Source organism: Deltaproteobacteria bacterium (assembly GCA_016234845.1).
GTDB lineage: Bacteria > Desulfobacterota > Deferrimicrobia > Deferrimicrobiales > Deferrimicrobiaceae > JACRNP01.
This window is the reverse complement of sequence record JACRNP010000090.1, coordinates 1-57,671: the sequence shown is the minus strand read 5'-3', so window position 1 is coordinate 57,671 and position 57,671 is coordinate 1. Positions and strand designations below refer to the sequence as shown.

Below are 57,671 nucleotides of genomic sequence, written 5' to 3'. Positions count from 1 at the left end.
CGTCGAGCGCCGCCAGGTGCTGAAGGCGTTCGGGGCCAAGCTCGTGCTCACGGAGGGGGCCAAGGGGATGAAGGGCGCCATCGAGAAGGCCGAGCAGATCGTCGCCTCCGACCCGAAGAATTACTTCATGCCCCAGCAGTTCAAGAACCCCGCGAATCCCGCCGTGCACGAGGCGACCACCGGGCCGGAGATCTGGGAGGCTTCCGGGGGGGCCATCGACGTCCTCGTGTCCGGCGTGGGCACCGGGGGGACGATCACCGGAGTGTCCCGCTACATCAAGAATACGAAGGGGAAGAAGATCGTCTCGGTGGCGGTGGAGCCGGTGCACAGCCCGGTGATCACGCAGAAGCGCAACGGACAGCCGCTGGCGCCGGGGCCCCACAAGATCCAGGGGATCGGCGCGGGATTCATCCCGGACGTGCTGGACCTGTCGCTCGTCGACCGCGTGGAGACGGTGTCCAACGACGAATCCATCGCGTTCGCGCGGCGCCTGGCGCGGGAGGAGGGGTTTCTCTCCGGCATCTCCTGCGGGGCCGCGGCGGCGGTGGCCGTCCGCCTGGCGAAACTCCCCGAGTTCGCGGGAAAGACGATCGTGGCGATCCTGCCGGACGCTGGGGAACGGTACATGACCACGGCGCTGTTCGAAGGGTGGTTCGACGCGGACGGGCCCGCGACGATCTAGCGGACTCCGACGTACAGGGTCACGATCCCGAGGGTCAGCGGGCGGCGGGAGACCGACCGGCAGCCGGCGGCCCGCATCATCGCCTCGAAGTCGGCGGGCGAGGGGAACGCCAGGACCGATTCCGGAAGGTACCGGTACGCCGACCGGCGGGAGAAGAGCCCGGCGACCGCCGGAAGGACCCGAGTGAAGTAGAACCGGTAGAGAGCCCCGAAGAAGGTCCCTTCGGGCGAGGAGAACTCGAGCACCACGACGCGCCCGCCGGCGCGGACGACGCGGCACATCTCTCCCAGGCCCCGCTCGCGGTCCACGACGTTCCGGATGCCGAAGGCGACGCACGCCGAATCGAACGTCCCGTCGCGGAACGGGAGCGATTCCCCCGGTGCCCGGACGAAGGCGACCCGCGCCGCGGATCCCCCCTTGCGGCACTTCTCCCGCCCGATCCGCATCATCTCGAGGGAGATGTCCGCGGCCGCGACGGCGGCCTCCCCTCCCTTCTGACGAACGACCTCCAGCGCCATGTCCGCCGTTCCCGTGGCCACGTCGAGGTGCCGGCCCCCGCGCAAGGGGATCATCTCCGCCACGGCGCGGCGCCGCCATCCCCGGTCCACCCCCAGGGACAGGAGCCGGTTCAGGAAGTCGTACCTCGGGGCGATCCCGGAGAACATCTCCCCGATGGTGCGGTTCCGCTCGGTGAGTCGGTACAAGTCGGTGCTCCCCGTCGTGGTATAAGAGGGTCAAGTATAGCAGTACGGGGGTGAATATTCGTCGTACCCCGGCGCGTCTAACGTGTAAGGAAAGCGGGAGGTACACGCCATGAAACGCGCTGTCCGTATCCTGTCGGCGATCGTCGTTTTCGTCCTGTCGTTCGCGTTTCCCGCCGGTGCGGAAGACCGCGAGGGGGATGACGCGGGAATCCCCGCCTACTCCGTCGCCCGCCTGAAGGTTCTGGCCGGGTCGGTGGGGGTCCGCCTGGCGGACGAGGGGGAGTGGCAGGAGTTCCCGAGCAACGCGCCGCTTCCGCCCCGGAGCCGGATCAGCGTGCCGGAAGGCTCCGAGGCGGAGCTGCAGTTCCACGGCTCACAGTTCGTCCTGTTGACGTCGGGAACCGACCTCGAGCTGCGGGACGCCCAGGAGGGGAAATCCACCTTCCGCCTGCGGGCCGGAGAGATCCGGTTCGACCTCCCCGATGACGATTTCGCGCCGGTGACCGTCCGGATTCCGGGCGGCGGTCGCACCCACTTTCCCGGGCCGGGCAGGTTCTGGCTGACCGTCACCGACGTCGACGAGACCCGCCTGGTCGTCCGCCGGGGAGCGGCGACGGTCACGCAGGACGGAGACGATTTCCGGCTGCGGGAGGGGGAGGTTGCGACGATCGGCGGCGACGTCACGATCGACCGGTATCGCGGCGGAGGCGCGGATTACACGGCTTCCTCCCCGCCTCCGGAATCGGCGCGGCACGGCGACGTCCCGCCGACGGTGGCGAGCGAACTTTCCGATTACGGAGAGTGGGTCACCGTCCCGACGTACGGGTACGTGTGGCGTCCGAGGGTCGCGGCGGGGTGGTCCCCGTACGTGTACGGCCGCTGGGTCTGGATCTCGCCGTACGGGTGGACGTGGGTATCGAACGAGCCGTGGGGCTGGTACCCGTATCGGTGCGGGTACTGGCTTTCCGATCCCGTTTTCGGATGGTTCTGGACTCCGTACAACTCGTTCGTGTCGGTCAATTTCTTCTTCGGGTCGTTCCGCCATTTCCACCACAACGTGTTCTTCCACTCCGCGAGGGTCCGGTTCGTCCCGGAAGGGCGGGATGTCCGCTGGGTCCCGTTGCGCCCGGGGGAGAGGTTCCGCCGCGCGGAGTTCCGCCCCGGAGATTCCCGGCTCGCCCGATGGAACCGTCCGCTGGAACCGGGGAGGGTGTTCACGCGGGCGGGCGACAATCGCCGCGAGTGGCGCGACTGGGCGGCGGTCCGGGCGGAGCGCCAGACCGCGGTTCGGCAGGCGATACAGGCGAACCCGAGGCCCGATAACCGGGGGATCCGTCCCGAGCGGACCATGGGGCGACCCGCCGTCGTGGAGCGCGGGCGGACGGGAGGATCGACCGCGCCCGTCGTGAGGACGCCGCCGTCGCGAACCATGGAACGGCCGGTCCGCGTACCGCGGGACCGGTCGGTCACGCAAGGGAAGGCGGACCGCGAGCGGAATGTCGGCCGCGGCGGCGTGGCGCCGCGCGAGGGACGGACGCTGACCCGTCCGCCCGAGAGCGCGCCGCGCGAAGGGGGCACGCCGTCCCGTACGCCCGAGGCCGTTCCCCGGGTGCAGTCCCGCACTCCCGCCGACGCCGGTGAGCGCGCGCGTGAGGAACGGGCTCCGGCCGTCCGCGCTCCGAGCGGCGGGGACGCGGGCAGGGATCTCCGCGGCGAGCGGGGCATCGGCGGCGGTCGCGGCGGAGGAGGCGAACGCGGCGGCGGAGGCGATCGGGGCGGAGGCGGCGGCCGAGGTGATTTCGGCGGCGGCGGGCGCGGCGAGGGCGGACGGTCCCGCTGACCTTCCCCCCCCGATGATCAGTTGCCGGGCGCGGCCGCGGGCGCGGCGGGTTCCCCGCCGGTTGCCGGCGCCGCCGGTTTAGGATTGCGCTCCACTTCGATCACGCGGAGCCAGCGCCCCTTCTTCTCGTCGGCGTCGTTGGGGGGAAGCTCGGGTTGGTGGGCGGGAGGGGCGGTCGTCGCCTCGAGCTCCACCGGTTCCGCGCCGGGGATCCGGACGGTATACGGAGAGGAAGCGTCCGGTTTCGTCTCCGGCGGCGCCGTCGCGCATCCGGATGGAAGCAGAAGCGCGAGAAGGACCGCGATCACGGCCATTCGATTTGCGACCGCGGTGATCATGAGGGCTCCTTTCCGTTCCGGCCCGGACCCGACTCCATTATATTCCTTGCCAGCGAACGTGCGAGCGCTTCCGCCTCCCGCCTGCCGCGAACTTCGCCGGACAGGGAGGCCTCCCTTACCCGAAGGAGGGCGTCCTCTCTTGACGGCCCCTCGGGAAACCCATTGTCGACCAGCCATGAACCGTTGATCCAAACCGGCGTCGCGCCGCATTTCCTCGAGAAAAGGATCAGGTTCCGCGGCCGCAGCCCCGACTCCTTCATCACCGATCGATACAAGGCCGCAAGGGCCCGGGAATCTTCGGCGCGCGCGAGAACCGCCTCGGTTTCCGCCAGCGGGTATCGGCACCGTTCCGGGTGGCGCAAGATATCCAGCGCGGACAGCATCGCCGACACGCTTCGGACCGCGGGGAGCCGGAGGCGACGCAACGCTTCCCTCGGCGGAGGTTCCGGGAGGTCGGCGAACAGGTTCGCGAGCAGGACCGGAATCGGGAGAGGGCGGCCGATCGCTCCACCGACCCGGCGGGGTCCGCGGAGAGAGTCCGGACCAGTTCGGCGGAAACCCTGTCCATCGGTAGCCCGGGCAGCAGCGTCGGCCCCAGGCGGCGGATCTCCCGCGCCGTCGCCGGATCGATCGAGAATCCCCTTCGTTCGTTCTTCGCGCGCACCGCCCGCAGCATGCGCACCGGGTCTTCGCGGAACCGGTCCTCCGGATCCCCGACGCATCGGATCCGCTTCCGGCGCAGGTCGTCCGCTCCGCCGAAGAAATCGAGCAGTTTCCCGTCCCGCGCCGCGCGTCCGGGAGAAACGGGAAAGAGAAGGCTGTTGATCGTGAAATCCCGGCGGGACGCGTCGGCGTACGCCTCCGGATCCGCGACTCCCCGGGGGACGGCCCCGCGTTCCGCCTGCGCCGGGACGGTCCTGCCCGCGGAGACGTCGACGTACCCTCTCTCCCGCTCCAGCGCGATCCGGTGCACCGGGAAATGCCGGCCCGCCGACACGACGCCGCGGATGCCCGCTTCGCGAGCGGGGAGCGACCGCAGAAGCGCCCCCAGCCGACGGAGGCCGAGCCCGGTGACCAGGAGGTCCGCGTCCCCGGCCTCCTTCCCCTCCATCAGGTCGCGCGGGTAGCCGCCCGCGAGGTAGACCTTCCCGCCGGCCTCCCGGACCGCCTTCGATACGGCCGTAAGCAGCGTCCGAAGACCGGGGCGGTTCCGGAGGGAACGCCGGAGGGAGTCGGCCATCCCCTCCGCGGCGTTTGATCGTATAATATGCGCCATGGAAAAAACCGTCTCCGGCAGAGTGATCGAACTCGTCCTGGGCGACATCACGCGACAGGAGGTCGACGCGATCGTGAACGCCGCGAACCCGTCCCTCCTCGGCGGCGGCGGAGTCGACGGGGCCATCCACAAGGCCGGCGGGCCGGAGATCCTCGCGGAGTGCCGGGTCCTGCGGGCCGCCCGCGGCGACTGCCCGGTGGGCGAGGCGGTCCTGACCGGAGGCGGCAGACTCCACGCCCGCCACGTGATCCACGCCGTCGGTCCGGTGTGGCAGGGGGGGGAGCACGGCGAAGCCGCGTTGCTCGCCTCCTGCTACCGGAACGCCCTCCGGATCGCCGCGACCCTCGGTCTCCACACCGTGGCGTTCCCGTCGATCAGCACGGGGATCTACGGGTACCCGCCGGAGATGGCGGCCCCGGTGGCGCTTGGAGCCGTCGCGTCGTTCCTGTCCACCGAAGCCGTCGCCCCGTACCGCGTCCGGTTCGTCCTGTACGATCCGGTCACCTACGCGACGTACCAGGGCGCGCTCGAGGTCCTTTAGCGCGCCAGGCAGCCCGCCGCGTCGATCGCCTCCACGATCCTGCGCGCGGCGTCCTCCGGCGACTCCCTCTCCCCGTCGACCGTGAGCTCGGGCCGAAGCGGCGGCTCGTACGGGGCGGACAGCCCGGGAACGTTCGGGGCCGTCCCTGCCTCGCCCCTTCGGTAAATCCCCTTCGGGTCGCGGGTCCGGCAGACGTCGGGCGGGCATTTCACGTGGACTTCGAAGAACGCGGGGATCGCCGCCCTCGCCCGGTCCCGGTACTCCCTCCGGTTCGCCGTGGCGTCCACGATCACCGCCACGCCGTGCTCCGCGAGCGTTCGCGCCAGGTACCCGAGGGTTGCGTAGAACGCGTCCCTCTCGGCCGGCGAGTACGTCGGGGCGGGGGTGACCACCCTGCGCACGGCGTCGGATTCGAGAACCGCCGGATGGACGCCCCGCGCCTCCAGCGCCTCGGCGAGCGCCCGCGCGACGGTGCTTTTCCCCGACGCGGGCAGCCCCGTGAGCCACACCGCGAACCCCTTCGTCCGCTCAGACCGCATCGAGCCAGCCGTTCACACGGGCCGGGTCGAACCGGGGGGCGTCCAGCGCCGACAGGAGGAAGGAGAACAGCTTCCGGCGCACCCCGTCGTCGAGCGACGGGTACCAGACCGGGGACGCCATCACGAGGCACCGGAAGGCGAAGAAGGGGGCGGCCGTCTCGAGGATCTCCGCGTCGCCCGTGCGCTCGACGTACCGTTCCCAGAACCGGCGGAAGAGCGTCTCGAACGCCCCTTCGAGCCGGCCGTGCGCCTGCAGCGAGGCGAACAGGTAGTTCCCCGTGAGGGCGGTGACGTCGTCCGCCGGTTCCCCCCACTCCCCGCGGGAACGGTCGAGGACGGAGAAGTCGGTCCCTTCCCGGAAGAGGATGTTGAACGGGTGGAAGTCGCCGTGGACCTGCCGCAGCCGGCGGGAGAGCGGTTTCAGGCGCCATCGCCACGATACGCAGCGCCGCTCGATCTCTTCCAGGAGCGCGGGAGTGATGAACCCGCACGGCTGCGGGTAGCTGTCGGACAGCCCCATCACGCACTCCCCGTGTCCCACCAGCTCCCGGATCCGCCGCGCGTAGAGCCCCGGATCGGATCCCCGGACCGCATGGATCTCCGACAGGTAGTCGCACAACGCGTCGGCGCGGGAGATGTCGAGCGCGCGAAGCGGTTCTCCGTCCTGGAGCCGGGCGACGTCCCGGATGTACCCGGTTCCTTCGACGACTTCGACCAGGAGGAAGAACTCCTCGGCCTCGCGGACGGAGATCATCCTGCCGTCGCGTTCGAACACCCCGACGTCGATCGCGCGGGCGTGGCGGGGCAGGGCGTTGTACGCGCCGTAGTCCCACAGGATCATCTGGGCCCGGTCGGCCATGTGCTCGTGGCCGAACGGCCCGGGGCTGGTCGTCTCCAGCACGGCCGTCCGCCGCCGGCCGTCGACGGTGAACTCGATCCTCGCCGGGTGCCCGTATCCGTACCCCTTCGATGCGCCGGAGGCCGCCCCCTCCCGCAGGGGGACGATCGCCGTGACCCTTGCCTCCCCGTGGAACCGCTCGGCAAGGTATCGCTCCAACCGCTCCTGGCGAAGTCCGTTCACGGAGGAAATTCTACACCCCCGACCCGGCGATTTGAAACGCCCGTTCGCCGCGATCCCCGGTGATCGGTCCGCGGGTTCGGGCTATAATGGATCCCGATTCCACGACAGATCGACACTTCGGAAAAAACCCGGGAGGCGGACGTGTACGAGTGGACGGAAAGACTGGCGGTGGGGGTGGAGACGATCGACTCCCAGCACCGCGAGCTGTTCGCCGCGATCAACCGGCTGCTCCGGGAGGACGGCGGGGCGTCGACCGGGGAGATCCCCGGGGTGATCGCCTTCCTCGAGGATTACGTGATCAACCATTTCGGGATGGAGGAGGTCTACATGCGGCGCCTCTCCTACCCGGGGTTCCCGTTCCACAAGGGCGAGCACGTTTCCTTCGTGAGCGACTTCTACGACCTCCGCGACGAGTTCGACGCCAGCGGCGCGACCCCGGAGATCGCCGACCGGATGGGCCGGTTCATCGGGGACTGGCTGGTGAACCACATCGGGAAGGTGGACAGGGCGCTGGGCGCCTTCCTCCTGGATAAAGGCAGGAAGTAACGGGAAGTTCCCCACCGTGTCACCGTCTCCCGGGCGGGCATTCCGGGCAAGTCGTTGGAACGGGAATCGTGCGCCTTCCCCCGCCATCTTACCCGAAGGATTCCATGTCGGAGGATTACCATGGAATGGACCCGGAGAAGGTTCCTGGCGGGGGTCCTTGCGGCCGGCGTCTCCGCATCGCTCTTCGCGAGGCGGATGGCGGCGGACGCGGTTGCGGCGGCGGGGGTTGCGCTGAAGGTGTATTCGGTTCGCAGGAGGGGGTTTTTCATGACCGAAAAGGTGGTGAAGCCCGACGCGGAATGGTTGAAGCAGCTCACGCCGGAGCAGTACCAGGTGACCCGCAGGAAGGGGACGGAGCGCGCGTTCACCGGCGCGTTGTGGAACACGAAGGGGAAGGGGACCTACCGGTGCGTCTGCTGCGGCCTCGACCTGTTCCGTTCGGAGACGAAGTACGATTCCGGGACCGGCTGGCCGAGCTTCTACGAGCCGGTGGCGAAGGAGAACGTCCGGGAGGCCGACGATTCCAGCTTCTTCTCGAGGCGGACCGAGGTGCTGTGCGCCCGGTGCGACGCCCACCTGGGGCACGTCTTCAACGACGGACCGAAGCCGACGGGGCTCCGGTACTGCATGAACTCCGCCGCGCTCGTCTTCGACGGGGACGGGTAGCCCCCGACGGTCAGTCGAGGAACAGGTCGGGGAGCAGGGGGGCGCCGGGCGCGACCGCGTATCGCGACAGGTCGGTCACGCCTTCCGCGGCAAGCACCTCCTCGTCGATGAAGAAGTTCCCGGTGCACGAACGGCTGTCGCGGGTGAGGATCGCGTGGGCCGCGTCCGCCACGATCCGCGGGCTCCGGCAATGTTTTGCCTCCACGCCGGGGATCATCGAGATCGCCGCCGTCGCGATCACCGTCTTCGGCCACAGCGCGTTCACCGCCAGCCCCGCGTCGCGGAACTCCTCCGACATTCCCAGCACGCACATGCTCATCCCGTACTTCGCCATCGTGTAGGCGCAATGGTTCCGGAACCACTTCGGGTCGAGGGACAGCGGCGGGCTCAAGTTCAGGATGTGGGGGTTGCTCCCGAAGAGCAGGTGGGGGAGGAGCGCCTGGGAGGCGGCGAAGGTGCCCCGCACGTTGACGCCGAACATCAGGTCGAACCGCTTCATCGGGGTCTCCCGCGTTCCCGTCAGGCCGATCGCGCTGGCGTTGTTCACCAGGATATCGATCCCCCCGAACGTTTCCGCCGCCTTTTTCGCGGCCTCGGCGATCTGCGCCTCGAAGCGGATGTCCACCTGGAGCGGGAGCGCCCTCCCGCCGGCCCTCTCGACCTCCTCCGCCGTCGTGAAGATCGTCCCGGGAAGCTTCGGGTTCGGCTCGGCGGTCTTGGCGGCCAGCGCGACGTTGGCGCCGTCCTCCGCCGCCCGCAGGGCGATCTCCCTGCCGATCCCCCGGCTCCCCCCCGTGATGAACAGCGTTTTTCCCGCGAGTGTGGCCATCGCTCCCTCCGCTTCCGTTCCCTGGTACGATTACCGTATTCCGTCGGCGCCACGGTGGTCAACCGGAACCGTCGTTCGCCGGCGCGCTACAATGGAATGCGGTGTGGGGACGGCGCGGGGAAATCGGCGGGAGGTTCGAAGGATGGAGCGCAGGAATCTGGGGAAGGGCGGGCTCCGGGTTTCGGCGCTGGGGCTCGGATGCATGGGGATGTCGGAGTTCTACGGTCCGGCCGAGGAGGCCGAGTCGGCGGCGACGATCGCGCTCGCGCTGGATCTCGGGATCGATTTCCTCGACACGAGCGACATCTACGGGCTGGGCCACAACGAGAAGCTGGTCGGAGCGGCGATCCGCGGCCGCAGGGATCGAGTGATCCTGGCGACCAAGTTCGGCATCCTGAGGGGCGACGACGGAAGCTGGATCGGCGTGAGCGGCAAGCCCGGGTACGTCCGCTCCGCGTGCGAGGCGAGCCTTCGGCGTCTCGGAACCGACGCGATCGACCTCTATTACCAGCACCGGGTGGATCCGGACACCCCGATCGAGGAGACCGTCGGCGCGATGGCGGAGCTGGTCCGCGAAGGGAAGGTCCGGTACCTGGGCCTGTCGGAATCGTCCGCCGCGACCATCCGGCGCGCCCACGCGGTGCACCCCATCGCCGCGGTGCAGAGCGAATACTCCCTCTGGACCCGGGACCCGGAGACGAACGGGGCGCTGGCCGCGTGCCGGGAGCTCGGGATCGGGTTCGTCCCGTTCTCACCCCTGGGGCGCGGCTTCTTCGCCGGGCGCGTGAAGAGCAGGGCGGACCTGTTCGAGAAGGATTTCCGCCTCGGCTCCCCGCGGTTCCAGGAGGGAAACCTGGAGAAGAACCTCGAGCTGCTCCGTTCCTTCGAGGAGGTCGCACGGGAGAAGGGCGTGTCGCCCGCGCAGCTCGCCCTCGCGTGGGTCCTGTCCCGGGGAGACGACATCGTGCCGATCCCGGGCACGAAGCGGCGGGAGCGCCTGGAGGAGAACGTCGGGGCGCTGGCGATCCGCCTTTCCCCCTCCGAGGCGGGGCGGATCGAGGCGGCGGTCCCCCCGGGGGCCGTTTCCGGCATGCGGTATCCGGCGGAAACGATGAAGTCGGTCAACCGATGACCCGGGAAAAGCACCCCGTCACGGCGGCGATCCGTGTCCTCCGGGCGGCGGGCGTTTCCTGGACCGAACACCCGTACTCGTACGAGGAAAAGGGGGGCACGGCGGTGTCCGCCCGCGAGCTGGGAGTGGACGAGCACAGCGTGGTGAAGACGCTCGTCATGGAGGACGACCGGAAATTGCCGATGATCGTGCTGATGCACGGCGACCGGCAGGTGTCGACGAAGGAGCTCGCGCGGACGATCGGCGCGAAGAGCGTGGCCCCCTGCGCGCCCGATACCGCCAACCGCCACTCCGGGTACGTCGTGGGAGGGACGTCGCCGTTCGGCGTGCGTCGCGCCATGCCGGTGTACATGGAGGAGTCGATACTCGGCCTGCCGAGAATCTACATCAACGGGGGGAGGAGGGGGTTCCTGCTGGGGATGGCGCCGGGGGACGTCGCAAAGGTCCTTTCCCCGGTGCTGGTCCGGGTGGCCGCCTGAACGGCGGCGGGCGCGTCAAGCGACGAGTTCCTCGCCCAGGATGATCTTCAGCTGCTCCTCCATCGTCGCACCGTACATCCTCCGCGCGAGCTTCATGAGACCCAGGTGGTTCGATTCCGGACGCGCCTTGACGCGGCGTTCCTTGACCGTGCCGATCGGAATCCTCATCTTGGTCAGGTAATCGACCTTGTAGACTCTGTACTCCTTCGCCATCGGCTCCCCCACAAAGGATAATCCTTACCATGTAGGTTCTACATCATCTTTTCGCAGGAATAGATGCGAAGGTCAACAGAAAAGTTTCCGGGCAAACCTGGTTTTATATGATGAAACACCAAGGCAAGGAAAGAGAAATGCAGGATTAAAATATGTGACGGCCGCCTTTATTGGAAGGAGGCTGGAGCCGGCGGTCGGGATTGCCCGCCTGAGCCTCGACCGACGAAGCCATTGCCCCTCAGGATCTTCGTTGCGGGGTACCCCAGGGAGCGTACTTCGTTCGGGAGTGGGGCGGCTTTGGCGGCGCGGTTTCGGGCTTCCGCGCTCCGGAGCGTCGCGCTATTCTCCCCCTCCGACATTCTTGGAAAGGGGACCCCAGCGGCCATGGTTTTCATCGACCGCGGGCGGGGCTCGCTGATCGCTCGGCGCCCGAAACCGGTTCAATCCCTCGATGAGGCTCCAAATTTTTGTTGGGATGCTTCGTTGGAAAATTTGGAGCCGGCGGTCGGGATTGAACCGACGACCTGCTGATTACGAATCAGCTGCTCTACCACTGAGCTACGCCGGCCGGCGAAACGCCAGGAAAAGCGAAAGGATAATATTAGGGACGCCCGGTCCGATCGTCAAGCGGCGAATCGCGCCGACCGGCTTCCGCCGCGTCCCGGCCCTTCAGTTCGGCTCGATCCGGTACTGCTCGATGTGGTACTTCTCCGACGCGGAGATGTTGACCTTCATACCGTACCGCTGCTCCAGGATCTCGAGGAACCGGCGCTCCTCGCCGAACAGCTCCTCCGCCAGCGCGGGGTGGACCGAGAGCGACACCTGCTTGCCCGACAGCAGCAGGCTCTGCCGCTCGAGGGCGCGGAAGATGTCGTAGCAGATGGTCTTCTTGGACTTCAGGACCCCTTCCCCGGAACAGTAGGGGCACGCCTCCGCGAGGGAGCGGCCCAGGCTCTCGCGGACCCGCTTCCGGGTCATCTCGACCAGCCCCAGCTCCGAGATCTTGCAGATCGTGGTCTTGCTCCGGTCGGCGCGCAGGGCGTCCACGAGGGCGTTGTAGACCTTCTCGCGGTTCTCCTCGCTCTTCATGTCGATGAAGTCGATGATGATGATCCCGCCGATGTTGCGCAGCCGGAGCTGGTAGACGATCTCCTTCACCGCCTCGAGGTTGATCTTGACCGTGGTGTCCTCGAGCGACGAGCGCCCCACGTACTTCCCCGTGTTGACGTCCACGACGGTCAGCGCCTCGGTCTGCTCGATCACGATGTAGCCGCCGCTCTTGAGCCAGACCTTCTTGTCCAGGGCGCGCGTCACCTCGATCTCGATCCCGTAATGGTCGAAGATCGGTTCCGGGCCGCCGTACAGCTCGATCCGGTCCTGAATGCGGGGGAAGAACTGCGAGGCGAAGCTCCGGATCCGTTCGTGCTCCTCGGGGGAGTCGACCACGATCCGGTCGGACTCCGAGGAGAACAGGTCCCGCACCGCCCGGAGGGAGAGGGACAGCTCCCGGTGGATCGGGGACGGCGCGGGGGCGTTCTCGCTCTTCCTCCGGATCGTCTCCCACAGGCGGACCAGGTAATCCATGTCGGCCTTGAGTTCGCCCTCGGAGCGACCCTCCGCCGCGGTCCGGACGATCGCGCCCATCCCCTCCGGCCGGATCGCCTCGACGAGCCTCGTCAGGCGGTCCCGCTCCCCCGTGTCCTCGATGCGGCGCGAGATCCCGATGTGGGACGACCAGGTGAGCAGCACCAGGTGGCGACCCGGGAGGGTGATGTGGCTCGTGATACGGGCCCCCTTGGTTCCCAGCGGCTCCTTGGCGACCTGCACGAGGAGGTGCTGCCCCTCGCGGATGAGCCCCTCGATCGGCGGGAGGAAATGGTCCTGCGGGTATCGCGCCGGGCGGATCCCGATGTCGTCCGGGATGACCGTCTCCTCCGACGGGTCGGTGTCGAACTCCAGCTGGGGGGTGACGAAGTCCCCCGCGAAGAGGAACCCGGCCTTGTCCATCCCGATGTCGACGAAGGCGGCCTGCATCCCGGGCAAAACGCGGATCACCTTGCCGTTGTGGATGTTCCCCACCGAGTTCTTGTCCTCGCCCCGCTCGATGAGGAGCTCCACGAGGATCCCGGACTCGAGGGTCGCCACGCGCGTTTCGTACGGGGCGGCGTTCACGACGATGAGCTTGCCCGCTTTCTGCATCCGTTTACCCGCGGCGGTGGAGGAGCTCCGCCGACACCTTCCTCGGGATGAACCGGTCCGCCGGGAGGGGCGCGCCGAGCAGCGACGCGGCGGCCTCGACCGGCCGCACCCCCTTCCCCGTGCCCTGAATGATTGTAATGAAGATCCCCTCCGCGTTCACCCCGAAATCCGTGACCAGCGGGCGGAGGTCCACCTCCGACACCTGCACCTGGGCTTCGCGGACCAGGGTCATCGGGTGCCGATCCGACGCCAGGAAGTCGGCGAACCGCCGCGCCGCGGATTCCTTGCCGGCTTCGGCCGGGAGATCGTCCGGCGGGAGCGGCCGGATGACGTACGTGGAGGAGAGGTCGAAGTCCGAAAGGCGGGGCGATCCCGGGGGCACGGTCTTCGCGTCGAGAAGCCGGACGCCCGCCGGCAGGTGCGGAGGGAGGGCGGACAGGAGATCCGTCGCGACGACGGGGAGCGAGAACTCCGCCTCCAGGAATTCACAGGCGCTCTCCGTCCCGACCGCGAGGGCGGGGGAGAGCGACAGCCTCGGCGCCGGGTTGAACCCCTGGCTGTACGAAAGCGGCAGGCCGGCGCGGCGGAACGATCGCCCCCAGAGGGACTGGATCTCCAGGCCGCTCAAATATTTCGCGGGTCCCTCCTTCGCGTACCGGATCCGGACGATCTGGCGCCGCGCGGGATCGGCCGCCGAAACCTTCGGTACCGCCGGCTCCACGTCCTTCCGGCCGCCGGCCGCCGGCATCCGGCCGGCGTACGTGATGTTCGAGAGCCCCGGCGGACAAGCGCCGCAGGAGGTGCAGCCGGCCGCGCGGCAGTCCGGGGTCGTCTCTCCCGCGCGCGCCTTCTCCCGCTCGGCGAGGAGGAACGAACGTTCGATGCCCGCGTCCACGAACGCCCAAGGAAGGGGGGAGTCCGGATCGCGCTCCGCCAGGTACTCGAGCGGGTCGACGCCGGCCGCCGCGAAAGCGTCCTTCCACGCGTCGGGACGGAACGATTCCGTCCACGCGTCGAACCGCGCCCCGTTGCGGTACGCCCCGAGGACGACCGCCGGGAGGCGTCCGTCCCCCCGGGAGAAGACGCCTTCGAGCTCGGATACCTGCGGACCGTGGAACTTCACCTCGACGTTCCGGTCCCGGCCGGCCGCGTCCCGCACGACGCGGATCCGTTCCTCCACCTCCTCCCTCCCGATCTGGCGCTCCCACTGGAACGGCGTGTGCGGCTTGGGGACGAAGGCGGAGACGCTGACCGTCACCGTGTTCCGCTTCCCGTGGCGGCGCGCCACCGACGCGACCGCCTTCGCCAGCCGCGCGATGGCGCGCACGTCCTCGGCCGTCTCTCCCGGGAGACCGACCATGAAATACAATTTGAGGGTCCGCCACCCGTTTCCGAAGATCCACTCCGCCGTCTTCAGGACGTCGTCGTCGCGGATCTCCTTGTTGACCGACCGGCGGAGCCGCTCCGTCCCCGCCTCGGGGGCCAGCGTGAACCCGGACTTGCGCACCTTCCGGATCTGCCGGACCGTGTTCTCCTCGAGCGCGTCCAGGCGCAGCGACGGCAGGGAGACGGAGACGTGGTCCGGTTCGAGGGCGGCCATCGCCTCCGTGATGAGCCGGTCGATGCAGCTGTAGTCCGCGGCGGAGAGCGACAGGAGCCCCACCTCGTCGTACCCGGTCTTCGGCGCCTCCTCCTGGAGGTACCGCAGGACGACCAGCGGGTCCCGCTCGCGGAGCGGCCGGTACACGTACCCCGCCTGGCAGAACCGGCATCCGCGGGTGCACCCCCGGGAGATCTCGACGCTCAGCCGGTCGTGGACCACCCGCATCGACGGCAGGATCGGCGCCGGGAGTAGCGGGGACAGGGCGAGGTCCGGGAGGACGCGCCGGGAGACCGCCGTCGAGACCCCCGGGACGTAGACCCCTGCGACGGCGGAGACCGACGCGATCAGATCCGCGCGCGTCCCCCCCCGCTCCTTCCTCCGCTGGACGAGGGCGGCGATCTCCAGCACCGCCTCCTCCCCGTCCCCCACGAGCATCGCATCGAAGAAGGGCGCCACGGGCGCGGGATTCATCGTGCACACCCCTCCCGCCAGGATCAGCGGGTCCTCCTCCCGACGGTCCTTCGCCATCAGGGGGATCCCCGACAGGTCCAGCATCGCGAGCACGTTGGTGTACGTCAGTTCGTAGCAGAGGGAGAAGCCGATCATGTCGAACGAGGCGGCGGACCGGCCCGATTCCAGCGAAGGGAGAGGGGTGCCGGTCGACCGGAGGTGCTCCTCGTAGTCGCTCCACGGGGCGAACACCCTCTCGCAGAGCGTGGCGGGACGGGCCGAAAGAATCTCGTGGAGGAGGAGGATCCCCAGGTGGGACATCCCGATCTCGTACGCGTCGGGAAAGGCGAGGAGCACGCGGACGGCGGCGGCGTCCCACGCGATACCCCCGCGGCGGATCTCGCTTCCGCTGTACCTCGACGGTTTCCGGATCGACGGGGGGATCTCGCGCATGGGCTCGAAAATCCCATGAAATTTTTGTAAACGCAACGGTTTCACGCTACATTATCCCGAGGCGCCGGGACCACCGGTTCGGGGGTACAGGGGAATTGCGTCTTTTCGGCACCATGGGGGCGGAGGCGTCCTTCCGTGAAGAGGATTTCTTCGGCCGGGAGGAGGAGATGGCCGCCCTGACGCGGGCGGCGGCCGAGGGGGGGCGCGGCATCGGTTCCTCCTTCATGATCTACGGCCCTCCCAACATCGGAAAGACGTCGCTGCTGCTCAAGGTGGCGCAGGGGCTCCGGTCGGGACCGGTGGACGGCGAGCCGCCGAGGCCGTTCCCCTTCTACTTCTCCTTCAGCCAGATCCTCTCCCATCCACTGGCGCTGTCCCAGCACTTCCTGCAGGAGTTCCTCTGGCAGCTCCTCCGGTTCCTCGGGGACCCGCAGCCGCCGGTGTTCGACCCGGAAGCGATGTGCGACCGCCTGGCCGCCCACGGTTTCGGCGGCTGCAGGGATACCCTGTCCGCGCACTCCCGGTACACCTCGTCCGGCGACGGGCTGTCGGCGCTCGTGAACGCCATGTCGTTCCCGTTCGCGGCGGCGGGGGAGGTCTTCTATCCGGTCTTCCTCTTCGACGACTTCCAGTATACGGGGAAAATGCAGGGGATCCCCGACGGGACGATGCTTTCCATCCTCCGCCCCTTCATCAAGTCGGGGCACTACCCCATGTTCCTCTCCGGCTCCTCCCCGGGGAGGGTCACAGCGTCCCTCAAGCGGGAGGGTCTCTTCGGGACCTTCCAGATGCTCGAGATCGGGGGGCTCTCCAGGGAGCCGTCCGTGCGGCTCTGGGAGCGGCTCTGCGACCGCCGCCGGATCGTCATGGCGCCGTCGCTCCTGCCGCGCGCCTCCGAGCGCCTCGGGGGGATCCCGGTGTACCAGCGGATGCTGGTCGAGGAGATCTTCTTCCGGAACGTGAAGGTGGAGGACACGATCTCCCTCGAGAATCTCTACGCGCTCTCCGTCACGGAGGGGAAGCTGAACCGGTACTGGAGGGAGTTCTTCGAGAACACGTTCCCGGAACGCGGCCGGCGGGGGCGCGCGATCCGGTTCCTGAAGCGCGTCCTGTGCGACCGGTTCCCGCTGGACACCGTGGAGGGGGCGCTGTCGCTGATGGGGACATCCCAGGAGGAGGGGGAGGCGGTTCTCGCGGCGCTCGAATTCAAGGGGCTGATGAAGTCCGACCTCGAGCAGCTGACCTTCACCGGCGACCCGGTCCTGTCCGACTTCCTGTTCTGGGCGTTCGAACGCGGGGTGCTCGGAAAGGGCGGATCGCAGGTCGCCGCCTCCATCGTGCAGGCGCGGCTGTCCCACGCCTCCCCCGAGGCGGGGCAGGGCGCGGAACACGCGCGCCGCGTCGCCGCGGTGAAGGAGATGATGCGGAAGTGGGACCTGCGGGAAGTGCCGCTTCTCCTGCTCGAGTACGGGCGGTTCCGGGAGAAGTTCGGCGGGAAGGGGCTCCTCGAGGTCGTGATCGGGATGGAGCGGGAGCCGGTGAAGATCCGCCTTCCGAAGGTGTCCTCCGTGTCCACCGGCTACCGGGCCGTCCGCGGAGGGCCGCGATTCGACTTCGACCTGGTGGCGTACGGCTTCCTCGAGGAGGAATTTTCGGAAGAGAACCTGGTCATCTGGGCGGTCGACGTGGTTCCGGAAAAGACGTTGGCGGCGCGTTCCGTGGAGCACTTCGAGAACCGTTGCCGTCTCCTAGCGCTGGAGAAAGGGCTGCCCGCCGACCGGCTCCGGAAGTGGATGGTGCTTCACGAGGCGGCGGACCCCGCGGCGGTGGACCTCGCCTCCCGGTACGGAGTGCACCTGTCGCACCCGACGCAGCTTCGGCTCTTCCTCAACCTGTTCGGGCTCGAGGAGATGGAGCGGGAGCCGGAGGGCGCGAAGCCGTCCGGCCCGGCCGCGCCCCGCGCCGACCGGACGCTGGAGTACGAACTGGTCCTGCCGATGAAGGCCGATTCCGAGGTGGTCGCGGCACGGGTCGCCGAGGAGGTCGCCGCGTTCGCGTCCGTCGACCCGGACACGGTCGACCGGATCAAGATGGCGATCATCGAGGCGTGCATCAACGCGTTCGAGCACAGCGCCTCCGCGACGGGAAAGGTCCGCCTGCGCTACCTGCTCTCCCCGGAGAAGATCGAGCTGTTCGTCCAGGACGACGGGAAGGGGTTCCGGGGGGGGAAGACGCCGGAGGAGTCGAAGAAGAACCGCGGGTGGGGATTGCGGTTGATCCGGGAGCTGGTGGACGACGTGGAGATCGCCACGGGGCCGGACGGCACGGTCGTCCGGATGGTCAAGTATCTGGACGGAGGTCCCGGGGAGACGGGGAGCCCCGCCCGGGGAGACGGGGGGCCTGCGGCCCCCGGCGAGGGATGATGTCGCCGCACGCGAAGATCCGCACCCGGATGGACGGGGAAACCATGGTGGTGTACGTGGGCGGGTATCTGAACAGCCTGCTCGGGGAAGAGGTGGAGAGGGTCGTGCGCTCCCGGATCGGCGGGGGAGGGCGGCGCCTCCTCCTCCATTTCGGGGAGACCCGCCTGGTCAACAGCATCGGCATCTCGTTCATCATCGGGATCGTCGAGAAGGTGATGGAGGGGGATGGGCGGATGGCGTTCTGCGAGGTGAGCCGGATCAACCGGGACCTGTTCCAGGTGACCGGCCTCTCGAAATACGTCCGCTCGTTCGACACGGAGAAGGAGGCGCTCGAATACCTGTCCGGCGCCTGACGGCTCAGGGGAGGGTCGAAAGGATCTCCCGGAGTCCCGCCACTCCCCGCGGGAAATGCTCCTTCCGGTGCGGTTCGAGGGTGAGGATCGGACGGGCTCCCGCATCGCCCACCGCCAGCAGCACCCCGCGGAAATTGATCGTTCCCTCTCCCACGGGGAGGTGGTCGTCCCGGCGGCCCCGGTTGTCGTGGACGTGCATCAGCCGGATCTCCTTCCCGAACGCCTTCGCCCACTGGTGCACGGGCAGCCTGGAGAAGAGATTCGCGTGTCCGGGGTCGAAGCAGAAGTGGAGGCGCGGGGAACCCACCGCCTCCCGGAGGCGCAGGAGGTGGTCGGGGATCTCGTCGAAGACGTTTTCCACGAACAGCTCCGTCCCGGCCTTCTCCGCCGCCTCCGCGAGCTCGCCGAACGAACGCGCGGCGGATGCGAGCCACTCCTCGGCGTGGAAGTCGAACAGCCAGCCGAAATACCCTCCGTGCACGACGATCCCCTCGGGCCGGTAGACGGGGGCCAGCGCGATCGCCTGGCGCATGCGCCGCACGGAGAGCCGGCGGGCTTCCTCGTCCTGGGCCCCCGGCCACACGTCGCGGAACGGGGCGTGGAAGGAAAGGGTGCGGATCCCGGCGGCGCGGAGCGCCTCCGCGGACCGCTCGGCTTCGCCGGGGGTCAGCCGGTCGAGGGTCGCCCCGGAGAAGTAGATCTCGGGACCGACGCCCGCCTCGACCAGGGCGGCGAGCGTCCCTTCCTCCGAGAGCATGGGGTAGGGGACGGTGGAGTGGACGACCCGGTTCATCGCGGCGCCTCCGGCGGGGGAATGGTCTGGACGGTAGACCGTACCGCATCCCGCGGCGTCGGGCAAGGCGGAGGTTCCACCGGGAAATCCGCGGGGGGCGGCGCGCCTCCGGGCCGGAATACGCCCGGAAATTAGGTACTTGACATTCGATTTGTATACTGTATACATAGAACGGCGTTCATTTTCCGGTCCGCAGGGGTATCCCATTGCAAAAGCTCAAAATCCGAATCGACAACCACATGACCCTTCGCGAGCGGATCGTCTCCTCGATCCGGGGCGCCATCGTCAACGGGCAGCTCAGGCCGGGGGCCCGCATCGCCGAGCCGGAGCTCGCGGACAAGTTCGGCATCAGCCGCACCCCGATCCGGGAGGCGTTCCGGCAGCTCGAGTCGGAAGGGTTCATCTCGGTCATCCCGCGAAAGGGGGCGATCGTCGCCTCCCTCTCCGCCCAGGACGTTTCCAACTTCTACGACCTGAAGATGGTGCTCGAGGGGTACGCGGCGAAGCTGGCGGCGAAGACGCTGACGGAGAACGACCTGACGAAGATGGCGACCGTGAACCGGCAGCTCGAGGCGGCTTCCGCGAAGAAGGACCTGCGGCGCGTGCTCGATCTCCACAACGAGTTCCACGACATCTTCCTGCGGGCCTGCGGGAACGACAAGCTCCACGCGATCGTCCAGAACATGGTGATGCAGTTCCAGCGGTTCCGCCTGATCCTCGCCATGCCGGGCAGGATCGAGGGGTCGATCCGGCAGCACCAGGAGATCATCGAGGCGTTCCGCAAGCGGGATGCATCCCTCGCGGAGGAGCTCGTCCAGAAGAACGCCCTCTACGGCAAGACGATCCTTCTCCGGGAGCTGGCGAAGGGCTGACCTTCGCGTCCTCATGCCGGACGACCAGGGACTGCGGAACCTTCCGTCGATCGCGTCGCTTCTGGGACGCGACCCGGTCCGCGCCCTCCTCCGGGTCCACCCCCGCGCCGTGGTGGTCGACTCCCTCCGAAGGGTCCTCGGCGAACTCCGCTCCTCGGCCGGCTCCGGTGAGGCCCCATCCCGGGATATGTGGGTCGAGCGGATCCTCGCCCGGCTCCCGGCGGAGATCGCGGCCGGTGAATCCCTCTCGATGCGCAGGGTGATCAACGCGGCCGGGGTTGTCGTTCACACCAACCTCGGCCGGGCGCCGCTTCCGAAGGAAGCGCTCGACGCCGTCCTCGAAACGTCCCGCGGATACACCAACCTGGAGTACGACCTGGACGCGGGGGAGCGCTCCTCGCGCCTCTCCCACGTGGAGGGGATGATCCGCGCCCTCACCGGCGCGGAGTGCGCCCACGTGGTGAACAACAACGCCGCCGCCGTCCTCCTGTGCCTGTCGGGCATCGCGCGGGGACGCGAGGTGATCGTAAGCCGCGGCGAGCTGGTCGAGATCGGCGGCTCGTTCCGCGTCCCCGAGATCATGGCGGAGAGCGGCGCGCGCATGGTGGAGGTCGGGACGACCAACCGGACCCGCGCCCGGGATTACGAGAACGCGATCACCGGGCAGACGGCCCTGCTGCTGAAGGTCCACCGGTCGAACTTTGCGGTCACCGGATTCACGGAGGAGGTATCCGCCGCCGACCTCGCGTCGATCGGCGCGAGGGCCGGGATCCCCGTCCTGGAGGACCAGGGGGCCGGGGCGCTGCTGGACCTGGCCGCGCTCGGCATCCCGGGGGCGTTTTCGCTGCGGCAGGCCCTCTCCGCGGGCCCCGGGATCGTCACGGCGAGCGGGGACAAGCTTCTCGGCGGGCCCCAGGCGGGGATCATCCTCGGGAGCGAGGATCTCGTCGCTCCGCTCAAGCGGCACCCCCTCTCCCGCGCGCTGCGCATCGACAAGTTGCGCCTCGCGGCGCTGGCGGCGGTTCTTCGCCTGTACGCCGACGACCGGAGGGCGGTGTCGGGGATACCCGTGCTCCGAATGCTCCTCGAGCCTCCCGCCCGGGTGCGCGCGCGCGCGGTCCGACTCGTCCGCCGCGTCCGCCGCGCGGGCGGTTCCGCGCTCACCCTCTCCCTCGCGCCGGGCGGGACCTCTCCCGGGGGCGGAGCGCTTCCGGACGTGTTCGTCCCGACCACGTGCGTGGCGGTCTCCCACCCGGGCATCCCCGAGGGGAAGCTGTTCCGGCGGCTCCTCGGCGGAGACCCGCCGGTGGTCGCGCGGGTGGGCGGCGGGCAGCTGCTCCTGGACCTGCGGACCGTCCGGGACGACGAGGTGCCCGCGCTTGCGGCGGCCATCCTCGCCGCGGAGAAGAACGATTGACCGTCTTTCGCGCGGTCGGTACAGTAGGAGCCACCATGTGCGGCGAAGCCCCCCGATGCTGAACTCCAGCGTCCTCGTCCTCAACCGGGCGTTTTTCCCGGTCCACGTGACGAGCGTCCGGAGGGCGTTCTGCCTGCTCTATTCGGGTCTCGCCCGGGCGATCAACGACCAGTACGAGACGTTCGACTATCCCTCCTGGAGCGCATTGTCTACCGCGACGGGGGAAGAGGCGGTCGGACTGGTGGGCAGCGCCGTCCGCATCCCGCGGGTCCTGGTCCTGGTCGCGTACGACCGGGTTCCCCGCAGGAACGTCCGGTTCAGCCGCAGGAACATCTTCGTCCGGGACCGCAGCGTCTGCCAGTATTGCGGCCGCTCGTTCTCCGTCAGCGACCTCAACCTCGACCACGTGGTCCCGAGGTCCCAGGGCGGCAAGACCAGCTGGGAGAACATCGTCTGCAGCTGCGTCCCGTGCAACAAGCGCAAGGGGGGAAACCGCCCCGAGCAGGTCGGTATGCGCCTGGTCTCCGCGCCCGGCGCTCCCCGGTGGTCGCCGGAGTACGCCTTCTCCCTCCGGCCTCCGATCCACAAGGAGTGGGTTCCGTTCCTGAACGTCGTCGACTTCACGTATTGGAACCTCGAGCTCCAGGATTGAGCCCCCCCCCTCCCGGAGCGCGGGGGAAGACGGGACCCTCCCTCCTGTTCGTCGTCGGTCACCCGGTTTCCCATTCGCTGAGCCCCGCGATGCACAACGGGATCGCCGCGCGGCTCGGCCTTCCGCTGTTCTACTTCCCCGTCGACCTTCCCCCGGGCCGCCTTCCGGATTTTCTTCGCCTCGTCCGGGAGGCGAACTTCCTCGGCGGGAACGTCACCATTCCGTACAAGGAGGAGGCCGCCGCGCTCTCCGACACCCGGTCCGACGCGGTGATCGCGTGCGGCGCTGCCAACGTGCTGGTCGCGCGAGGCGGGAGGATCCACGCGGAAAACACCGACGGCGACGGGTTCGTCGACGCCCTGGAGGGACGCGGGTGGGGGAGGCGTTTTCCCGGGGTCGTGCTGTTGGGGGCGGGCGGCGCCGCGAGAGGGATCGCCTTCGCGCTGGGAAAGGCGGGGGCGCGCCGGATCCTTCTCCTCAACCGGACTCCCCGTCGCGCGGAGGAGGTCGCCCGGGCGCTGTCGCCCCGGCTGCCGTCCGTCGTTTTCTCCACGGGGGACCTGGCGACGACGACCCTCGCCGGGGCGTTCCGCGGCGCGGATCTCATCGTCCAGTGCACCTCCCTGGGGCTGCGGGAAGAGTGGGAAAATTTCCCGATAAAAGGGGTAGAGAAATCGTCCCGCTTTGCCGATATAGTTTACCGCACGGGCGGGACCGCCCTCGTGCGGCGGCTCCGCGCCCGCGGTGTTCCGACGGTCGACGGACTGCCGATGCTGGCGCACCAGGCGGCCCGAAGCTTCACCCTTTGGACCGGGAGGCGGATTCCCGGCGGGTGGTTCCTGGCGTTGGCGAGGAGAGCGATGAAAATATGATACATTCTAGCGAGATACAGGTCCCCAAGGAGTAAACGGAACCGTGTCGGTGCTTGCCACGAAAATCGGCGAGATGCTCCTCAAAGGGAATCTCATCACCGCCGAACAGCTGCGCAGCGCTCTCGAGACCCAGGAGAAGACCCGGGAGCGCATCGGCGCCGTTCTGATCAAGGGCGGGTACATCAAGGAGGAGGAGCTCCTGGCGTTTCTCGGGCGCCAGTTCAACCTGCCCGTCGTGGATCTCGCCAAGTACGAGGTGAATCCCGATGTCGTCCGGCTGCTTCCCGAGGAGATGGTCCAGAAGCACCTCGCGCTCCCCATCAACCGCGTCGGGGCGAAGATGATCGTCGCCGTGGCGGACCCGTCGAACATGGCGATCATCGACGGGATCGGCTTCAAGACGGGATATTCGGTCGAGCTCGTGCTGGCGTCGGAGCGGGACATCACCGCGGCCATCAACAAGTTCTTCGACCGTTCGATGGAGTTCAAGGACATCATCTCGGAGCTCGACGAGGATCTCGAGGTCATCCGCGAGGAAGAGGTCGACACCGCGGACCTCGAGCGGGGCGTCGACGACGCGCCGGTCGTGAAGCTGGCGAACTACCTCCTCACCGAGGCGATCAAGCGGAGGGCGTCCGACATCCACATCGAGCCGTACGAGAAGGAGTTCCGGGTCCGGTACCGGATCGACGGGGTCCTGTACGAGGTGATGCGGCCCCCGCTCCGCCTCCGGAACGCCCTTTCCTCGCGGCTCAAGATCATGTCGTCCCTCGACATCGCGGAACGCCGCCTCCCCCAGGACGGGCGCATCAAGATGAAGGTCGGCAAGGGGCGGGAGATGGACTTCCGCGTATCGGTTCTCCCGACCATCTACGGGGAGAAGATCGTCCTGCGGCTCCTCGACAAGGCGAACCTGCAGCTCGACATGACGAGGCTGGGATTCGAGGCGGCCGCGCTGGGCGAGTTCATGGAATCGATCCACCGCCCGTACGGGATGATCCTGGTCACCGGCCCCACGGGATCGGGGAAGACCACGACGCTCTACTCGGCCCTTTCGGACCTGAACAAGACCACCGACAACATCTCGACCGCGGAGGACCCGGTGGAGTACAACTTCGCCGGGATCAACCAGGTCCAGATGAAGGAGGAGATCGGCCTCACGTTCGCGGCGGCGCTGCGCTCCTTCCTGCGGCAGGACCCGGACATCATCATGGTGGGCGAGATCCGCGACTACGAGACCGCGGAGATCGCCGTGAAGGCGGCCTTGACCGGCCACCTCGTGCTCTCCACGCTCCACACGAACGACGCCCCGAGCACGGTGACCCGGCTGCTCAACATGGGGATCGAGCCGTTCCTCGTGTCCTCGTCGCTGAACCTCATCGTCGCGCAGCGGCTCGCCCGGCGGGTCTGCGCGAAGTGCCGCGAGGACCTCAAGATTCCCCCCAAGGCGCTGATCGACGCCGGGATGAATCCGGATCGGATCCGGCATTCGCGCCCGGGGAAGGGGAAGGGGTGCGACGAATGCAACGGGACCGGGTTCCGGGGCCGGGTCGCCCTCTACGAGGTCATGCCGATCAAGGAAGAGCTGAAGGACCTGATCCTGCGGGGCGGATCGGCCCTGGACATCAAGCGGGAGGCGGTGCGCGTGGGGATGAAGACCCTGCGCCAGTCGGGATTGTCGAAACTGGAGGAGGGCGTGACCACCCTGGAGGAAGTGCTCCGGGTGACCGCCCCGGATTGATCCTGCAGGGAAAGGAGCACCGCGGATGGTAACGATGCAGGAGCTTCTCGGGTTGATGTACGAGAAGGGGGCGTCCGATCTCCACCTGACCACCGGGATCGCCCCGACGATCCGGGTCGACGGCCGCCTCATCCCGCTGCCCTTCGAGCCGCTGATGCCGCAGGACACCAAGCGGCTGTGCTACAGCATCCTCACCGAGGCGCAGAAGCAGCGGTTCGAGGAGGATTGGGAGCTCGACCTGTCGTTCGGCGTGAAGGGGCTGTCGCGGTTCCGCGCCAACGTGTACATGCAGCGCGGCGCGTGCGCCGGGGCGTTCCGGACGATCCCGTTCCGGGTCCGTCCGTTCGAGGAACTGGGGCTGCCGGCCGTGATGAAGGACCTCTGCAAGAAGCCGCGCGGGCTGGTGCTGATCACCGGGCCGACCGGGTCGGGGAAATCCACGACCCTCGCCGCGATGCTCGACAAGATCAACAACGAGCGGCAGGAGCACATCATCACGATCGAGGACCCGATCGAATACCTCCACCCGCACAAGAAGTGCCTCGTGAACCAGCGGGAGGTCAACGCGGACACGCAGACCTTCAAGAAGGCGCTGAAGTACATCCTCCGGCAGGATCCCGACGTCGTGCTGATCGGCGAGATGCGGGACCTGGAGACGATCGAGGCGGCGCTCACCGTGGCGGAGACCGGGCACCTCGTGTTCGCCACGCTCCACACCAACTCGTGCGTCCAGACGATCAACCGGATCCTCGACGTGTTTCCGCCGTACCAGCAGCCGCAGGTCCGCGCGCAGCTCTCGTTCGTCCTGGAAGGGGTCATCTCCCAGATCCTCATCCCGCGGGCGAACGGATCGGGGCGGGTGCTGGCGCTGGAGGTGATGATCCCCAACCCGGCCATCCGGAACCTCATCCGGGAGGAGAAGGTCCACCAGATCTACTCCCAGATGCAGGTGGGACAGACGAAGTTCGGGATGCAGACCATGAACCAGTCCCTGCTGGGCTGCTACATGCGTCGGGAGATCACGCTCGACGACGCGGTCGGACGCAGCAACGATCCGGACGAATTCCGCAACCTGCTGACCACCGCGCAGAGCGCCCCTCCCGGGGCCGGGCGCAGGGCGTAGAACCGTTTCTTCAACGCGACGGAGGAGATGATGGCTCGATTCACGTGGGAAGGAAGGAACCGCGGCGGCGGAACGGTGACCGGGGAGATCGAAGCTCCCAACGAGGCGTTCGTCCTCGCGCAGCTTCGCCGGGACCAGATCGCCCCGATCAAGATCCGCAAGAAGGGCGAAGGGCTGGCGATCTCCCTTCCGTGGAAGGGGGAGAAGAAGATCTCGCAGAAGGAGCTGGCCATCTTCACCCGGCAGTTCGCCACGATGATCGACGCGGGGCTCCCGCTGGTCCAATGCCTGGACATCCTGGGCGCGCAGCAGGAGAATCCGTCCTTCAAGAAGGTGATCGTGCGGGTCAAGGAGGACGTGGAGAGCGGCTCCACGTTCGCCGACGCGCTGGGGAAACACCCGAAGGTGTTCGACGCCCTCTTCGTCAACCTGGTCGCCGCCGGGGAGGTGGGCGGCATCCTCGACACGATCCTCTCCCGCCTCGCGGAGCACATCGAGAAGGCGATGAAGCTCGCCAAGAAGATCAAGGGGGCGATGGTGTACCCGTCCACGATCGTCGCCGTGGCCGTCGTCGTCACCGTGGTCCTGCTCCTCTACGTCATCCCGATCTTCGCGAAGATGTTCGCCGATTTCGGCCAGGCGCTCCCGGCGCCCACCCAGATCGTGCTCCGGCTGAGCGACATCACCCGGAAATATTTCTTCGTCTTCATCGCGGTGGTGTTCCTGATCGGCGCGGCCTTCAAGTGGTACGTGCGGCAGGAGTCCGGCCGCCGGAACGTCGACCGCCTCCTGCTGCGGCTTCCCGTCGTCGGCTCCCTGCTGCAGCGGATCGCGGTGGCCCGCTTCTCGAGGACTTTGGGGACGATGGTGAGCAGCGGCGTGCCCATCCTGGAGAGCATGGACATCGTCGCGAAGACCGCGGGGAACAAGATCATCGAGGACGCGATCTTCAAGGCGCGGGGCAGCATCAGCGAGGGGAAGACCATCGCGGAGCCGCTGGCCGAGAGCAACGTCTTCCCGCCGATGGTCACCCAGATGGTCGCGGTGGGAGAGGCGACCGGCGCGCTCGACGCGATGCTGAACAAGATCGCCGATTTCTACGACGAAGAGGTCGACTCCGCGGTGGAGGCGCTCACCTCGCTGCTCGAACCGATGCTGATGGTCTTCCTCGGGGTGGTCATCGGCGGACTCGTCATCGCGATGTACCTGCCGGTCTTCAAGCTGGCCGGGACCATCGGATAGGCGGCAGCCGTTGCCCCGTGTCCCCGGAGAGGGACGCGTGGGTCGGGGGCCGGGAGGGCGGAATTTCCTCCTGGTCCGATCCGGGATCAGCTTCGCGCTCCTTTCGTCCGTGGTGTCGGTGCAGTTCCGCTCCCCGGACCTCCTCTTCACGGGGGGGTTCCAGTTCCTGTATCTCGCCGTGCTGCTGTCCTACGGCTGGCTCCTCATCCGATACGCCGTCTGGGGAGGCACCGATCTCCCCGAACCGTTCATCTACGCCCAGGCGCTGGCGGACGTCGCGTTCATCTCGATTCTCGTCTTCGCGACCGGCGGGTACGACAGCATCTTCTCCTTCATGTACGTGGTGGTCATCCTCCTCGGCAGCCTCGAACGGTACATGCGGGGGGCCGTGGCGTGGGCGGTCCTCTCGTCGTCCGCGTTCTCCCTCCTCGTGTACCTCCAGTTCCGCGGGATCGTCGTTCCCCCGGGGACGGAGGAAGCGTCGATCGTCCTGTCGCAGGTCGTCCGTTCCGGGGTGACCCACTCGACCGGGTTCCTCCTCACCGGCGTTCTCTCCGGACTTCTCGGCGAGGACATCCGGAGGGGAAAGCAGCGCGTCCAGGACCGGGACGAGGTCATCCTGAAGCTCGAGACGTTCCACAAGAACGTGATCGACAACATCCCCTCCGGGATCCTGACGACCGATACCGGGGGGATGGTGAGCCTGCTGAACGACGCGGCCTGTTCGATCCTGGGCGTGACCCGGGAGGAGGCCACCGGAACCCCGTTGAACCGGATCTTCTCCGGGATCGACGGGGGCGAGGGGAAGGAGGATTCCCCGGCGCCCCGTCCCGAGACGCGGTTCCGGCGATCCGACGGCTCGGAGATCTACCTAGGTTTCTCCTCCTCCCCGATGAAGGACGCCGAAGGCCGCACGATCGGCCGCGTGGTCATCTTCCAGGACCTGACCCCCATCAAGCAGATGGAGGAGCGCGTGCGGATCGCGGACCGGCTGGCGGGCGTCGGGGAGCTCGCCGCGGGGCTCGCCCACGAGATCCGCAACCCGCTCGCCTCCATCGCGGGCTCTTCCCAGCTCCTCCGGGATTCTCCCGAGGTGCCCGGGGAAGCGGCCACGCTCCTGGAGATCATCGAGCGGGAGACGAAGCGGCTGAACGGGCTGATCTCCGATTTCCTCGCCTACACGGGTCACTCGCTCCGAAACACCGGCCCGGTCGACCTGGGGACGCTGATGAAGGACGTGGTGGAGGCGGTCCGCGCGGGGGAGGGGCGCGGGAAGGGCGTGACGGTCGAATTCCTGGGCGCGGGCGAGCTCCCGGTGGAAGGGGACGCGGAGCAGCTCACGCAGGTGGCGTGGAACCTGGTGCGGAACGCCGTCCAGGCGACGCCGGCGGGGGGCCGCATCCGGGTGGACGTGTTCGAGCAGATCCGCCACGGAGTCCGGTACGTCGCCGCGACGGTCTCCGATTCCGGCGAGGGGATCGAACCGAGGAACCTGGACAGGATCTTCAACCCCTTCTTCACGACCAAGGAGGGCGGCACGGGGCTCGGACTTTCCATCTCGCAGCGGATCGTGCACTTCCACAAGGGGTTCATCGAGGTGCGATCCACGCCGGGCGGCGGAAGCACCTTTTCCGTCTTCCTCCCCTCGCTGCGGGAGGGGGGCCGCGGTGCCTGACGCCGCCGTGACGGTCGTGGGGGCCGGCCTCGCCGGATCGGAGGCGGCGCTTCTCCTCGCGGACGCCGGGATCCCGGTCACGCTCATCGAGATGCGCCCGTCGCGCGGCACGGAAGCGCACCGGACCGGGTGGTTCGGGGAGCTGGTCTGCAGCAACTCCCTGGGGTCCGAGGAGCGGTCGTCGGGCAAGGGGCTCCTCAAGGAGGAGCTCCGCATCCTCGGCTCGCGCCTGATGACGCTGGCGGATCCGGCGAGGGTCCCCGCCGGCAAGGCGCTCGCGGTGGACCGCGAGCTGTTCGCGCGGAACGTCACCGCCGCGGTCCGCTCGCGGCGCGCGATCGTCGTCCGGGAGCGGGAGGCGACGGAGATCCCGGGGGACCCCCTGGTCGTCCTGGCGTGCGGCCCCCTCGCGTCCGGATCCATCGCGGAGGCGATCCGCGCCCACCTGGGAGACGGGGGATTCCATTTTTACGACGCGATCTCGCCGATCGTGGACGCGGAGTCGATCGATCGAAGCGCGTCCTACGTGGCGGACCGATACGGCGCGGGGACGGGCGATTATCTGAATCTCCCGATGGACCGCGGACAGTACGACGCGTTCCTCCGGGCCCTCCTCTCGGCGCGGACGGTCCCCCTGCGGGAGTTCGAGGACCCGAAATTCTTCGAAGGGTGCATGCCGGTGGAGGAGATGGCGCGTCGCGGACCGGAAACCCTCCTCTACGGTCCGTTGCGGCCGGTCGGCCTCCCCGACCCCCGGACGGGGAGGATCCCGCACGCGGTCGTCCAGCTTCGCAAGGAGAACGCGGCGGGCACGATGTATAATCTCGTCGGGTTCCAGACGCGGCTCGCGTACCCCGAGCAGGAGCGGGTCTTCTCGATGATCCCGGGGTTGTCCGGCGCGACCTTCCTGCGGCACGGTTCGGTCCACCGCAACGGTTTTCTCGACGCCCGTCGCCACCTCCATCCCTGGATGGAATCGCGGCATCGTCGCGGGCTGTTCTTCGCGGGACAGATCACGGGCGTCGAGGGGTACGTGGAGTCGATCGCCTCCGGCCTGGTCGCGGCGATTTCCGCCGGGCGGCGCGCGCGCGGAGAGGAACCGGTCCCCTTTCCGCCGGAGACGATGATCGGCGCCCTGATGGCGCACATCACGACGCCGGGGAGCGGGGAGCCCCAGCCGATGAACGCGAATTTCGGTCTCCTCCCGGAGGTGCCGGCGCGGAGGAAGAGGGACCGGAAGGAGCGCAAGGCGGAAATCGCGCTGGAGGCGGCCCGGAGGTTCGCGGGGTCCTGCCCGGCGTTTCGCGCGGAAGGAGGATAACGGTTGCTGGTCGCGATGGCGGCGGTGATCGCCTGCGCCGTGTTCTTCGCGGCGGGGGCCGTGGTCGGCTGGGCGATCCAGGCCGTCGAGCTCCGGAAGAAGGAAGCGGAGCTGCGGGCGCGGCGGGCGGAGAATCGCGAGGTCCAACGCGGGCTCCAGCACCACCAGGAGGGAAAGGCGCGCGAAACGGAGATCGCGGTGCTGATCCCTTCGATCGTGCGCCGCCTCGGGGAACGGCAGCCCCACACGGCCCTCCCGCGGCTCGCGGTCCGCCTGGTGAAGGAGTTCTTCAAGCCCGCGCAGATCGCCTTCCTCCGGGTCGCGAAGGACGGCAACCTCGTCCTCACGGAAGGCGTCGGGGTTCCCCCCGCGTGGAAGCAGTCGCTTCGCGTCTCCCCCGGGGAGGGGATCCTCGCCCTGGCGATGGCGAACAAGGTGCTCGTCCTTCGGCAGGAGCACGCCGCCCTGCGAGGCCTTTCGGACCTGTCGGGGCTGGAGCGCGCCGGAATGGTCCCGGACGCGGTCCTCCCCGTCGTCGTCGAGGACACCGTGGTGGCCGTCATGGTCGTGGCGGGCGTGACGGTCGACCTGGAGCAGGAACGGCGGTACGCGTCCATGCTCGCCGACCTGATCGCGAACGCGTTCCAGAGCGCGCTGGCGATCGAGACGCTCGAGCAGCGGGCGATGACCGACCCGCTGACCGGCCTCCACAACCGCGCCTACCTCGCCGAGCGGTGCGTGGTCGAGATGCGGCGGGCGCGCAGCTACGCCCTTCCGCTGTCGTTCATCCTGTTCGACATCGACCACTTCAAGTCGATCAACGACCGGTACGGCCACCCCGCGGGGGACGCGGTCCTCCGGCAGCTCGCCTCGTTCCTCCGGGACGCCACGCGAAGCTCCGACGCGGTGGTCCGGTACGGCGGCGAGGAGTTCGCGCTGATGGTCTCGTCCCTCGACGCCGAGCAGGTGTTCCTCCACGCCGACCGGCTTCGCGCCGCGCTCGAGTCGACTCCGTTCGCCCTTCCGGGAGTGCCCGAGCCCGTCCGGATCACGGTCAGCGGGGGCGTCGCCACCTACCCGCAGGACGGTGAGAGCTTCTCGGAGCTGGTGCGCATCGCGGACGCGGCCCTGTACCACGCGAAGGAGACCGGCAGGAACCGGGTATCCCGGCCGCGACCCCCGGAAATCCGGGCGGAGTGATCCCTCCCGAATCCCCTTTCCGGACCTTGATCGGGAACGGCGGAAGTGTTAAAAAACTCTTTTCCGGTGCGGGGGAAGCGCCACGGTGGGTGAGGGGGCGGTCCAGAGGTTTCGCAAGGCTCTCGAGGCGGAGCGGAACGCGTCGAAGGAAACCGTCCGCGCCTACCTTCGCGAGGTTCGCTCCCTCCGCGAACACGTCGCTGCGTCGACCGGCTCCGATCCCGACCCCGGGGGGTGGGACCGGGTCACGCCGGCGGACGTCCGGCGGTTCCTCACCGAAGCCATCGCGGGGTGCGAGCCGTCCACGGCCGCCCGCAGGTTGTCCGCGGTCCGGACCTTCTTCTCCTTCCTGGTTTCGCTGGGGGAGATCCGGGCGAATCCCGCGACGGGGCTGTCGGCTCCCCGGCGACCGGCCCGGCTTCCGGAGTTCCTGCCCGTGGACCAGATGGGAGGGTTCCTCGCCTCCCTCCCGGCGGACGACCCGCCGTCGAAGCGGAACGCCGCGATCCTCGAACTGCTCTACTCCTCGGGACTGCGGGTCGGGGAACTGGTCGCCCTCCGGTTGCGGGACGTGTCCCTCGAGGGCGGGACGGTCCGCGTTACCGGGAAGGGGAGGAAGACGCGGGTGGTCCCCGTGGGAGCAAAGGCGGTCCACGCATTGAAGGAGTACCTCGCGGTGCGACCGGCCGCTCTCGGCGGCGATTTCCGGGACGCATCGGAGGAACCGCTCTTCCTGAACCGGAGCGGGAAGGTCGGCGGGAAATCGGGCGGAGGGATCTCGGCGCGCAGCGTGGCGAGGATGCTGGAGCGCGCGATCGCGGACGGGAATGTCGGTCGCCGCCTCTCCCCGCACGGGATGCGGCACTCCTTCGCGACGCACCTGCTCGAGTCGGGGGCCGACCTGCGCGCGATCCAGGAGATGCTGGGCCATTCGTCGCTCTCGACGACCCAGCGGTACGCGAGGGTCGACGTGAGCCACCTGACGGGGGCCTACGGGAAGGCGCATCCGCTTGCGGCCGCGAAGTCGCGGCGCCGCTCCGGGGGAAAGGACGAATGATCCCGTTCCAGGGAACCACCATCGTCGCCGTTTCGCGCGGCGGGAAAGTCGCCCTGGCCGGGGACGGGCAGGTGACGATGGGGAACGCGGTTCTGAAGCAGACGGCCCGGAAGATCCGCCGGCTCCATGACGGTGCGGTGGTCGCCGGCTTCGCCGGCGGCACGGCGGACGCTTTCACCCTCTTCGAGCGGTTCGAGGCGAAGCTCTCGGAGTTCCGCGGAAACCTGCGGCGGGCCGCGGTCGAACTGGCGAAGGAGTGGCGGACGGACCGCGTCCTTCGGCGGCTGGAGGCCCTGATGGTGGTCACCGACGGGAAGGAGCTGATGCTCCTGTCCGGGAACGGGGACGTGGTCGAGCCCGACGACGGGGTGATCGGCATCGGCTCCGGCGGATCGTTCGCGCTCGCGGCGGCGCGCGCCCTCCTGCTCCACACGACGCTTTCGGCCGGCGAAATCGCCCGGGAGGCGGTCCGGGTCGCCTCGGAGATCTGCGTCTTCACGAACGCGAACATCGTCGCCGAGGAGATCGACGCGCCGTGACGCGGGAGACGGCCGGGATCGGACAGGAACGGCACCTGATTCCCCGGGAGATCGTCTCGGAACTCGACCGTCACATCGTCGGCCAGGGGGCCGCCAAGCGCGCGGTCGCCATCGCTCTCCGCAACCGGTGGCGGCGGCAGCAGGTGGCTCCCGAGCTGCGGGACGAGATCGCGCCGAAGAACATCATCATGGTCGGCCCGACGGGGGTCGGGAAGACCGAGATCGCCCGGCGGCTGGCGAAGCTGGCCCAGGCCCCGTTCCTCAAGGTGGAGGCGTCCAAGTTCACCGAGGTGGGGTACGTGGGGCGCGACGTCGAGTCGATCGTCCGCGACCTCGCGGAGATCGCCGTCCGGATGGTGCGGGCGGAGGAGATGGAGAAGGTCGCCGACCGGGCGAGGGCCGACGCCGAGGAGCGGCTCCTGGACCTCCTTCTCCCGCGCGTGCCCGCCCGCCCGGCCGATCCCGTTTCGCCGTCGGCGGCGGACGGGTCGGCGGAGACCCGGGAGAAGTTCCGTTCGATGCTTCGCCAGGGGAAGCTCGCGGACCGGACGGTGGAGGTGGAGGTCCGGGAGGCGTCTCTCCCCGTGATCGAACTCGGGGGCGTCGCGGGGGGCGCCCCGGACGGGATGGAGGGGAACCTCCAGGAGATGCTGTCCAACCTGTTTCCGAAACGGACCCGGAGGAAGCGGCTGAAGGTCCCGGAGGCCATCCGCTTCCTGGAACAGGAGGAGGCGGCGAAGCGGGTCGACATGGACCGGGTGAAGCTGCTGGCGGTGGAGCGGGCCGAACAGTCCGGCATCGTGTTCCTCGACGAGATCGACAAGATCGCCGGAAGGGAGTCCCACGGGGGGCCGGACGTCTCCCGGCAGGGGGTGCAGCGGGACCTGCTGCCGATCGTCGAGGGGTCCAGCGTGAACACGAAGTACGGCGTCGTCCGGACCGACCACATCCTGTTCATCGCCGCCGGGGCGTTTCACGTGAACAAGCCGTCCGACCTGATCCCGGAGCTCCAGGGGCGGTTCCCCATCCGGGTGGAGCTTTCCTCCTTGACGAAGGAGGATTTCGTGAGGATCTTGACGGAACCGCACGGAGCGCTCCTCCGGCAGTACGAGGCTTTGCTTGCGACCGAGGGGGTCCGGCTCTCGTTCGAACCGGGCGCGGTCGACCGGATCGCGGAGATGGGGTGCGAAGTGAACGACCGCACCGAGAACATCGGGGCGAGACGCCTCCACACCATGATGGAGCGCCTTCTCGACGAACTGCTGTTCTCGGCGCCGGAGGCATCCGGCAGCGAGGTCGTGGTGACGCGCCGATACGTGGACGACCGGCTCGCGGGGATCGTGAAGGACGCCGACCTGAGCCGCTACATCCTGTGACGTAGGGGCGGGGGGGAGATGAAGGGGTACATCCAGAAGGCGGAGACGCTGATCGAGGCCCTTCCGTACATCCGCGAGTTCACCGGGAAGACGGTCGTGGTGAAGTACGGCGGAGCGGCGATGAAGGACGAGGCGCGGATGGCGTCCTTCGCGGAGGACATCGTCCTCCTGCAGTACGTGGGCATCCGGCCCGTCGTCGTGCATGGCGGCGGCCCGCAGATCGACCGGATGCTCGAGCTTCTCGGGATCCCGACCGAGCGGAAGGAGGGGCTCCGGGTGACCTCCGCCGAGGCCATGGAAGTGGTGGAGATGGTCCTGGGCGGCACGGTGAACCAGCAGATCGTGGCCCTGGTCAACAAGTTCGGCGGCAAGGCGGTCGGCCTGTGCGGGAAGGACGGCGGACTGATCCGGGCGCGGAAGATCTCCGCGAAGAGCCGGGCGACGGGCGAGCCGATCGACCTCGGGCAGGTGGGAGAGGTGGAAGCGGTCCGTCCCGGCATCCTCAAGGTCCTCGAGGCCGACGGATTCGTGCCGGTCATCGCCCCGATCGGGGTCGGAGAGGGGGGCGAGGGGTACAACATCAACGGCGACACGGCGGCCGCGGAGGTCGCCGCGGCCGTCGCGGCTGAAAAGTTCATCCTCCTCACCGACGTGGCGGGCGTGCTCGACGCGAAGGGGGAGAGGATCTCCACGATGACCGAGAAGGAGGCGGTCGCCGCCATCCGGTCCGGGGAGATCACCGGCGGGATGATCCCGAAGGTCGAATGCGGCCTGACCGCCCTGCGGAAGGGGGTCCGGAAGGTCCACGTGATCGACGGGAGGGTCCCGCACAGCGTGCTGCTCGAGATCTTCACCGACGCGGGAGTCGGCACGGAGATCGTCCGCTCCGCATCGGGGGCGGCCCGGAAATGAAGGCGGGCGAGGCCATCGCGTTGACGGAGAGGTACCAGATGCGGAACTACTCGCGGTTCCCGGTGACGTTCGTCCGCGGGGAGGGGAGCTGGCTGTTCGACGACGCGGGGAAACGGTACCTCGATTTTCTCGGCGGGATCGCGGTCGCTCTCCTCGGGCACGCGCACCCGGCCGTGACGCGCGCCATCGCCGAACAGGCGGGGATGCTCGTCCACGTCTCCAACCTGTTCCACGTGCCGTCCCAGGCGCTTCTCGGGGAGAGGCTGTCGGCGGCGACGACCGGGGGGAAGGTCTTCTTCTGCAACAGCGGGACCGAGGCGAACGAGGCGGCGATGAAGCTGGCCCGGAAGTGGTCGCGCGAGCGGTACGGGGAGGGCCGCCACGAAATCGTCGTGCTCGAGGGGTCGTTCCACGGGAGGACGTACGGCGGGCTGTCGGCCACCGCCCAGCCGAAGTTCCACGTCGGATTCGAGCCGATGCTCCCGGGGTTCGCCACGGTCCCGTTCGGCGACGTCGAGGCGCTTCGGGCCGCGCTGACCGACCGCGTCTGCGCCCTCCTGATCGAGCCGATCCAGGGGGAGAACGGCGTGCGGATGCTCCCCCCGGGGTACCTCGGGGAAGCCGCGCGCCTCTGCTCCGACCGGGGGATCCTGTTCGTCGCCGACGAGATCCAGACCGGCATGGGGAGGACCGGCTCGTTCCTCGCGTGCTCCCGGTCCGGCGTCGTCCCGGACGTCGCGACCCTCGCGAAGGGGCTGGCGAACGGCCTGCCGCTGGGGGCGGTCGTCGCGCGGGACGAGGTCGCCGCGGCGTTCGGACCGGGGAGCCACGGGAGCACCTTCGGCGGGAACCCGGTCTGCTGCGCCGCCTCCCTCGCGGTGATGGAGATCCTGTCCTCGCCCGGGTTCCTCGACTCCGTCGCCCGGAAGGGGGAGAAGCTCGTCGCGGGCCTTGCGGATATCGCCGCCGGCCGCACCGACGTCCGGGAGGTTCGCGGGGCGGGGCTGATGGTCGGAATGGAGATGGAGGCCGAGACGAAGCCGATCGCGGCCGCCTGCCTCGACGCCGGGCTCGTCGTCAACGCCGCGGCGGGGAACGTTCTCCGGTTCCTGCCGCCGCTCACGGTCGCGGAGGAGGAGATCGACCGGGCCCTGTCCATCCTGGCCTCCGTGCTCCCGGCCGGGGGGAGGAAGGGGTGAGGAAGGACCTGCTCCGCATCCTGGACCTTTCGGACAGGGACCTCCTCGCCATCGTCGCATCCGGGCAGGCGTGGAAGCGGCGAGCGGGGAAGCGGGGCGCCCCCAGGCCGCTCCGGGGGAAGTCGCTGGCGATGATCTTCCAGAAGGCGTCCACCCGCACCCGCGTCTCGTTCGAAGTCGGCATGTCGCGGCTGGGAGGGCACGCGCTGTTCATGTCGCCGGAGGACACGCAGATCGGGCGGGGAGAGCCGATCCGGGACACCGCCCGCGTCCTTTCGCGGTACGTCGACGCGGTGATGATCCGGACGTTCGCCCACGCGACCGCGGTCGAGCTCGCCTCCGCGTCCACGGTCCCGGTCATCAACGGGTTGACGGACGACCACCATCCGTGCCAGATCCTCGCGGACCTGATGACGGCGAAGGAGCGGGGGAAGGACCTGCGGAAGATGCGGGTGGCGTTCGTGGGGGACGGGAACAACGTCGCCAACTCGTGGGTCGAGGCCGCCCACGTCCTCGGGTTCACGCTGCGTGTCGCCTGCCCGAAAGGGTACGAGCCGGACCGGGGCGTCCTGGCCGAGGCGGAAAGGATGGGGCGGGGGGACGTTCGCGTCGTGCGGGATCCCGCCGACGCGGCGCGAAAGGCGGACGTCCTGTACACCGACGTCTGGACCAGCATGGGGCAGGAGGCCGAGAGCCGGAAACGGATGGCCGCCTTCCGCGGGTACTGCATCGACGAAGCGATGCTGAAGATTTCCGCGCCCGGGTCCATCGTGATGCACTGCCTTCCCGCCCACCGGGGCGAGGAGATAACGGACGCGGTGATGGAGGGGCCGCGGTCCGCCGTCTTCGACGAGGCGGAGAACCGGCTCCACGTCCAGATGGCCGTCCTGGAAAAGCTGATACGACACTAGAGACATGGAGGGTTAAGAGATTGAAAAACGTCAAGAAAGTCGTTCTGGCGTATTCCGGGGGGCTCGACACGTCCGTGATCCTTGCATGGCTCATCGAGACGTACGGGTGCGAGGTGATCGCCTTCGTCGCCGATCTGGGGCAGGGCGAGGAGCTCGCCCCCGTGCGGGCGAAGGCGAAGCGGACCGGCGCGTCGAAGGTCTACGTGGAAAACGTCCAGGACGAGTTCGTCCGGGATTTCGTCTTCCCGGCCCTGATGGCGAACACCGTGTACGAGGGCGCGTATCTCCTCGGGACGTCGATCGCGCGCCCGCTGATCGCCAAGAAGCAGATCGAGGTGGCGCGGAAGGAGAAGGCCGAGGCCGTTTCCCACGGCGCCACGGGGAAGGGGAACGACCAGGTCCGGTTCGAGCTGACCTATTACGCCCTGATGCCGGGGATCCGCGTCATCGCCCCGTGGAGGGAATGGGACCTCGCATCCCGGACCGACCTCGTGAACTACGCCCGGAAGCGCGGCATCCCCACGCCGGTCACGGCGGCGAAGCCGTACTCCAGCGACCGGAACCTGCTCCACATCAGCTTCGAGGGGGGGATCCTGGAGGACCCCTGGTCGGAGCCCCCGGAGAACATGTTCGTCCTCACGCGGTCCCCGGCAAAGGCGCCCGGACGCCCGCAGTACGTCGAGGTCGATTTCGAACGGGGCATCCCCGTCGCGGTGGACGGGAGGAAGATGGGACCCGCGAAGCTCCTCGGGCACCTGAACGCCGTCGGCGGGAGGCACGGCATCGGCCGGGTGGACCTCGTCGAGAACCGGTACGTGGGAATGAAGTCCCGCGGCGTCTACGAAACCCCGGGAGGGACGATCCTGCACGCCGCCCACCGCGCGGTCGAGTCGCTCACCCTCGACCGCGAGGTCATGCACCTGCGCGACACCCTGATGCCCCGGTTCGCGGAGCTCATCTACAACGGGTACTGGTACTCGCCGGAGATGGACCTGCTGAAGGGAACGATCGCGGCGACCCAGGAGAACGTCACCGGGACGGCGCGTCTCAAGCTGTACAAGGGGGGCGTGACCGTCGCCGGGCGGAAGAGCCCGGTGTCCCTCTACCGGACCGACTTCGCCACCTTCGAGAAGGAGACGGTCTACAACCAGGCCGACGCGACCGGGTTCATCAAGATCAACGCCCTGCGCCTGAAGATCCGGTCGATGCTGAAAAACGGGAAAGGCTGACATGGCGAAGAAGAAGGCGTGGGGAGGGCGGTTCGGCTCCGGGACCGACCGGTTCGTCGAGGAGTTCACCGCGTCGATCCCGTACGACGTCCTCCTGTACCGGCACGACATCGCCGGGAGCGTGGCGCACGCCCGGATGCTGGGGAAGCAGGGGATCCTCCCGAAGGCCGAGGCGGAGCGGATCGTCGCGGGCCTTTCGGAGATCCTCGAGGAGATCGATTCCGGAAAGCTTTCCTTCGACCTCTCCCAGGAAGACATCCACATGGCGATCGAGCAGCGGCTGATCCGGAAGATCGGGCCGGTCGGGGGGAAGCTCCACACCGGGCGCAGCCGCAACGACCAGGTCGCCACGGATCTCCGGCTGTTCCTGCGGGACGAGATCGACGCCGTCGAAAACCTCCTCGCCGCGGTCTGCGGGTCGCTCGTCGACCGGGCGGAGGAGCTCTTCGGAGTCGTCCTCCCGGGGTACACCCACATGCAGAGGGCGCAGCCGGTCCTCCTGTCCCACCACCTGCTGGCGTACCGGGAGATGTTCGCGCGGGACGCGGACCGTTTCGCGGAGGTCCGGCGGAGGACCAACGTGTCCCCGCTGGGGGCCGGGGCGCTGGCGGGGTCCACCTTCCCGCTCGACCGCGCGTACACGGCGCGCGAGCTCGGGATGGACGGGGTCTGCGAGAACAGCGTCGACGCCGTTTCGGACCGCGACTTCGCGGCCGATTTCCTCTACGCGTGCGCCGTCACGATGATGCACCTGTCCCGTCTTTCCGAGGAGATGGTGTACTGGTCCTCCTCGGAATTCGGATTCCTGTCGCTCCCCGACGCCCTCTGCACCGGGAGCAGCATCATGCCCCAGAAGAAGAATCCGGACGTGGCGGAGCTGATCCGGGGGAAGACCGGGCGCGCGTACGGAAACCTCCTGAACCTGCTGACGATCATGAAGGGGCTGCCCCTGTCCTACAACCGGGACATGCAGGAGGACAAGGAACCGGTGTTCGACTCGGCCCGCACGGTGAAGGATTGCCTCGCCGGGGCGGACCTCCTGCTCCGCGGGATGACGGTGAACGACGAGCGGATGCGGGCGGCGTGCGACGACGGCTTCCTGACCGCCACCGACCTCGCGGACTACCTGGCGCGGAAGGGGGTTCCGTTCCGGAAGGCGCACGAGATCACCGGGAAGATCGTGCGGTACTGCGAGGGGAAGGGGAAACGGCTGAAGGACGCAAGCCTCAAGGAGCTGCGGACCTTCTCGAAGGCGATCGGGGAGGACGTCCGGGACGCCATCTCCCTCTCGAACTCGGTCCGGCTCCGCAGGACGCGCGGCGGCACGGGTCCCGACCCGGTCCGGGCGCGCCTTTCGGCCCTGCGGAAGAAATGAGGCGCGGAGGATTGCGGCCGGCGGCGGTCCTGGCGGCGGCGTTTCTCCTCCTGTGGGCCGCCGGCTGCGGTCGGAAGGCGAAGCCGGAGCCGCGCTCGGCGTCCGTATTCGCCTCCGCACAATACTACGCATCGAGGTGACGGCATGCACCATTTCGCGGTGAACGGACGGGGGCAGCTCTGCTGCGAGGGGTACCCCTTGAAGGAGATCGCCCGCCAGGCGGGGACCCCGGTCTTCGTGTACAGCCACGCCACCCTCTCCCACCACTACAAGGTGTTCGACGAGGCGTTCGCCGCCGTACCGCACGTCATCTGCTACTCCATGAAGGCCAACTCGAACGGTTCGGTCATCCGCACCTTCACCAACCTCGGCAGCGGCGTGGACATCGTCTCGGGAGGGGAGCTGGCCCGGGCGCTCGCGGCCGGCGCCCCCCCGAAGAAGATCGTCTACTCCGGGGTCGGGAAGAAGGTGTGGGAGATCGAGGAGGCGCTCCGCCGCGGGATCCTGATGTTCAACGTCGAGTCGCGCGAGGAGCTCGAGACGATCGACGCGGTCGCCGGCAGGATGCGCAAACGGGCCCCGGTCTCGATCCGGGTCAATCCCGACGTGGACCCGAAGACCCACCCGTACATCTCGACGGGCCTGAAGAAGAACAAGTTCGGGATCCACATCGCGCAGGCCATGAAGGATTACGAGTGGGCCGCGAGGCGGCGACACATCGACGTGGTGGGCGTGGACTGCCACATCGGTTCGCAGCTGACCGACGTGGCTCCGTTCGTCGACGCGGCGGGGCGCGTGCGGAAGCTGGTCGACAAGCTCCTGGCGAAGGGGATGCCCATCCGGCTGGTCGACATCGGCGGCGGGCTCGGGATCCGGTACAACGACGAGATGCCGCCCCACCCGAAGGAGTACGCGAACGCCGTCGCGGGAGCGTTCCGGGGGATCGACGTCACCCTGGTCCTCGAGCCGGGGCGCGTGCTGGTCGGAAACGCGGGGGTTCTCGTGACGGAAGTTCTCTACACGAAACCGATCCCGTCCCCCGCCGGGAAGGGAAAGAAATATTTCTTCATCGTGGACGCGGCCATGAACGACCTGGCGCGGCCGTCCCTCTACGGGTCGTACCACGCGATCCTGCCGGTGGGGAGGGCGCCGCGCGGCCGGGTGACGGCGGACGTGGTGGGCCCCATCTGCGAGTCCGGCGATTTCCTGGCGAGGGACCGGGCGATGCCGCCGTACCGGTCGGGAGACCTGCTCGCGGTCATGAGCGCGGGGGCGTACGGCTTCTCCATGTCCTCCAACTACAACAGCCGGCCGCGGGCCGCCGAGGTGATGGTATCGGGCGACCGGTGCGAGATCGTCCGGGAGCGCGAGTCCGCGCGCGACGTCTCCCGCGGGGAGCGCACGGCGTCGTTCCTGCGGCGGCGGCGCTAAAAACCGTCCCCGCGATCCGTTCTTGGAACCTCGATCGGGGTTCTGCTACGATGAAGCATTATCCTGCGGCGGGAAGGCGAAGATGGCGGCTCGTGGAATCCCCTTTTCCAAGATCAACGGAAGCGGCAACGACTTCCTCCTGATCGACAACCGGGACGGCCTCCTGGAGGGGATCGACCGGCCCGCGTTCGCGTCGAAGGTGTGCGACCGCTCCCGATCGATCGGGGCGGACGGGTTGATCCTCGTGGAGCCGTCGGAAAGCGCGGACTTCCGCTGGGATTTCTACAACGCGGACGGCTCCCGGGCCGAGATGTGCGGCAACGGCGGCCGCTGCGCCGCGCGCTTCGCATTCGCCCGGAAGATCGCCGGGAGGGCGATGGCGTTCGAGACCCTCGCGGGGACCGTCCGCGCGTCGGTGTCGGGCCGTCGCGTGAAGCTGCAGATGACCCGTCCGGCGGGGCTTCGCCTGGACCGGACGCTCACGCTGGCGGGAAAGCGGTACACGTACTCGTTCCTCGACACCGGGGTCCCGCACGCGGTGCTCTTCGTCGCGGACCTCGAGCGGGTCGACGTGGCGGGCGTCGGGCGCGGGATCCGGCGGCACAAGGCGTTCGCCCCCCGGGGGACGAACGTCAACTTCGTGACGGTTCGCGACGGCGTGGTGTGGGCGCGCACGTACGAGCGCGGCGTGGAGGGCGAGACGCTGGCGTGCGGGACGGGGGCGGTCGCCAGCGGCATCCTCGCGTCGATTCGCGGGCTCGCGGCGCCGCCGGTCGCCGTGCGGACGAGCGGCGGGGAGACGCTGACGATCCACTTCGACGCCGGGAGGAAGGATTTCGGCGAGGTGTACCTCGAGGGGGACACCTCCTGGTCGTGCGACGGGAAGATCTTCGAGGAAGCGTACCGCTATTGAGGCGGAAGGGGGAGGAAGACGGATGTTCCACGGGGCGATCGTAGCGACCGTCACGCCGTTCCGGAACGGGAAGCTGGACGCGGCGGGGCTGAAAAGGCTGGTGGAGTTCCAGATCCGGAACGGGACCGCCGGGATCGTCCCGTGCGGGACGACCGGAGAGTCGGCGACCCTCTCCCACGACGAGCACCGGCAGGTGATCGACCTCGTGGTCGAGGCGGTCGACGGCAGGGTGCCCGTGATCGCGGGGACCGGTTCCAACAACACGAGGGAAGCGGTCGCCCTCACCCGGTACGCCAAGAAGGCGGGCGCCGACGCGGCGCTCGTCATCACGCCGTACTACAACAAGCCCACGCAGAAGGGGCTCGTCGCCCACTTCACCGAGGTCGCCGGGGCCGCGGACATCCCCCTGGTGCTCTACAACGTTCCCGGACGGACGGGCGTCAACATGGCGGCGGAGACGGTCGCCCGCCTCTCCGAGGTGCGGAACATCGTCGGGGTGAAGGAGGCGTCCGGGAATCTCGCGCAGATCTGCGACATCCTCTCGATGACCCCGCGGACGTTCTGCGTGCTGTCGGGGGACGACGGGCTCTTCTTCCCGATGCTGGCCCTGGGCGCCAAGGGGATCATCTCCGTGGTCTCGAACGTCGCGCCGCGCCTGATGGCGGATCTCTACGACGCGTTCTCTCTCGGACAGGTCCACCGCGCGCGGGAGATCCACTTCCGCCTGTGGCCGCTCATGCAGGCGTTGTTCATCGAGACGAATCCGATCCCGGCGAAGACCGCGCTCGCCATGATGGGGAAGGTCCGGGAGGAGTTCCGGCTCCCGCTGTGCGCGATGTCCGACGGGAACCGGAAGGCCCTCGCGAAGGTCCTCTCCGGCCTGAAGATCCTGTAGGGGGCGACGCGTGCCCGGCGTCGCGGTCTGCGGAGCCATGGGGAGGATGGGCCGGGCGATCCTGTCCGTCCTCCGGGACGGCCCGTCGGGTCTTACGCTGTCCGCGGCGGTGGAGGCCCCGGGGCACCCGCTCCTGTCGCAGGACGCCTTCGCGGCCGCGGGGGCGGGGTCCGGGGGCGTCGGGATCACCGACGATTTCCGCGCGGCGATCGCCGCCTCGGACGTGGCCATCGATTTCACGAGCGCCGAGTCATCCTCCCGGAACGCCCTCGCCGCCGCAGCCGCCGGAAAGCCGATCGTGATCGGCAGCACCGGGCTCTCGCAGGGGCAGATGGAAATGCTGCGCGAGGCGTCGGGGAGGATCGCGATCGTGCACTCCCCCAACATGAGCGTCGGGGTGAACCTGATGTTCCGGGTGGCCGCCGAAGTGGCGGGGGTGCTCGGGGACGACTACGACGTGGAGATCGTCGAGACCCACCACCGGTTCAAGAAGGACGCCCCGTCGGGTACGGCGGTCCGACTGGCCGAATCGGTGGCCTCGGCCCTCGGCCGGAAGATGGGGGAGGTCGGCGTGTACGGCCGGGAGGGGATGGTGGGGGAGCGCACCCGCAAGGAGATCGGCGTGTTCGCCGTCCGCGCGGGAGACGTGGTCGGCGAGCACACCCTCGTGTTCGGGGGGATCGGCGAGCGGTTCGAGATCACGCACCGCGCGCACAGCCGCGACACCTTCGCCCGCGGCGCGGTCCGCGCCGCCGGGTGGGTGCTCGGGAAGCCGGCCGGCCTCTACGACATGGCCGCCGTCCTCGGACTCGGGAAATGAGGATCGGGCGGTACGAGTACGGAGGCACGGCACGGTACGGTCTGATCGACCAGGGCGCGGGGACGGTGCACGAGATCGCGGGAGAGCCGTTCGACGAGGTGCGCGCCACCGGGGTGATCCGGCGGCTGGCGGATGTCCGGCTCCTCGCGCCGGTCTCGCCCGGCAAGATCGTCGCGGTGGGCTTGAACTACAAGGACCACGCGCGGGAGATGGGAAAGAGCATCCCGGAGGACCCGCTCCTGTTCCTCAAGGCGCCGTCGGCGGTAAACCGCCCCGGGGGGGACATCGTCTACCCGGCGCAGTCCGCAAGGGTGGATTACGAGGCGGAGCTCGCGGTGGTGATCGGCCGGCGCGCGAAGGACGTCGCGGCGGATGACGCGGCGGCGTGCATCCTCGGGTACACGTGCATCAACGACGTGACGGCGCGCGACCTCCAGGCCCGGGACGTGCAGTACACGCGCGCCAAGGGGTTCGACACCTTCGCGCCCCTCGGCCCCTGGATCGAGACCGAGCTCGACCCTTCCGCCGTTTCCGTCCGGTGCATCGTCAACGGCGAAACCCGGCAGGACGGCAACACCCGCGAGATGGGCGCCTCGGTGTTCCGGCTGATCGAGTTCATCAGTTCGGTCATGACCCTTTTCCCCGGCGACGTGATCGCCACGGGAACGCCTCCCGGCGTCGGCTCGCTCTCCGTGGGGGACGTCGTGACGGTGGAGGTCGGGGGGATCGGCGCCCTCACCAACCGGGTGGTCGCGCCGTAGCGCCGGTGGACGCCGTCCTCCTGCTCGGCAGCAACCAGGGGCGCCGCGTCCGCCGGATACGGGACGCGGTCGCCGCCCTGGGGCGCGAATCGGAAGTGCGCGCGGTGTCCCGGATGTACGCCAGCGAGCCGTCCGGCAGGGCCCATCAGCCGTGGTTCCTGAACCTGGCGGTCCGCCTCTCCACGGACCTGTCCCCCCGCGGGCTGCTGGCCCTGGCGAAGCGGCTGGAGGAGGCGGCGGGGCGGCGGGGCGGCGCCCGGTGGGGACCGCGTCCGCTCGACGTCGACATCATCCTGATGGGGGATTCCGTCGTTTCGGAGCCGGGACTTTCGATCCCCCACGAATCCATGGCGGTCCGGCGGTTCTGCCTGCTCCCCGTGTCGGACGTCGCCCCGGACGCGATCGTCCCCCCCGGAGGCAGGACCGTCGCGCAGCTGCTCGCTGCGTGCGAAGACCCACTCGAGGTGATGGCCCTATGAGGTCGAAACGGATTCCCCGGATCGTCGCCATGCTGCTTCTCACGGTGCTCTTTCCGCTCGCCGGTTGCAAGAAGAGCCAGCCCCCCCAGCCCGCGGGCGACGGCGAGCCGATCCGGCTCAACGCGCTGGCGGAGATCGAAACCTACAAGGAGATCCTGCGGAAGGATCCCGGAAACCTGCAGGCGCTGATCGGGATCGGGAACCTCTACTTCGACACGAAGCAGGACCTTCTCGCCATCTCCAGCTACCAGAAGGCGCTTGCCGCGGACCCCTCGAACGCCAACGTGCGCACGGACATGGCGGTCTGCCTGCGCCGGACGGGGAATTTCGACCGCGCGATCGAGGAGCTGCGGAAGGCGATCTCCATGAATCCGCGCCATGCCCAGTCGCGGTACAACCTCGGCGTGATCCTGGTCAACGACAAGCACGACCTGGAGGGCGGGGTGAAGGCCTGGGAGGGGCTCCTGGAAAACGTGCCGGACTATCCGTACCGGGACAGCCTGAAAGCCGAGATCGCGCGGATGCGGTCGATGAAGGAGTCCACGAAGCCGAAGTTCAAGTAGATTCGCCGAACGCGATACGGTTCCATCTTTTTGTTGACACGTGCCCCTCGTTCCAATATATCTAACAGTGTTTGTTTTTCAATAAAACAGCGATTGGCCGGGGGGATCCATTTCCATGGTACGCCGAGACAAGTCGAACTATATCATCCAGTCCGTCGCACACGCACTCGACGTGCTCGAGGAGTTCCGGGGCGACATGGACGAGCTCGGCGTCACCGAGCTCAGCAAGAAGCTAAAGCTGCATAAAAACAACGTCTTCCGAATCCTCGCCACCCTCCAGTCCAGGAATTACATCGAGCAGAACCGTTCGAACGACAATTACCGGCTCGGGATCAAGTGCCTCGAGCTGGGGCAGACTTTCATCCGGCAGCGGGGGTTGCTGAAACAGGCGAAGTCCATCCTCGAGGAACTTGCCGGAACGACCGGCGAGACGAGCTACATCTCCATCCTGCGGGGGAACGAGGTCGTTTACCTCGACGCGGTGGAGACCACGTCCACCGTGCGGGTCGTGTCCCGCGTGGGACTCCACATGCCGATCCACGCAACGGCCGCCGGGAAGGCGCTGGTCCTGTTCGATTCGGACGAGGAGCTCTCCAAGCGGTTCTCCGGGGAGGTCCCCCGGTTCACGAAGAACACCAAGGTGCAGGTCGCCGAAATCCTGAAGGACCTTTCCTCCGCGCGGGAGAGGGGGTACGCCACCGACCTCGAGGAGTTCGAAGAGGGGCTTCGGTGCATCGCCAGCCCCATCCAGGACTACACCCGCAAGGTGGTGGGGGCGATCAGCGTCACGGGACCCGCGCACCGGCTCCCGGACGACCGGATCGCCCAGGTGGTCGGACCCGAAGTCGACCGTGCGGCGAAGGCTCTCTCCGCGCGGCTCGGTTTCCGCGAGTAGACCGGGCCGACCGAAACACCCACCGCATCCCGTCTTCTTGACAGCGGTTCCCGCCGGGCGTACCTTCGTCCGGTGAATGACGATTCATCCACGAAAGGGGTGCGTCGATGCCCAGGCGGAGTCCGAAAAACGGTGCGGACAAGCGGGATCGGATCCTTCGCGCCGCCATCCGGATCTTTTCACAAAAAGGGTTCTTCAACTCCAAGGTGGCGGAGATCGCCCGCGCGTCGGGCGTGGCCGACGGGACCATCTACCTCTACTTCCGGAACAAGGACGACCTGCTGATATCCCTTTTCGAGGAGAAGATGGGGGAGGTCGTATCCGACGTCCGCCGGCGGATCGCCGCCGGGAACGGCGCTCTCGGGAGGCTCAAGATCTTCATCGACAACCACATGGACCTTCTGGAGCGCGAGGCCGGGCTGATCGAGGTGATCCAGGTGGAGCTCCGGCAGAGCAGCAAGTTCCTGAAGGACTACACCCCCGTCAAGTTCTTCGACTACCTCGAGGTCATCAGCGACATCCTCGAGGAGGGGAAGCGGGAAGGCGTCTTCCGGTCCGACCTGAACGTGGGGGTCGCCCGCAGGGTCGTCTTCGGCGCGATGGACGAGCTCTCGCGCACGTACATCCTTTCGAAGAAGCCGAAGTACCACCCGTCCGTCACCGCGGACGAAGTGTACCGGATCCTCTCCGAAGGGCTCCGCTCTCCGGGCGTGGCGGCCGCGGGCGGCTAAAACCGCGCGGAGCCCCGGCATCACCCTTCGCGGCGGGAAAGCGCCAGGAGGCGCTCCGCCGCATCCGAAAATCCTTCACGGCACGGAAGGGACGACAGGAACCGTTCCGGGATCCCGGACGCGCCGACGTACGCCCCGGACAACGCCCCGGCCATCGCCGCGATGGAGCGCGCGTCCCCTCCCTGCCCGACCGCCGGCAGCACGGCGCCGGCGAAATCCCCCGGGGAACGGAGAAAGCACCCCAGGGCGAAAGGGATCCCTTCGTGGGCCGCGGCTCCGTTGCCCAACTCTTCCTGCATCTCGTTGACCGGGGCGCGGCGCAGGAGAAGCGCCGGCAGCTCCGCGCCCAGTTTCCGCCCGACGGTCGGGGCCGCCCGTCCCGTCCTCGGCTTGGACCCCCGTTCCGGCTCGATTCCGGCGATCACCGGGGAGAGGGCCCGGGGAAAGGAGAGCACGTCCAGCGAACCCGGGACCGAGTGAAGGGTGCGCGCGACCGCGCACGCCTGTGCGATCGCCGCCGCGATCGCCGCCGGGTGCGGGTGCGACAGCGAGGCCAGGATCCCCGCCTCGAGCTTCAGTCGGCGGAAGTTTCCCGCCCGAAGCAGGACCAGCGGGAGGACGAAGACGCCCGGCGTCCCCTCCGGCTGGATTTCACCGGCTTCGTGCCACGGAAGCCCGCGCTCGAGAAGGTTCCTCGCGAACCCGAGCAGCCCCGGCGAATCGTCCCGCCGGACCGCGCGGGCCAGCGCATCGGCCGTCTTTCCGGGGTCCAGCAGCCCGTCGGGAAGGAGGGAGAGGGAAACCGCGAGCAGGGGAGAGGCCGGCGCGGCCGCCCCCGCTCCCCGCGCCGGCTGGATCGCCGGCAGCTCCGACGGTTCGCCGTACAGCTCCTGCACGTCCCGGGATGTCAGCCCCAGGGTGACGGTTCCCAGCATTTCCCCGATGGCGGACCCGAGCATCGCTCCGAGGAACCGGTCCCGGTAGTCGATCCCGTCCACGAACGAGAGGGAGAGGTTCTCCCCCCGGGACAGGAACGCGGGGATCCGGTTCCTTCGGACGAGGAACTGGTAGATCGCCTCGGGTTCCCCGGCGAACAGGAACGGCTGCTCCGCGTGCCGCGCGGAGGCCCTGCGCACCTTCTGCTCCGCGATCCGCGCCATCGACTGCGCCATCTCCCAGAAATCCTCGTTGCCCGGGACCGGTATCCGGGGCAGGGCGGCGCGAAGGCGGGAAACGATCTCCCCGGGTTCCTCGAGCGGCGTCGCGCCCCCCGCTTCGTCCGGCGGAGGATCCTGGTTTCCGGGGAACTCCTTCGGAGAGGAGGCGAGGACGGGGGTGTCCGATGCCGCGGCCGAATGGATGGGCAGGTAGTCTCCGTAGTGCATTCCGCAGATCTTCCGGATCTGGCTCGATGAGAACTGCATGGATTCAAGGATGCGGAACAATGTTTCCGGCCGCGGGACATGATCCGTGTAGACCACCTGCCGAAGAACCTCGTAGCTCAGCCGGAGACCGGGGCGATCCGCGTGGAACCTCCGCAGCGACGGAAATCCCAACGTTTTCAATCGTTTCTTCAAGAGATTCGAAAGGGTGTTCCCTGACGGGGAGTCCACTGTCATCGCTTCCTCCCTGGCGGAACCTGCTCTGCGGGAAACGGGTGCCAAGACGGATTGTATAAAAACAACCCGGGTTGATAAAGAAAAAAGGGAAGTTGCCGGGCGGCAACTTCCCTTGCAACGATAATCGCTCTCGATGGGTGAGGGGCTAAATCGACTCCGCGACCAGCTCGGCGACGTCCTTCGCCTGCACCGAATCCTCGAGGTTGTTGAACTTGATCGCGTCGTCGAACATGATGAGGCAGTAGGGGCACGCGGACCCCACGGCGTTCGAACCGGTCCGCATCGCCTGGTCGAAGCGCAGGTGGTTGATCCGCTTCCCCGGCGACTCCATCCACATCCCGCCGCCGCCCGCCCCGCAGCAGAATCCGCGCTCCCGGTTCCGCTCCATCTCGTTCAGGGAGATTCCCGGAATGGCGCCCAGCGCCTCGCGGGGGGCGTCGAAGACATCGTTGTGCCGGCCGAGATAGCACGAGTCGTGGAACGCCAGCGCGAGGTTGTTCGCCTTCCGCGGCACGAGCTTCCCCTGCGCGACGAGGTCCCGGATCAGGACGGAGTGGTGGATGACCTCGACATTCACGCCGAACTGCGGGTACTCGTTGCGGAAGGTGTTGAAGCAGTGCGGGCACTGGGTGATCACCTTCCTCACCTTGTAGCCGGCGAACAGCTCCTTCACCATTTCGACCATCCCGAGCTGGAAGAGCCCCTCCTCTCCCATCCGGCGCGCCGATTCGCCGCAGCACATCTCCTCGGACCCGAGGGTGGCGTAACTCACCCCCGCGCGGTTGAGGAGCGACACGATCGCCCGGGTGACCTTCTGGTTCCTCGGGTCGTACGCCCCGGCGCACCCCACCCAGTACAGGTATTCGAACTCCTTCCCGTCCGCGGCGAACGGGACGTCCACCCCCGCGGCCCAGGCGATCCGGTCGTCCTGCGGCAACCCCCACGGGTTCCCCGTGTCGCCCATCTTCCGGAGCGCGGTCCGCACGGTGTCGGGGATCTTCGAGGAGGCGACGTACCCGCGGCGGACGTCGACGATCATGTCGATGTGCTCGATCAGGACGGGGCACGCCTGCATGCACGCACGGCAGGTGGTGCACGCCCAGATCTCCTCCGGGGTCAACACCTCGCGGGCGAAGTCGGGGACGATCCGCTTCCCCGTGGACTTGTCGATCGACGCCGCGGACGGCACGAGGCCGCACCGGATGTCGGCGCCGAGCTGCTCCTTCGTCTTGAGGACCACGTCGCGCGGCGACAGCGGCATCTCCGCGGCGTAGGCGGGGCACTCGTCCTGGCACCTCCCGCACTTGGTGCATCCGTCGGCCGAGAGGAGCTGCTTCCAGGAGAAATCCTCGACCGCCAGGACGCCGGGCTTCTCCTCCTCCTCGATGTCCGGGATCGGCTGGAGCGCCCCCTTCGGGCGGGACGTGCGGAGGAAGACGCTCGCCGTCCCGGTCCCCATGTGGATCATCTTCGTGAACGGGATCGAGCCGAGGAAACCGAAGGCGATCAGGAGATGGGCCCACCACAGCGCACGGTGGACGGAGAGGATCTCCGAAAGCGGCATCCCGCCGAACAGGAGCGGCGCGAGGGCGTTGCTGACGTAGGAGACCGGGGCGATCGCGGGGTGCGTGGCCGCGATCCGGGACGTCTCGATCAGGAAGCCGGTGACGCCGATCGCGCCGATCAGGAGGAGCTGCAGCAGGTCGTCGTTATCGCGCGTCAGCCCTTCCGGACGGAAGAGGGCGCGGCGCACGAGGGCGCCCGCGACGCCGAGAAGGAGCAGCGCCCCGAACGTCTCCGCGAACAGCTTGAAGACGATGTAGAAATTCCCGTCGAGGATCATCACCCCGAAGTCGTACTCCACCGCCACGAGGCACGTGACGATGAACAGGACGATGAACGCCGAGAAGATGCACAGGTGGACCAGCCCGCCGAACTTCCGGTCGAGCACCCGCCGTTGCCCGAGGGCGAGCCGGAAAACGTCGAGCAGTCGTCCTCGGAGGCCGTCGAACCGGTCCTCCCGCTCCGCACGGCCCCTGCGGTACGCCTCGACCCGGGTCCACGCGCCCCAGGCGACGACCAGCAGGAGCACCGCCAGGAGGGAGTACATAACGACCGCCGCCTCGTGCGGCAGGTTCCACATGATTTCCCGGCCGACCGTCTTCATCGGGTGAACGCTCCTTGATGGACTGGGAAGGACCACTGCAATCTTATCGCAAACCGGCTCCGGTTTTTTGGATATACTTTTCCCACCCACCACGGAGTGACGAGAGGAGTCCGATGCCCGAGATCGCCGTCGCAGGGGAGACCGTCCACTTCCAGGACAGCGTGAAGGCGAGCCCGCACACGGTGGTGTTCCTCCACGGGGCGGGAGGCTCCCACCACACCTTCCGCGACCAGTGGGCGGGCTTGAAGGGGACCGTGCGCATCGTGATCCCGGATCTTCCCGGCCACGCCCGGAGCGGGGGCTCTCCCCGGGAGACGGTTTCCGCCTACGCGGAGTGGGTCGGGGAGTTCGCGCGGGAGCTGGGGCTGTCGAAGATCGTACTGGCCGGCCACTCCATGGGGGGGGCGATCGCGCTCCAGTCCTTGCTGGACGGGGTTCCGGGGATCGAGGCGCTCGTCCTGATCGGTTCCGGGGCGCGCCTGAAGATCGCGCCGGCGGTGTTCGAGGGGATCTCCTCCCGGTACCGGGAGTTCGCGCCGGAGCTCGTGGGGTGGATGCTCTCCTCCGCACCCGCCTCCGAGCTGCGCGACGACGTCGTGGCCGACGTCCTCTCCACCCGGCCGGAGGCCTTCCTCGCCGACTTCCGCGCGTGCAACGGGTTCGACGCGATGAGCCGCCTCGGAGAGGTCCGCGTCCCGACGCTCGTGGTGAACGGGGACGACGACCGGCTGACGCCGCTCAAGTACGGGCAATACCTCGCGACGAACATCGACGGGGCCGTGCTCAAGATCGTCCACGGCGCCGGCCACCTCGCCATGCTCGAGAAGCCCACCGAGGTCAACGCGGTCATCGCCGCGTTCATACACTCCCTCGAGGGGTAAGCCGCCGCCCCGCGTCGTCGTTCCCGGCGTGATAGACTTTTCCGATGCACCCTGAAGCCCTCTCCGCGCTCGGGAATCTGCTCGGCGACCGGTTGCGGAGCTCCCTCGAGACGCGCATCTGCTACTCGTACGACGCGACGGGAAACCGTTTCCTCCCCGACGCGGTCGCCTTCCCCGTCGACGCCGAGGAGGTGCGGCAGGTCGTCCTCCTCGCCAACCGCCACCGGTTCCCGGTGGTCCCCCGCGGCGCCGGCTCCGGGTTTTCCGGCGGCTCGCTCCCCGTCCGGGGCGGCGTCGTCCTGTCGACCGAGCGGATGGACCGGATCGTCGCGATCGACCCGGTGAACCTGTACGCGGTCGTCGAGCCGGGCGTGGTGACGGAGAACCTCAAGGAGGCGGCGCGCAAGGCGGGCCTCTTCTATCCTCCGGACCCGGCGTCGCTGAAATTCAGCACCATCGGCGGGAACATCGCGGAGTGCGCGGGCGGGATGTGCGCGGTGAAGTACGGCGTCACGCGCGACTACGTGCTCGGCCTCGAGGCGGTGCTCGGCACGGGGGAGACGGTCCGCACGGGCGTCACCACCGCGAAAGGAGTGGTCGGCTACGACCTGACGAGGCTGCTGGTCGGGTCGGAGGGGACGCTGGGGATCGTCACCCGGGCGACGCTTCGGCTCGTGCCGCTCCCGCAGGCGGCGGCGACGCTGCTGGCACTTTTCCCGGGCAACCGCGCGTCGGTTTGCGCGGTCAACGCGATCGTGGCCGCCCGGATCACCCCCTCCGCGATGGAGCTCATGGACCGGACCGCCATCGACTGCGTCCAGGCGGCGGCCCCGGTGGCGCTCCCCGAGGGGACCGGCAGCGCGCTCCTCCTGGAAGTGGACGGGACGGTGGAATCGGTCGCGAGGGAGACGGACCTCCTCGAGGAGACGTGCCGCGCCGGCGGGGCGCTGGCCGTCCGGCGAGCGTCCGACGCCCCGGGGAGGGACGAGCTGTGGAAGCTGCGGCGGTCGATCTCCCCGGCGCTTCGCCGGATCGCCCCGGTCAAGCTCAACGAGGACATCGTCGTGCCGCGCAGCCGCCTGGCGGACATGTTCGAGTTCCTCGCGGAGCTCGCGGAACGCCGAAGGGTGCGGATCGTGAATTTCGGCCACGCCGGGGACGGCAACATCCACGTGAACATCCTGATCTCCGGGACCGACGCGGACGAGACGCGGCGGGCGGAAGGAGCGGTGGAGGAGGTGTTTCGCAGGACCGTGGAGATGGGCGGCACGATCTCGGGCGAGCACGGGGTCGGGATCTCGAAGGCCCCGTTCCTCGAGATGGAGGTCGGCCCGCTGGGCGGGATCTCGAAGGCCCCGTTCCTCGAGATGGAGGTCGGCCCGCTGGGCGTCTCCGTGATGAAGCGGCTGAAAGGATGCTTCGACCCGAACGGGATCCTGAATCCCGGGAAGATCTTCCTCGACGAGGCCGCGGTGAGAGGGTGAGGGACCCCGACCTCAAGGCGCTGACCGGGCTGTGCGCGAAGTGCGGCACGTGCCGGACGGTTTGCACCCTCTACCCGGAACGGAAGGCGGAGATCGCGGTGGCCCGGGGGAAGGTGGCCCTGGTCGACGCGGCCCTGTCCGGGGAGGATCCCGACGCGGCGTCGATCCAGGAGGCGCTCACGGACTGCCTCCTGTGCGGGCGGTGCGAGCGGGCGTGCCCGAACCAGGTGCTCGTCGAGGAGATCGTCATGAAGGGGCGGGCCGACCTGGCGGAGGAGATCGGCATACCGGCGTGGAAGAGCGTCCTCTTCGGGAAGGTGATGGCCTCCCCCGCCGCGACGGAGGCCGCGCGGATGGCGGCGGCGGCCGCGGAGCGGCTCCTGCTGGCGAAGGTCCCCACCCGGAGCGGCCTCCACTACCGGTTCCCGGAAGGGATCGGGGGGGGGAGGACGGTCCCGGAGCTCCCGGCGAAAGGGTTCATCCGGTCGCTCCGCAAACGGGAGGCGGTGTCCGGCGAAACGATGCTCTTCGTCGGGTGCGTCTTCGACCACGTCTTCCCGCGGGTGGGACGAGCGGCGTACGAGACGGTGAAGGCGTCGGGAAAGACGGTGGCGGTGTTCCGGGACGCGGCGTGCTGCGGACTCCCGGCCATGGTTTCGGGCGACCGGCGCTCGGCGTCGGCGTGCGTGGAGGAGAACATCCGGCGCCTCCGCGCGGCGGATCCCGGGGAGATCGTCTTCCCGTGCGGGTCGTGCCTGCTCATGTTCCGGCGGAACGTGTTCTCGCTGATCCCCCGCGCGAATCCCCTGTACGAGGACGCGGTCTTCGTCGCCGACCGCTCGGTGGACTACGCGAGCTTCATCCTCTCGTCGGGGGCGGTCGACCGGCTGCCCGATCCTCCGGAAGGCGAGCGGGTCGGCGAGATCGGGTACCACGACCCGTGCCACCTGTCGGGCACGCTCGGGAAGGGACCGCAGGCGCGGGAGCTGCTCTCCCGGGCGGTCGGGGACGCGTTCGGAGAGATGGCCGGAGCCGACCGGTGCTGCGGGTACGGGGGCACCTTCAACGCGCGGGATTACCCCACCTCCTCCCGGATCGGGGAAAACAAGGTTTCGGCGGCGGCGCGCGGCGGCACGAAAGTGGTCTCGACCGCCTGTTCGGGCTGCATCCTGCAGATGCGGGACATGGCCGCACGGGTCGACCCTTCGGTGCGCGTCGTGCACATCGCGGAACTCGTCCAATACGCCTTTTCCGGGGAACGGGAGGGCGCCCGGCGTCGTTGACACCCCGGTTTCCGGGATGGTATGTAACTTCATTACCTTGCGTCCAGGAGGAGTGGATGTCGCTCCAGGAAAAATTCGAGGAGTTGCGCAAGAGAAACGCCCTCGCGGTGGAAGGGGGCGGCCGGAAACGGATCGAGACCCAGCACGCGCAGGGAAAGCTGACCGCGCGGGAGCGGATCGGGCTCCTCCTCGACCCGAACACCTTCGTCGAGCTCGACCGGTTCGTCCAGCACCGGTGCGCCGATTTCGAGATGGAGAAGTTCCTCGGGGACGGCGTCGTCACCGGGTACGGCCAGGTCAACGGCCGCCTCGTGTACGTCTTCGCGCAGGACTTCACCGTGTTCGGCGGCTCCCTGTCCGAGACGTACGCCCAGAAGATCTGCAAGATCATGGACCACGCCTCCCGCAACGGGGCGCCGGTCGTGGGCCTGAACGATTCGGGCGGGGCGCGCATCCAGGAGGGGGTGCAGAGCCTCGCCGGGTACGCCGACATCTTCCTCCGCAACACCATCTATTCCGGCGTGGTCCCGCAGATCTCGGCGATCATGGGGCCGTGCGCCGGGGGCGCGGTCTACTCCCCCGCGATCACCGACTTCATCCTGATGGTCAAGAACACCTCGTACATGTTCGTCACCGGCCCCGACGTCATCAAGACGGTCACGCACGAGGAGGTCACCAAGGAGAACCTCGGCGGCGCCATGTCCCACAACGAGCGCAGCGGGGTGGCGCACTTCGCCGCGGAGGACGAGAAGGAGTGCCTCTACCTGATCCGCGAGCTCCTCTCCTTCGTTCCCCAGAACAACATGGAGGACCCCCCGGCCGTCACCCCGAAGGATTCCCCGGACCGCGCGGACGAGTCGCTGAACAGCGTGGTCCCCGACATCCCCACCAAGCCGTACGACATCCGGGACGTCGTGAAGAAGGTGGTGGACGACGGGAACTTCTTCGAGATCCAGGAGCACTACGCGAGGAACATCGTCATCGGCTTCGCGCGGATGAACGGGCGGACCGTCGGCATCACGGCGAACCAGCCGGCGATCCTGGCCGGCTGCCTCGACATCAACTCCTCCATCAAGGGGGCGCGCTTCGTCCGCTTCTGCGACGCCTTCAACATCCCGCTCCTCACCTTCGTGGACGTGCCGGGCTTCCTCCCGGGCACGACCCAGGAGTACGGCGGCATCATCAAGCACGGGGCGAAGCTCCTCTACGCCTTTGCCGAGGCCACGGTGCCCAAGGTGACCGTGATCACCCGGAAGGCGTACGGCGGGGCGTACGACGTCATGGCCTCCAAGCACATCCGGGCGGACGTGAACTTCGCCTTCCCCACCGCCGAGATCGCGGTGATGGGGCCCGACGGGGCGGTCAACATCATCTTCCGCAAGGAGCTCGTGAAGTCCGACAACCCGGACAAGACGAAGGCGGAGCTCGTCGCCGACTACCGGGACCGGTTCGCCTCCCCGTACAAGGCCGCGGAGCTGGGGTACATCGACGAGGTCATCATGCCGTCGGAGACGCGGCCCAAGGTCATCAAGGCGCTCGAGATGCTGAGGAACAAGCGCGACAGCAACCCGCCGCGCAAGCACGGCAACATCCCCCTGTAGGAGGGCCACGTGTTCCGGAAGATCCTGATCGCCAACCGCGGCGAGATCGCCGTCCGCGTGCTGCGCGCCTGCAAGGAGATGGGGGTCCGGACGGTGGCCGTCTTCTCCGAGGTCGACCGCCGCGCCCTCCACACCCGGTACGCCGACGAGGCGTACTGCATCGGTCCGGCGCCCGCCCGCGAATCGTACCTGGTCATCGACAAGATCATCGACGCCGCGAGGCGGAGCGGCGCGGAGGCGATCCACCCCGGATACGGTTTCCTCGCCGAGAATCCGCTCTTCGCCGACCGGTGCGAGAAGGAAAGGATCCAGCTGATCGGGCCCTCGGCCTACGCGATGCGGACGATGGGATCCAAGACGCTCGCCCGGAAGACGGTCCAGGCGGCCGGGGTTCCGGTCGTGCCGGGGACGGTCGAGCCCATCTCGACGGAGGACGAGGTGTTCCGCGTCGCGAAGGAGATCGGTTTCCCCGTGATGCTGAAGGCCACGGCCGGCGGCGGCGGCAAGGGGCTGCGGCTCGTGCGGGAGGAATCGGAGCTGCGGTCGTCCCTCCGGATGGCGAAGTCGGAGGCCAAGTCCGCCTTCAGCGACGACTCGGTCTACATCGAGAAGTACATCGAGAACCCGCGCCACGTGGAGGTGCAGATCCTCGGGGACCGGCACGGGAACTACGTCCACCTGTGCGAGCGGGAGTGCTCCATCCAGCGGCGCCACCAGAAGGTGATCGAGGAGTCGCCGTCCGTCATCATCACCCCGGAGACCCGCGCCGCGATGGGGAAGGTCGCGATCGAGGCGGCGCGCGCGGTGAAGTACGAGGGGGCGGGCACCATCGAATTCCTCGTGGACCGCAAGCGGAACTTCTTCTTCCTCGAGATGAACACGCGGCTCCAGGTGGAGCACCCGATCACCGAGATGGTGACCGGCGTCGACATCGTGAAGGAGCAGATCCGCGTGGCGGCGGGGGAGAAGCTCGGGGTGCGGCAGGAGGACGTGAAGCAGACGGGGCATGCCATCGAATGCCGGGTGTACGCCGAGGACCCGGAGAGGGGCTTCATGCCGTGCCCGGGCACGGTCACGTCGCTGCGGATCCCGGGCGGCCCGGGCGTCCGGGACGACTCGGGGATGTACGCCGGGTTCGAGATCCCGATCTACTACGACCCGATCATCTCGAAGCTGGTCGCGTGGGGGAAGGACCGGACGGAGGCGATCGCCCGGATGAAGCGCGCGCTGGCCGAGTACGTGGTCACCGGGGTGAAGACCACCATCCCGTTCCACATCCGCGTGATGAACAACCG

General features: G+C 68.5%; 53 protein-coding genes and 1 tRNA gene (1 of these 54 running past the window's edge). 41 read left to right on the top strand and 13 right to left on the bottom strand.

All coding sequences use genetic code 11. The annotated features are described in order from the left end of the window. Positions 1-682, top strand: partial view of a cysteine synthase A gene (gene cysK, locus HZB86_06955; GenBank protein MBI5905276.1) — the 3' portion only. It extends 299 nt beyond the left edge of the window; 682 of the gene's 981 nt are visible here — the last part of the coding sequence; the start codon falls outside the window, past its left edge; its stop codon occupies positions 680-682. Here the strand turns inward: cysK and ubiE are convergent. Beyond that, a complete protein-coding gene (gene ubiE, locus HZB86_06950) occupies positions 679-1,386 on the bottom strand; it encodes a bifunctional demethylmenaquinone methyltransferase/2-methoxy-6-polyprenyl-1,4-benzoquinol methylase UbiE (protein MBI5905275.1) in 708 nt (235 codons plus the stop codon). The two genes, cysK and ubiE, sit on opposite strands and share 4 nt — an antisense overlap. Before the next feature lie 109 nt (positions 1,387-1,495). Between ubiE and HZB86_06945 the strand changes: the two genes are divergently transcribed. Continuing rightward, positions 1,496-3,226 (top strand): FecR domain-containing protein, encoded by a 1,731-nt coding sequence (locus tag HZB86_06945; GenBank protein ID MBI5905274.1) that lies wholly within the window; start codon positions 1,496-1,498, stop codon positions 3,224-3,226. A gap of 17 nt (positions 3,227-3,243) precedes the next feature. On the opposite strand, the gene HZB86_06940 is transcribed toward HZB86_06945, so the two are convergent. Next, the gene (locus HZB86_06940; GenBank protein MBI5905273.1) at positions 3,244-3,564 is read right to left on the bottom strand and encodes a hypothetical protein; all 321 of its coding nucleotides are present in this window, start codon (positions 3,562-3,564) and stop codon (positions 3,244-3,246) included. A gap of 259 nt (positions 3,565-3,823) precedes the next feature. Beyond that, on the bottom strand, positions 3,824-4,804 hold the full coding sequence (locus tag HZB86_06935) for a CCA tRNA nucleotidyltransferase (protein MBI5905272.1): 981 nt from the start codon (positions 4,802-4,804) through the stop codon (positions 3,824-3,826). A 34-nt stretch (positions 4,805-4,838) separates the two neighbouring features. Between HZB86_06935 and HZB86_06930 the strand changes: the two genes are divergently transcribed. Continuing rightward, positions 4,839-5,381, top strand: coding sequence for an O-acetyl-ADP-ribose deacetylase (locus HZB86_06930; GenBank protein ID MBI5905271.1), 543 nt, complete (start codon positions 4,839-4,841; stop codon positions 5,379-5,381). Here the strand turns inward: HZB86_06930 and HZB86_06925 are convergent. Then, positions 5,378-5,920: an adenylyl-sulfate kinase gene (locus tag HZB86_06925; GenBank protein MBI5905270.1), complete on the bottom strand. Its 543-nt coding sequence runs from the start codon at positions 5,918-5,920 to the stop codon at positions 5,378-5,380. The two genes, HZB86_06930 and HZB86_06925, sit on opposite strands and share 4 nt — an antisense overlap. Beyond that, the gene (locus tag HZB86_06920) at positions 5,910-7,001 is read right to left on the bottom strand and encodes a phosphotransferase (GenBank protein ID MBI5905269.1); all 1,092 of its coding nucleotides are present in this window, start codon (positions 6,999-7,001) and stop codon (positions 5,910-5,912) included. Before HZB86_06920 ends, HZB86_06925 begins: the two co-directional genes overlap by 11 nt. 141 nt (positions 7,002-7,142) lie before the next feature. Here HZB86_06920 and HZB86_06915 point away from each other — a divergent pair, with 141 nt between their 5' ends. Both HZB86_06915 and msrB read left to right on the top strand, forming a co-directional pair. After that, positions 7,143-7,547, top strand: coding sequence for a hemerythrin family protein (locus HZB86_06915; protein MBI5905268.1), 405 nt, complete (start codon positions 7,143-7,145; stop codon positions 7,545-7,547). Positions 7,548-7,814: 267 nt separating this feature from the next. Then, positions 7,815-8,213 carry a peptide-methionine (R)-S-oxide reductase MsrB gene (gene msrB / locus HZB86_06910; protein MBI5905267.1) on the top strand — a complete coding sequence of 133 codons (399 nt, stop codon included), beginning with the start codon at positions 7,815-7,817 and terminating at the stop codon, positions 8,211-8,213. A gap of 10 nt (positions 8,214-8,223) precedes the next feature. On the opposite strand, the gene HZB86_06905 is transcribed toward msrB, so the two are convergent. Next, positions 8,224-9,042 (bottom strand): NAD(P)-dependent oxidoreductase, encoded by an 819-nt coding sequence (locus HZB86_06905; GenBank protein ID MBI5905266.1) that lies wholly within the window; start codon positions 9,040-9,042, stop codon positions 8,224-8,226. Positions 9,043-9,184: 142 nt separating this feature from the next. Here HZB86_06905 and HZB86_06900 point away from each other — a divergent pair, with 142 nt between their 5' ends. Both HZB86_06900 and ybaK read left to right on the top strand, forming a co-directional pair. Next, entirely contained in the window at positions 9,185-10,174 is a 990-nt protein-coding gene (locus HZB86_06900) for an aldo/keto reductase (GenBank protein MBI5905265.1), read from the top strand. After that, complete coding sequence (gene ybaK / locus HZB86_06895; protein MBI5905264.1) at positions 10,171-10,653, top strand: Cys-tRNA(Pro) deacylase; 483 nt, start codon at positions 10,171-10,173, stop codon at positions 10,651-10,653. The genes HZB86_06900 and ybaK overlap by 4 nt, the downstream gene beginning before the upstream one ends. Before the next feature lie 15 nt (positions 10,654-10,668). Here the strand turns inward: ybaK and HZB86_06890 are convergent, their stop codons facing one another. From HZB86_06890 to HZB86_06875, 4 genes are all read right to left on the bottom strand, one after another. After that, positions 10,669-10,866, bottom strand: a complete 198-nt coding sequence (locus HZB86_06890) for a hypothetical protein (GenBank protein ID MBI5905263.1) — start codon at positions 10,864-10,866, stop codon at positions 10,669-10,671. 493 nt (positions 10,867-11,359) lie between these two features. Next, positions 11,360-11,434, bottom strand: a tRNA-Thr gene (locus HZB86_06885). 101 nt (positions 11,435-11,535) lie between these two features. After that, positions 11,536-13,065, bottom strand: a complete 1,530-nt coding sequence (locus tag HZB86_06880; GenBank protein MBI5905262.1) for an Rne/Rng family ribonuclease — start codon at positions 13,063-13,065, stop codon at positions 11,536-11,538. Positions 13,066-13,069: 4 nt separating this feature from the next. Further along, entirely contained in the window at positions 13,070-15,571 is a 2,502-nt protein-coding gene (locus tag HZB86_06875; protein MBI5905261.1) for a DUF2344 domain-containing protein, read from the bottom strand. A gap of 95 nt (positions 15,572-15,666) precedes the next feature. Here HZB86_06875 and HZB86_06870 point away from each other — a divergent pair, with 95 nt between their 5' ends. Together HZB86_06870 and HZB86_06865 are read left to right on the top strand one after the other, a co-directional pair. Next, positions 15,667-17,994, top strand: coding sequence for an ATP-binding protein (locus HZB86_06870; protein MBI5905260.1), 2,328 nt, complete (start codon positions 15,667-15,669; stop codon positions 17,992-17,994). Next, positions 17,994-18,347, top strand: coding sequence for a hypothetical protein (locus HZB86_06865; protein ID MBI5905259.1), 354 nt, complete (start codon positions 17,994-17,996; stop codon positions 18,345-18,347). Before HZB86_06870 ends, HZB86_06865 begins: the two co-directional genes overlap by 1 nt. A 4-nt stretch (positions 18,348-18,351) precedes the next feature. Here HZB86_06865 and HZB86_06860 read toward each other — a convergent pair whose 3' ends face one another. Beyond that, positions 18,352-19,140: a sugar phosphate isomerase/epimerase gene (locus HZB86_06860; protein MBI5905258.1), complete on the bottom strand. Its 789-nt coding sequence runs from the start codon at positions 19,138-19,140 to the stop codon at positions 18,352-18,354. A gap of 239 nt (positions 19,141-19,379) precedes the next feature. Between HZB86_06860 and HZB86_06855 the strand changes: the two genes are divergently transcribed. From HZB86_06855 to HZB86_06725, 27 genes are all read left to right on the top strand, one after another. Continuing rightward, positions 19,380-20,012, top strand: a complete 633-nt coding sequence (locus tag HZB86_06855) for a GntR family transcriptional regulator (protein MBI5905257.1) — start codon at positions 19,380-19,382, stop codon at positions 20,010-20,012. Between the two features lie 13 nt (positions 20,013-20,025). Next, positions 20,026-21,429 (top strand): L-seryl-tRNA(Sec) selenium transferase, encoded by a 1,404-nt coding sequence (locus HZB86_06850; GenBank protein ID MBI5905256.1) that lies wholly within the window; start codon positions 20,026-20,028, stop codon positions 21,427-21,429. 55 nt (positions 21,430-21,484) lie between these two features. Then, positions 21,485-22,081, top strand: a complete 597-nt coding sequence (locus HZB86_06845; protein ID MBI5905255.1) for an HNH endonuclease — start codon at positions 21,485-21,487, stop codon at positions 22,079-22,081. Then, the gene (locus tag HZB86_06840; GenBank protein ID MBI5905254.1) at positions 22,078-22,953 is read left to right on the top strand and encodes a shikimate dehydrogenase; all 876 of its coding nucleotides are present in this window, start codon (positions 22,078-22,080) and stop codon (positions 22,951-22,953) included. Before HZB86_06845 ends, HZB86_06840 begins: the two co-directional genes overlap by 4 nt. 49 nt (positions 22,954-23,002) lie before the next feature. Next, positions 23,003-24,694: a type IV-A pilus assembly ATPase PilB gene (pilB, locus tag HZB86_06835; GenBank protein ID MBI5905253.1), complete on the top strand. Its 1,692-nt coding sequence runs from the start codon at positions 23,003-23,005 to the stop codon at positions 24,692-24,694. A 25-nt stretch (positions 24,695-24,719) separates the two neighbouring features. After that, on the top strand, positions 24,720-25,817 hold the full coding sequence (locus HZB86_06830) for a type IV pilus twitching motility protein PilT (GenBank protein MBI5905252.1): 1,098 nt from the start codon (positions 24,720-24,722) through the stop codon (positions 25,815-25,817). A gap of 30 nt (positions 25,818-25,847) precedes the next feature. After that, positions 25,848-27,059, top strand: coding sequence for a type II secretion system F family protein (locus HZB86_06825; GenBank protein MBI5905251.1), 1,212 nt, complete (start codon positions 25,848-25,850; stop codon positions 27,057-27,059). A 37-nt stretch (positions 27,060-27,096) separates the two neighbouring features. Beyond that, positions 27,097-28,734 (top strand): PAS domain S-box protein, encoded by a 1,638-nt coding sequence (locus tag HZB86_06820; GenBank protein ID MBI5905250.1) that lies wholly within the window; start codon positions 27,097-27,099, stop codon positions 28,732-28,734. Further along, entirely contained in the window at positions 28,727-30,055 is a 1,329-nt protein-coding gene (trmFO, locus tag HZB86_06815; protein MBI5905249.1) for a methylenetetrahydrofolate--tRNA-(uracil(54)-C(5))-methyltransferase (FADH(2)-oxidizing) TrmFO, read from the top strand. Before HZB86_06820 ends, trmFO begins: the two co-directional genes overlap by 8 nt. A 3-nt stretch (positions 30,056-30,058) precedes the next feature. Further along, positions 30,059-31,255, top strand: a complete 1,197-nt coding sequence (locus tag HZB86_06810; protein ID MBI5905248.1) for a GGDEF domain-containing protein — start codon at positions 30,059-30,061, stop codon at positions 31,253-31,255. 85 nt (positions 31,256-31,340) lie between these two features. Beyond that, the gene (locus HZB86_06805; protein ID MBI5905247.1) at positions 31,341-32,312 is read left to right on the top strand and encodes a tyrosine recombinase XerC; all 972 of its coding nucleotides are present in this window, start codon (positions 31,341-31,343) and stop codon (positions 32,310-32,312) included. Then, positions 32,309-32,851 (top strand): ATP-dependent protease subunit HslV, encoded by a 543-nt coding sequence (gene hslV / locus HZB86_06800; protein ID MBI5905246.1) that lies wholly within the window; start codon positions 32,309-32,311, stop codon positions 32,849-32,851. Before HZB86_06805 ends, hslV begins: the two co-directional genes overlap by 4 nt. 35 nt (positions 32,852-32,886) lie before the next feature. Next, positions 32,887-34,227 carry an ATP-dependent protease ATPase subunit HslU gene (hslU, locus tag HZB86_06795; protein MBI5905245.1) on the top strand — a complete coding sequence of 447 codons (1,341 nt, stop codon included), beginning with the start codon at positions 32,887-32,889 and terminating at the stop codon, positions 34,225-34,227. An 18-nt stretch (positions 34,228-34,245) separates the two neighbouring features. Next, positions 34,246-35,139 (top strand): acetylglutamate kinase, encoded by an 894-nt coding sequence (argB, locus tag HZB86_06790; protein ID MBI5905244.1) that lies wholly within the window; start codon positions 34,246-34,248, stop codon positions 35,137-35,139. After that, positions 35,136-36,338, top strand: coding sequence for an acetylornithine transaminase (locus tag HZB86_06785; GenBank protein ID MBI5905243.1), 1,203 nt, complete (start codon positions 35,136-35,138; stop codon positions 36,336-36,338). The genes argB and HZB86_06785 overlap by 4 nt, the downstream gene beginning before the upstream one ends. After that, positions 36,335-37,249 (top strand): ornithine carbamoyltransferase, encoded by a 915-nt coding sequence (gene argF / locus HZB86_06780; GenBank protein MBI5905242.1) that lies wholly within the window; start codon positions 36,335-36,337, stop codon positions 37,247-37,249. Before HZB86_06785 ends, argF begins: the two co-directional genes overlap by 4 nt. Positions 37,250-37,269: 20 nt before the next feature. Next, entirely contained in the window at positions 37,270-38,478 is a 1,209-nt protein-coding gene (locus HZB86_06775) for an argininosuccinate synthase (protein MBI5905241.1), read from the top strand. Between the two features lies 1 nt (position 38,479). Further along, positions 38,480-39,853, top strand: coding sequence for an argininosuccinate lyase (gene argH / locus HZB86_06770; protein MBI5905240.1), 1,374 nt, complete (start codon positions 38,480-38,482; stop codon positions 39,851-39,853). 144 nt (positions 39,854-39,997) lie between these two features. Continuing rightward, positions 39,998-41,284, top strand: coding sequence for a diaminopimelate decarboxylase (gene lysA, locus HZB86_06765; GenBank protein MBI5905239.1), 1,287 nt, complete (start codon positions 39,998-40,000; stop codon positions 41,282-41,284). Between the two features lie 82 nt (positions 41,285-41,366). Beyond that, positions 41,367-42,197: a diaminopimelate epimerase gene (locus HZB86_06760; protein MBI5905238.1), complete on the top strand. Its 831-nt coding sequence runs from the start codon at positions 41,367-41,369 to the stop codon at positions 42,195-42,197. 22 nt (positions 42,198-42,219) lie between these two features. After that, positions 42,220-43,092, top strand: a complete 873-nt coding sequence (locus HZB86_06755) for a 4-hydroxy-tetrahydrodipicolinate synthase (protein ID MBI5905237.1) — start codon at positions 42,220-42,222, stop codon at positions 43,090-43,092. Between the two features lie 10 nt (positions 43,093-43,102). Further along, the gene (locus HZB86_06750; protein ID MBI5905236.1) at positions 43,103-43,912 is read left to right on the top strand and encodes a 4-hydroxy-tetrahydrodipicolinate reductase; all 810 of its coding nucleotides are present in this window, start codon (positions 43,103-43,105) and stop codon (positions 43,910-43,912) included. Further along, positions 43,909-44,673 carry a fumarylacetoacetate hydrolase family protein gene (locus HZB86_06745; protein ID MBI5905235.1) on the top strand — a complete coding sequence of 255 codons (765 nt, stop codon included), beginning with the start codon at positions 43,909-43,911 and terminating at the stop codon, positions 44,671-44,673. The genes HZB86_06750 and HZB86_06745 overlap by 4 nt, the downstream gene beginning before the upstream one ends. A 5-nt stretch (positions 44,674-44,678) precedes the next feature. Next, entirely contained in the window at positions 44,679-45,152 is a 474-nt protein-coding gene (gene folK, locus HZB86_06740; GenBank protein ID MBI5905234.1) for a 2-amino-4-hydroxy-6-hydroxymethyldihydropteridine diphosphokinase, read from the top strand. Next, a complete protein-coding gene (locus HZB86_06735) occupies positions 45,149-45,715 on the top strand; it encodes a tetratricopeptide repeat protein (protein ID MBI5905233.1) in 567 nt (188 codons plus the stop codon). The genes folK and HZB86_06735 overlap by 4 nt, the downstream gene beginning before the upstream one ends. 115 nt (positions 45,716-45,830) lie before the next feature. Beyond that, positions 45,831-46,610 (top strand): IclR family transcriptional regulator, encoded by a 780-nt coding sequence (locus HZB86_06730; GenBank protein ID MBI5905232.1) that lies wholly within the window; start codon positions 45,831-45,833, stop codon positions 46,608-46,610. Between the two features lie 107 nt (positions 46,611-46,717). Continuing rightward, positions 46,718-47,341 carry a TetR/AcrR family transcriptional regulator gene (locus HZB86_06725; GenBank protein ID MBI5905231.1) on the top strand — a complete coding sequence of 208 codons (624 nt, stop codon included), beginning with the start codon at positions 46,718-46,720 and terminating at the stop codon, positions 47,339-47,341. Between the two features lie 20 nt (positions 47,342-47,361). Here the strand turns inward: HZB86_06725 and HZB86_06720 are convergent, their stop codons facing one another. After that, positions 47,362-48,918 carry an ADP-ribosylglycohydrolase family protein gene (locus tag HZB86_06720; protein ID MBI5905230.1) on the bottom strand — a complete coding sequence of 519 codons (1,557 nt, stop codon included), beginning with the start codon at positions 48,916-48,918 and terminating at the stop codon, positions 47,362-47,364. Between the two features lie 187 nt (positions 48,919-49,105). Beyond that, positions 49,106-51,127, bottom strand: a complete 2,022-nt coding sequence (locus HZB86_06715) for a (Fe-S)-binding protein (protein ID MBI5905229.1) — start codon at positions 51,125-51,127, stop codon at positions 49,106-49,108. 113 nt (positions 51,128-51,240) lie between these two features. Here HZB86_06715 and HZB86_06710 point away from each other — a divergent pair, with 113 nt between their 5' ends. The 5 genes from HZB86_06710 to accC form a co-directional block, all read left to right on the top strand. Further along, on the top strand, positions 51,241-52,008 hold the full coding sequence (locus HZB86_06710; GenBank protein MBI5905228.1) for an alpha/beta hydrolase: 768 nt from the start codon (positions 51,241-51,243) through the stop codon (positions 52,006-52,008). A gap of 44 nt (positions 52,009-52,052) precedes the next feature. Further along, entirely contained in the window at positions 52,053-53,492 is a 1,440-nt protein-coding gene (locus tag HZB86_06705; GenBank protein ID MBI5905227.1) for an FAD-binding protein, read from the top strand. Beyond that, on the top strand, positions 53,489-54,775 hold the full coding sequence (locus HZB86_06700) for a (Fe-S)-binding protein (GenBank protein MBI5905226.1): 1,287 nt from the start codon (positions 53,489-53,491) through the stop codon (positions 54,773-54,775). The genes HZB86_06705 and HZB86_06700 overlap by 4 nt, the downstream gene beginning before the upstream one ends. A 56-nt stretch (positions 54,776-54,831) precedes the next feature. Further along, a complete protein-coding gene (locus tag HZB86_06695) occupies positions 54,832-56,376 on the top strand; it encodes a methylmalonyl-CoA carboxyltransferase (GenBank protein ID MBI5905225.1) in 1,545 nt (514 codons plus the stop codon). Positions 56,377-56,385: 9 nt separating this feature from the next. Further along, positions 56,386-57,671, top strand: a 1,286-nt coding sequence (gene accC, locus HZB86_06690; GenBank protein MBI5905224.1) for an acetyl-CoA carboxylase biotin carboxylase subunit, incomplete at its 3' end; no start/stop codon positions are given.

Excerpts from the sequence above, each read along its gene's own strand:
- HZB86_06945 (MBI5905274.1), top strand. The coding sequence starts at position 1,496 with ATGAAACGCGCTGTCCGTATCCTGTCGGCGATCGTCGTTTTCGTCCTG.
- HZB86_06940 (MBI5905273.1), bottom strand. The coding sequence starts at position 3,564 with ATGATCACCGCGGTCGCAAATCGAATGGCCGTGATCGCGGTCCTTCTC.
- HZB86_06935 (MBI5905272.1), bottom strand. The coding sequence starts at position 4,804 with ATGGCCGACTCCCTCCGGCGTTCCCTCCGGAACCGCCCCGGTCTTCGG.
- HZB86_06930 (MBI5905271.1), top strand. The coding sequence starts at position 4,839 with ATGGAAAAAACCGTCTCCGGCAGAGTGATCGAACTCGTCCTGGGCGAC.
- HZB86_06925 (MBI5905270.1), bottom strand. The coding sequence starts at position 5,920 with ATGCGGTCTGAGCGGACGAAGGGGTTCGCGGTGTGGCTCACGGGGCTG.
- msrB (MBI5905267.1), top strand. The coding sequence starts at position 7,815 with ATGACCGAAAAGGTGGTGAAGCCCGACGCGGAATGGTTGAAGCAGCTC.
- HZB86_06905 (MBI5905266.1), bottom strand. The coding sequence starts at position 9,042 with ATGGCCACACTCGCGGGAAAAACGCTGTTCATCACGGGGGGGAGCCGG.
- HZB86_06900 (MBI5905265.1), top strand. The coding sequence starts at position 9,185 with ATGGAGCGCAGGAATCTGGGGAAGGGCGGGCTCCGGGTTTCGGCGCTG.
- ybaK (MBI5905264.1), top strand. The coding sequence starts at position 10,171 with ATGACCCGGGAAAAGCACCCCGTCACGGCGGCGATCCGTGTCCTCCGG.
- HZB86_06890 (MBI5905263.1), bottom strand. The coding sequence starts at position 10,866 with ATGGCGAAGGAGTACAGAGTCTACAAGGTCGATTACCTGACCAAGATG.
- HZB86_06880 (MBI5905262.1), bottom strand. The coding sequence starts at position 13,065 with ATGCAGAAAGCGGGCAAGCTCATCGTCGTGAACGCCGCCCCGTACGAA.
- HZB86_06875 (MBI5905261.1), bottom strand. The coding sequence starts at position 15,571 with ATGCGCGAGATCCCCCCGTCGATCCGGAAACCGTCGAGGTACAGCGGA.
- HZB86_06865 (MBI5905259.1), top strand. The coding sequence starts at position 17,994 with ATGTCGCCGCACGCGAAGATCCGCACCCGGATGGACGGGGAAACCATG.
- HZB86_06860 (MBI5905258.1), bottom strand. The coding sequence starts at position 19,140 with ATGAACCGGGTCGTCCACTCCACCGTCCCCTACCCCATGCTCTCGGAG.
- HZB86_06855 (MBI5905257.1), top strand. The coding sequence starts at position 19,380 with ATGACCCTTCGCGAGCGGATCGTCTCCTCGATCCGGGGCGCCATCGTC.
- HZB86_06850 (MBI5905256.1), top strand. The coding sequence starts at position 20,026 with ATGCCGGACGACCAGGGACTGCGGAACCTTCCGTCGATCGCGTCGCTT.
- HZB86_06845 (MBI5905255.1), top strand. The coding sequence starts at position 21,485 with ATGCTGAACTCCAGCGTCCTCGTCCTCAACCGGGCGTTTTTCCCGGTC.
- HZB86_06830 (MBI5905252.1), top strand. The coding sequence starts at position 24,720 with ATGGTAACGATGCAGGAGCTTCTCGGGTTGATGTACGAGAAGGGGGCG.
- HZB86_06825 (MBI5905251.1), top strand. The coding sequence starts at position 25,848 with ATGGCTCGATTCACGTGGGAAGGAAGGAACCGCGGCGGCGGAACGGTG.
- hslV (MBI5905246.1), top strand. The coding sequence starts at position 32,309 with ATGATCCCGTTCCAGGGAACCACCATCGTCGCCGTTTCGCGCGGCGGG.
- argB (MBI5905244.1), top strand. The coding sequence starts at position 34,246 with ATGAAGGGGTACATCCAGAAGGCGGAGACGCTGATCGAGGCCCTTCCG.
- HZB86_06785 (MBI5905243.1), top strand. The coding sequence starts at position 35,136 with ATGAAGGCGGGCGAGGCCATCGCGTTGACGGAGAGGTACCAGATGCGG.
- argH (MBI5905240.1), top strand. The coding sequence starts at position 38,480 with ATGGCGAAGAAGAAGGCGTGGGGAGGGCGGTTCGGCTCCGGGACCGAC.
- lysA (MBI5905239.1), top strand. The coding sequence starts at position 39,998 with ATGCACCATTTCGCGGTGAACGGACGGGGGCAGCTCTGCTGCGAGGGG.
- HZB86_06760 (MBI5905238.1), top strand. The coding sequence starts at position 41,367 with ATGGCGGCTCGTGGAATCCCCTTTTCCAAGATCAACGGAAGCGGCAAC.
- HZB86_06755 (MBI5905237.1), top strand. The coding sequence starts at position 42,220 with ATGTTCCACGGGGCGATCGTAGCGACCGTCACGCCGTTCCGGAACGGG.
- HZB86_06745 (MBI5905235.1), top strand. The coding sequence starts at position 43,909 with ATGAGGATCGGGCGGTACGAGTACGGAGGCACGGCACGGTACGGTCTG.
- HZB86_06735 (MBI5905233.1), top strand. The coding sequence starts at position 45,149 with ATGAGGTCGAAACGGATTCCCCGGATCGTCGCCATGCTGCTTCTCACG.
- HZB86_06730 (MBI5905232.1), top strand. The coding sequence starts at position 45,831 with ATGGTACGCCGAGACAAGTCGAACTATATCATCCAGTCCGTCGCACAC.
- HZB86_06725 (MBI5905231.1), top strand. The coding sequence starts at position 46,718 with ATGCCCAGGCGGAGTCCGAAAAACGGTGCGGACAAGCGGGATCGGATC.
- HZB86_06715 (MBI5905229.1), bottom strand. The coding sequence starts at position 51,127 with ATGAAGACGGTCGGCCGGGAAATCATGTGGAACCTGCCGCACGAGGCG.
- HZB86_06710 (MBI5905228.1), top strand. The coding sequence starts at position 51,241 with ATGCCCGAGATCGCCGTCGCAGGGGAGACCGTCCACTTCCAGGACAGC.
- HZB86_06705 (MBI5905227.1), top strand. The coding sequence starts at position 52,053 with ATGCACCCTGAAGCCCTCTCCGCGCTCGGGAATCTGCTCGGCGACCGG.
- HZB86_06695 (MBI5905225.1), top strand. The coding sequence starts at position 54,832 with ATGTCGCTCCAGGAAAAATTCGAGGAGTTGCGCAAGAGAAACGCCCTC.